Raw genomic sequence first — 57,671 nt, forward strand, 5'->3', positions numbered from 1 at the left:
AGGTCACCACGTTGGGGTGCCGCACCAGGCGCAGCGCGGCGGCTTCCCGGTCACCTCGAGGGTGGAGGGCCACCAGCTTGACGGCGTAGGGCTTTCCGCTCCGCCTCGCGCGGTACACGGTGCCGAAACTGCCGGAGGCGATCGTCCCCTCCACGGTGAAGCCGGCCACCTGAGTGCCAGGAGTGAGCTCGGGCACTGCCCCCCACAACGGATTGCCTTCGTCGAACATACGGCGTCCCTCCAGAAGCCGCGGACACTACCAGAGAGAGAAGCGGGCAGGCCCTGACCTCGGGGGTTGGGGATGCGGCGTCCGGGTCCTCGGGGCGCTCAGCCGGGCAGCACAGCCGGTGTGCGGCTCATGATCGGCTTCCGCTACCCATCCATTTCCGCGGACCCCACCGCACAGGGTAGGCCACGCTGTTGACTTCCCAGGTGGTCCTTCAGACGGCACACGAAGTCTGGTCATTTGGAGTGTGTGAATTCCTCCCTCCATCGCATCTCCTTCGCCATTGCGCTCGCTGTCGCGCTGGCATGCCTTCCCACCGCATCTCGTGCCCAGGAGCAGTCCGAGCGCTACATCGCCGCTGGCGAGCGCCTGTATGAGTCTCTCGAGTACGAGCGTGCCCTGGCACAGTTCGCCCAGGCCCGGCGCCTTCCCAGGAGCCTTGTCCAGGATGTGCGCATCGCGCTCTTCGAGGGGCTCATCCTTTCGGATATGGGAATGCACGAGGAGGCAGTGGCCGCATTCAAGTCGGCCCTGTTGCTGGAGCCGGAAGCCTCGCTGCCCGCGCCCGCTTCACCTCAACTGACGCGAGAGTTCGAGGGAATTCGCAAGGAGGTGCGCGAGGAATTGGCCGCTCGCCAACGCAAACAGCAGGAGGCATCCACCCCGGCCGGTCCCACCGTTCTCCTCCCGTCCGGCGCCCCGCCACAAGCGCGCCCGTCCTGGTTGAACACGCGAGTGTCCCTGGGCAGGGTGTCCGTTCCCACGCCCACGCTCGTGCTGCTCGGCAGCGGCGCGATTGCGGGCGGGGTGGGCGGCATCTTCGGGCTGCAGAGCCGCGCACAGGTCCAGGCCACCCGCGAGGCGGCTTTTCGCGACGAGATGGTGGCCCGGCATGGTGAGGCAGTGAGTTCCGCGCGCGTGGCCAACCTGCTCTTCGGTGCCGCCGGGCTCCTGGGTACTGGCGCCGCCATCAACTGGTTGCTTTCCGGTACCGGCATGGACTCCCAAGCGAAGGGGGAGCAGTGATGATGAGGGCGAAGATGTGGAAGTTGGCGGTCTTGACCAGCCTGGGTCTGGCGGCGTGCCTGGTTCCCGCGCTCGAGGAGTTCGATCAGGAGAAGCCTCGCGGCTGTAATACCGAACACCCCTGTCTGTCGGGCTTCGCCTGCGTGGAGGGTCATTGCCAGCCCGAGGAGGGCACGGCATGTCAGCCGGGCTCGACGGCCGCTTGCGGACTGGAGGCCGGCGAGTGCCAGCCGGGCGTCCGGACCTGTGGTGATGAGGGCACCTACGGCCCCTGCGTGGGCGCTTCGTTGCCCACCACCGAGGTGTGCAATGGCAAGGACGATGACTGTAATGGCAGCACGGACGAGCAGTTGTCCTGCGCAGATGCGGGTGACCTTTGCGCGGCATGCGCCACGGAGGGACGCACGTGCGTGGACGGCACATGCGGAAGCTGCCTGGAGGGATACTTCGCGGAGGGCTCCCGGTGCCTTCCCAAGCGAGCCCTCGGAGAGTCCTGTGCCGAGAACGCCCATTGCGGCTCTGGTTTCTGCGTGGATGGCTCCTGCTGTGACCAGGCCTGTACGGGTCCGTGTGAGCGCTGCGATGTGACCCGGGGCACCTGCTCGGCAGCGGAAGACGGAAACGCGGGCGATCCGCTTTGTGCCCCCTACCTCTGTGATGGAACCGGCGGGGCCTGCCCCATCCGATGTGCGGCGAACGAGGACTGTGCTGCTGGTGTCCTGTGCGTCAACAACCGCTGCGGAGACAAGCTGCCACTCGGCGCGGCCTGCACCGTGTCGGGCCAGTGTTCTTCAGGTCATTGTGTCGATGGCAATTGCTGTGGCGCTGCCGCCTGCGACAGCCCGCCGGGGCCTTGCTACCAGACGGCGGGCACCTGCTCGAATGGGGAGTGCAGCTACACCCCCAGGCCGGCAGGAACGTCCTGCGATGACAGCAACCCCGGAACCATCAACGACGTATGCAACAACTCCGGAGTGTGCGCGGGGACGGTGCCGGTATGCAACACCCCACCCAACACCCAGTGCTACAACTCCACCGGCTCCTGGGATGGAGCCAAGTGTGTGTACACGCTCAAGGCAGCGGGTAGCAGTTGCAGTGACGGCAACGCCTGCACCACGGGTGACGTTTGCAACGCATCCGGCACCTGCGGCGGCAGCCCGGTAGTGTGCAACAGCGCTCCAAGCCAGTGCCATGAGCCCACCGGCACATGCAGCGGTGGCACATGCAGTCACGCCCTCAAACCCTCGGGCACCTCCTGTAATGACGGCAACGGCTGCACCACGGGTGACGTGTGCAACAGTTTCGGCACCTGCGGCGGCAGTCCGGTAGTGTGCAACACCGCTCCGAGTCAGTGCCATGAGCCCACCGGCACATGCAGCGCTGGTACATGCATTCACGCCCTCAAACCCTCGGGCACCTCCTGCAATGACGGCAACGCCTGTACAGCGGGTGACGTGTGCAAAAGTTTCGGCACCTGCGGAGGTAGCACGGTGACTTGTCCGAATAGAGACTCGGAATGCCTGATCAGCAGGGGATGTCATGCCTCATTGGGCTGCGTCTATGACAACAAGTGCACGAGTCTCCAATACTGCAATGGTTACGGACAATGTTGCTCAAAACCCCTATCCATTAATAACGCCTCCAGCATGCCTCCGTCCTGTCCGTTGTATTAGTTGGTAGAAACACTGCAGGAGGGGAGGCGCTTGGATTGGGGCCGGGCGAAAACCGAATCGGTGCACCGCCTGACTCAGCCAGGGCACGTTCAGCACGCGGTGGACGCACGGGCTCGATGAAAGACGTGCGTCCGCGTTGATTCTCGGTCACGCGACAGGAGAGGGCTTTGCTGCGCATCGGTAGGTACCAACTCGTCAGCAAACTCGCCACGGGGGGCATGGCCGAGGTGTACCTCGCCAGGTCCGCCGGTCCCATGGGCTTCGAGAAGACGCTCGTGCTCAAGCGCATCCTCCCGCACCTGGCCGAGGATGCCCATTTCGTGGAGATGTTCCTGGCCGAGGCGACGCTGGCCGCGCAGCTCGGGCACCCCAACATCGTGCAGATCTTCGATTTTGGTGAGTGCGATGGGTTCTATTACCTGGCGATGGAGTACATCGACGGGCCCAACCTGCGCACCCTGTCCAAGCGTGCGCGGGCGGCGGGGATGGTTCTGCCACCGGCCTTCTGCGCCAGGATCATCGCCTCGGCGTGCGAAGGCCTGGCCTACGCCCATGACTTCGCGGACCCGAGGACCGGCGAGCCTTTGGGCCTCATCCACCGCGACATCAGCCCGGACAACATCCTGCTGTCCCGCCAGGGTGCGGTGAAGGTGGTGGACTTCGGCATCGCCAAGGCCATCAACCAGAGCCACAAGACCCAGACGGGCTTCATCAAGGGAAAGATCGCCTACATGCCGCCGGAGCAACTCCAGGTCCGGCTGCTCGACCGGCGCGTGGATGTCTACGCGCTCGGCATCGTCCTGTACGAAATGCTCACCGGCCAGAAGCCCTTCGATGCCACCACCGATGTGAGCATGATGCAGGCCATCGTGTCCGAGCCCATCGTGCCCGCGGTGTCGCGCCGGCCGGACCTGCCACGGGCCCTGGGAGACATCCTCGACAAGGCGCTCTCCAAGGCACGTGAGCACCGCTACCCGGATTGCCGCGCCTTTCAGGCGGAGTTGGAGCACTTCATCCACTCCAGTGGCGAGCCGGTAGGCGCCTACCAACTGTCGCGGCTCGTGGCCCGGTTGCCTGAAGAGAAGACGGGGCAGGTGCACCCGCCTCGTCCCGGGAGTGGTCCCACCCGCCGCTCAGGTAGCGACACACACCAGGCCAGCGACATGACGAGACTGGCCAGGAACGAGTCGGACACAGGCGCCGCGAAGTCGGATGCGCCCACCCTTGTTTCGTCCAGCAGCCACGCCACGGTCGTCGCCGAGGCGGAGGATCCTGTTCCGCCCTCGCGTCGCACGGGCAGAAGGAGTGCATTGGCCGGTCTCGCGCTCTTCACGTTGGCCGGCGGGGTTCTGCTCTTGCGCGACCCTGGTTCCACCCCGAGCGCAGCACCCGCCGGGGCCGTTGCGACCACGCCCGCCATCCAACAGCCTCCAACCGTGCCTCCACCTGCGACGGCAGTGCTCGCCGAGAACGAACAGCCCGCTCCCCAGCCTCCCATCCCCGCCGCGCATTCCGAGGCCCAGACCGCGAAGGAAGGGCCAGCAGTGCGCGCCAAAGCCGAGGGGAAAACGGCCAGGGGAAAGCGCGGGATCCAACCTGCACCGGTCGAGGCAGGCACGCTGGAACCTCCACCCTCTTCACCTGGGACGGGCATCCTGGAGTTCCGCATCCGCCCCTACGCGACCATCTACCTCGATGGCAGGCAGTTGGGTCCCACGCCGGTGCCTCCTGTCGAGGTCGAGGCAGGAACCCACACCGTCCGACTCATCAACCGGGAAGCGGGCAAGGATGTTGTCCGAACCATCGACATCCGGGCGGGTCAGTCCTTCACCTTCAAGTACAACCTCCTCGAGGCGGAGCAGCGCTGAAGAGCCGAAGAGGGCCGCCACCTCCCCCCCTCCTCCCCATTTTCAACCCCCCCATGCGTCGGAGGCACGGCGCTCCAGCCGAGGTTGAGGGCGGGGCTGTTGGATTCGTACAAGCTGAAGCTCATTCAGGCGGCATGTTTGGCCATCCCACTCCGCTTGGACGGGGGTACGGGGCCAGGGCGAGGCCGCCCGGCACCCGTCATTCATTCCGGAACCACTCCGCTGGGATGCCGAGGGCCGCGAGAATCCGCTCGGGCGAGCGCTCGCCCTTGACCTCACTGAGAACAGGGAACGGCGGAAACTCCTCAGACGGTTGTGCGAACTGCCCAATGCACGCTCCTCCTTGGAGCACATTGACAAAGAACGTATCCAAGTCCGGTGAGGCAACAACTCCATACACGCGCACATGCGGAAAATGCTCCGATACCGTAAGGTCAGCGCAACCCATGTCGCGCGTTCCGCTGGCGATGAGGAGCCCTCGCGGTGTGTCTTCGAGGCGATAATGCCCCGGGGGAAGTGTCGCGCCAGCATCTTCCTCGAGCGCGCGGTGCGCCTCCTGTGCGCGAACTCCTTCCGCCAATGCGACCGTCTGAAGCGGCTTTCTCGCGGGCAACTCTGACGTGTTCGCGTTTCCTGGCAGCGGACAACCTAGAGACGCCGCCAGGGCTGCTGGAGACTCCTCCAGGACATCGGGCGTGCCGTTTCTCCACGACATGACGGTCCAGGGGTCGTTGGCGCGCTCGATTGAGTACACGGGCTCATCACCTTCGAGCGACAGTGTCTTGGCGATCTGAATCTCAGCGCCTACGTCAATGGGGTTTGTCCCTACGAGGGCGTGGTAGCGGCCACTTCCCAGGCTCAACTCAAAGGGCGGCCCTTCTTCGTCCTCCTCATGTTCATCCAAGCCTAATGCGTCGAAGGCGCGTTTCTTCATCCAGGATGGATCGCCCGGGGCCAGGACCGCCCAGAGAGGCCACCGGTTCATTGCGCACCTCCGGACAAGTTCTCGGGTAGCTTGAACGCAGCGCGCAATTGCTTCGTCTCGTCCAGTATTTGGGCCTCCTCCAACTTGATGATTCGTGTGCCCCGCGTGTTTCTCTGTAGGAATCTGGCCAACTTGAACATGGTCGGCTCACTCAGGTTGCCTGTGATGACGAGAAATGGTTGTCCTCGAGGTGTTTTTGCTGCATCGGCAAGTTGGTTGAGGAGGTGTTGAAGCTGATCTACATGCTGCACCTCCACACCTGTACGAGTTGGAAAGGGACACGTGCTGCGCTCGGCCGGGGGTGCTCCTGCCTGGGAGCGCCAGCGCCACGAGGAATGTGGGAGGCTGTCCCCGTCAGGGTGCTTCCGGGCGACGAGTGCGTAGTCCTTCGCCATTCGGGCCGCCCCTTGAAACGACAACCGCCCAAGAAGATTACCCGGGCGACTGACTGAAGAGGACCCCATTTTCAGGACCACCCCCTTCACGGAGTGCACCCGGTGCTGGTGGGTCAATGGAAGAAGCAGCTGCTGGAGAGAGCGGCCGCGGCCTTCACCTCGGAGGCGATCGTCCCCTCCACGGTGAAGCCGGCTACCTCCGTGCCAGGAGTGAGCTCGGGCACTGCCCCCCACAACGGATTGCCTTCGTCGAGCATACGGCGTCCCTCCGGAAGGCGCGGACACTGCCAGAGAGAAGAGGGCGCAGGCCCTGACCTCGGGGGTTGGGGATAAGAGGGCCGCCACCTTCCCCACCCGCCGAGCAGGAAGGCCTACCGCGCTCGCGTGACATTCCGGCACTCCGTGGACTGATTTTCCATCTCGACACGAGGGGAGAATCCATGAAGGCCGTTGCCCTGAAGCGCTACCTGCCCAGTTCCCATCCCGAGTCCCTGCTCGACGTGGAATTACCGGACCCGGTCCCCCAGGGAAGGGACCTGCTCGTCCGCGTCCACGCCATCTCCGTCAACCCCGTGGATGTGAAGGTCCGCGCGCCCAAGGACAAGACCGAGTCCTCGCCGCGCGTGCTCGGCTGGGATGCCTCGGGCGTCGTGGAGGCCACCGGGCCGGACGTGAAGCTCTTCAAACGCGGGGACGCCGTCTACTACGCGGGCAGCCTCGTGCGCCCGGGCTGTGACAGCGAGCTGCACCTGGTGGACGAGCGCATCGTCGGTCCCAAGCCGAAGTCGCTCGATGACGCCCAGGCGGCCGCCCTGCCCCTCACCTCCCTCACCGCCTACGAGGCTTTCTTCGACCGCTGCGCCATCGACCCGGGTGGCAGGCACTCGGGCCGCACGCTCCTCCTCATCAACGGCGCGGGCGGGGTGGGCTCCATCGCCATCCAGCTCGCCAGACTGGCGGGGTTGCGCGTCATCGCCACCGCCTCCCGCCCCGAGTCCCAACAGTGGTGCCGCGACATGGGCGCCCACCACGTCATCAACCACCGCGAGAACATCCCCCAGCAGCTCGCGGGCCTGGACATCCCCGAGGTCGACTACGTCTTCAACACCGTCGACACCGCGGGCTACTGGGACACCATGTGCGACGTCATCAAGCCCTTCGGCCGCATGGTCTCCATCGTCGAGTCCAGCCAGCCCCTCGACCTGAGCCGGCTCATGGGCAAGAGCGTGAGCTTCTCGTGGGAGCTCATGTTCACCCGCTCGCGCTTCCAGACACCCGACATGGAGGAGCAGCACCGCGCCCTGAAACAGGTGGTCGAATGGATCGACACCGGCCGCCTCCGCACGACGCTCACCGAGACGCTCTCCCCCATCAACGCCTCCAACCTCCGCGCGGCCCACGCCCGGCTCGAGTCCGGGAAGATGGTGGGCAAGCTCGTCCTCGCCGGCTGGCGCTGACACCCACTTTTATAGCTTTACACGTTTCTCCAGGATGAGCCCGTGCTAGGCCATGCGCGGGACCCCCTCCTGGAGAACGCATGATGCCGCTGCACAATCCCTCCCTGATTCGACGTGGTGTGCTGGCCCTCCTCCTGGCCCTGCTCCTGCCGGCGCCCTTCGCCGCCGCGCATGGCCGGTATTTCAACGACGCGACGAGCATTCCCACACAGCATCCCAACTGGATGCGCTGGGTGCCGGACAGCACCCGGGTGTCCGCGCTCTCGCTGCCGGGCACGCATGACACCATGGCCGATGAGACGGAGTGGTACGTCACCGTCTTCGAACGCGCGTGGATCCTCACCCAGGGCCTGAATCTGCGTCCGCAGCTCGACGCGGGCGTGCGTGCCGTGGACATCCGCGCCCGCCACATCGGAGACCGCTTCACCATCCATCATGGTGCGTACTACCTGATGACCCACTTCGATGACGTGCTGGCCACCACGGTGCAGTTCCTCAAGGACAACCCCACCGAGACCGTATTGATGCGCGTCAAGAAGGAGCACACCGAGGAGAACACCACCCGCTCCTTCGCCGCGACGTTCGAGTGGTATCGCGATCAGCCCGCCTACAATCCCTACATCTGGCGGGGCACGTACGTGCCAACGCTGAGCGAGGTGCGCGGGAAGATCGTCATCCTCGACGACTTCGAGGGCGGTGACCACGGCATCAACTGGGGCAGCATCCGCCTGCAGGACGCGTGGGAGGAGACCAACACCACCAACAAGTGGAACCTGGTGCGCAACCACCTCGTGGCGGCCAACACGGGCGACCTCAACGCGCTGTACGTCAACTTCCTGAGCGCCTCGGGCGCCGGGGGAACGCCCGCGGGGATCGCGGATGACGTCAACGAGCAGTCCCTCCACTACCTGATGGGCGCCAACGTGCAGCGCACGGGCGTGATGATGATGGACTTCCCGGGCGCGGGGCTCATCGACGCCATCATCGCCCACAACTTCCGTCTGGCCACGAACGCGGCCTCCCTCGGCGCGGACTTCACCACGGCCTTCAACAACATCTCCTACGGCTGGCACGCCGATGGTGATGACAAGGCGAGGGATCGGGTCATCGAGGCGAGGACGTTCCTGGACCACAAGCTGCCGGGCATGTACTGGCACGTGATCGTCTCGGGCACCCCGGGAGGCGACAACTGGGGCTACTCCGCGACGCACTACGGACTGTACCGGCACTCGGATTGGGTGGATGGCTACAGCCACGTGGCGTTCAACACCCTGTCGAGCGACAGCGCGGTCAGCGAGAGCTTCCTGGCGAGCTATGTCGACGGCCAGCTCGGAAGCCTGAGTGGCACCGCGGAGAACCGGGCGGCGCAGCTGGCCTCCCGCGTGCGGGCCCGCTTCCCCTTCCAGTACTGGACCGTCCTGGTCAAGCGCACGCCCGGGGGCTTCGACAACTGGGCCTACACCTGGTGGGGCGCGCACTACATGCGCTGGTACGGGGACTATGCGTACGCGGTGTGGGGCTACGGCGCCCAGGCCGGCGTGTACCTCTACGAGCACGTGGGGTACCAGGGCGACGTCATCCACCTCACGGGGCCCACCTACGAGCTGAGCAGCCGGGGCTTCAACGACCGCGCGTCCTCCGTGCGCCTCATCGGCAACTACCGGGCGAACCTCTGGCAGCACGACAACTGGGGCGGCTCGGGGCTGTACGTCACGCAGAACATCGACAACCTGGGCACCCAGTGGAATGACCAGGCGTCCTCACTCGAGGTGTGGCGCTACTGAGCGGGCGCTGACGCGGGCCCTCGGCCACGCCCGCGTGGGCCCGCGGACACACCCGGGGTGAAGCGAGGGGCCAGGGGAGCGCCTATGGGGTGGCCCGCCGATTGCTGGTATGAGAGGGCCGCCCGGCCGCACCCCTCGTGCGGCACCTCTCCCAGAGGGCCTCATGCTCCTCTCACCCCTGTCCCTGACCCTCCTGCTGCTCAACGCCGTCAGCCTCTCGCCCGCCTCCGTGCCGGCGAAGGGCAACCAGGAGGCACTCGTCACGCTCGACCGCGCCTCGCGGGTCGTCATCACCGCGCGCACGCCCTCCGGCACCGCCTGCGAGATCGTCGATCAGGTGCGCGGCCCCTTCGCCCAGAGCGGCTCCGCGGGAAGCGCCAACTGTGAGTTGGACCTCCTGCTGGACTCGGGCACCTACAAGCTGCGCCTGACGTCGCGAACGAAGGGCAAGGGCACCCAGGGCAAGGTGGACCTCAAGGCGGTGGCCTACACCGAGGACAACGCCCAGCCCGTGCTGCTGACGCCCGAGCGCGAGGTGCGCCAGGTGCTCGCCCCGCGCCACCAGGCCTCCTTCTGGTTGAAGCTGGACAAGCGCCAGCCCGTCACCCTGCGGGTCTCCGGCCGCACCGCCGGGGATGTGCGGCTGTGGCGCAACGGCGCGTGGCTGGAGCCCGTCGAGGTGAAGGACGCCTCCACGCAGCCGCGCGCGGGGCAGCCCCAGTACGAGTGGTGGATGGAGACCACGCTCGACCCGGGCACCTATCTGCTCACCACCTACGGCACGTCCCCGAAGCAGTGGACCGAGGGCCAGGAGGACAACAGCCTCTCGGTGGCCTACGGCTTCCCGAAGGCGCCCACGGAGCGCTCGCTGAGCGTCACCCTGCCGCCCTGGGGCATGACGGCGGTGGAGCTGCCCTCGGGGCCCTCCGCCGTCTTCCTGTCGCGGGACAGCGGCGGACAGTCCTCCAGCCGCGTGAGCCTCCACGGGATATCCGCTGACGGCGCCAGCAACGTCACCGGGGGCTCGGAGGGGGGCTGCCAGATTCAGGGCAAGGCGCTCGTCCCGCAGTGCAGCGTGATGGTGGGAGGCACGGACGCGAGCCGTCACGTGGCCATCCTCCGGGGTGAGCCCGGGACGCGGCTGACGCTGCAGTGGGCGCGCCTGCCGACGCGCGATCGCTACCTGGACGGCACCTACAGCCAGGGCGGGATGACGCCATACTTCGAGGCGCCCTCCACCGGCGAGTTCCTGGTGGGCCTGCACGAGGTGCCCCTGGATCCGGACAGCGCGCCCCTGGGGTGCATGCTGGAGACGACGTACGGCCGGGACTGGGGCCTCCTGGAGTTCGACGGTCCCGAGGTGGGCCGCGAGCGCGCCTTCCGCCGGGCCTTCAACTACAACGGCTCGAACGCCACCGTCTGGTTCCGGGTGACGAGCTCCGGGCGCTACGTCTTCTCCACCAGCGGAGACCGCAAGAGCCGCTGCGAGCTGTACCAGGTGGATGGCGCCCGGCGCATCCGCATCACCGAGACGAACCCCTCGGGGCAAACGTGCCGCATCACCCACACGGCCGGAGCCGGGGTGTACGAGCTGAAGCTGTACGGCGGCACCGAGGGCATCGAGCGGCTCACGCTGGCTCCCGAGGGCCGCGAGCCCCAGCAGGACACGCCCACCCGCACCGCGTGCCTCATGAAGGGCGTGAAGCTGCAGAAGGATTACCTCTACCGCATCGTCGCCAACCGGAGCACGGGCGGCTCCCTGCGGGGCCTCGTGCTGCGTCCGCTGCCGCTCGCCCTCAACGAGCCCCTGCCGGTGGTGCTCGATGGTCCACAGCCGCTCGAGCTGCCCCTGGTCTCGGGAGGCGCCGTCGAGGTGCGCGCCTCCGGGGGCGAGCCCTTCACGTGCGCCCTGGGCAGCACCCGAGTGGAGGCGCGAGAGGGGAGCTGCCAGCTCCCGGGCTCGGGCGGCACGCTCACGCTGTCCCAGCCGGGCGGCGCGCCCCTCAACCTGGTGGTGCACCGGCCCGCTCCGCCGCCTCCGCCTCCGCTGAGCGCGTACTCGCCCATCTTCCCGCCCCTGCCCTCGCTGCGGCCCTCCGAGCCCGCGTGGTTCGACTTCGAGCGCGGACAGTCGCACTCGCTCACCTTCGACGTGAAGAAGGAGGGCCTCTACCACGTGACGACGCAGGGACTGCTGGCCACCGAGTGCAGCATCCGCACGCCGGTGGTGCCCCAGGTGGGCAGCGCCCAGGGCGGAGGGCGCGGGCGCAACTGCCTCGTGTCCACCTACCTGCGGCCCGGCCGCTACCTGCTCACCGCGAGGACGGTGAACCAGAGCAAGGGCCGCGGGGCCGTGCTGCTGGAGCGGCGAGACCTGAAGACGGCCGAGGGCGTGCGCGCCGATGGTGAGGCCTTCTTCCGCGTGGAGGCGGGCGACCTCATCCAACAGAAGCTCACGGTGCCGCGCGGCGCGGACTACACGCTGTCCACCGCCGCGCCAGGTGCACGGCTCCAGTGCCGCCTGGATGACCCCCAGGGCTGGCCGGTGGTGACGGTGCCCACGCCCTGCGAGCAGACGCTGCGGCTGGCCCAGGGCACGTACCTGTGGACGCAGCTGCCGCTCACGGTGGAGTCCATGCGCCGCACCGCGCTGGAGCGCATCCAGCCTCCGGTGGTGCTCAAAGGCAACAAGGCGCACGCCGTGCGCTTCAACCAGTGGTACCGGGCGGACCTCGGCAAGGACGGCAAGGACGAGTTCACCTTCGAGGTGCCGGCGCGCATGGCCGTGTCCTTCACCCTCAGCAACGGCATGCAGGGGCGGCTCTACACCACGGGCGCGGACGGCACGCGCAGGCCCGTGGACGTCATCGCTCCACAGGGCACGTACACGCCCCCGCCGAGCGACATGGAGCCCGCGCCGGAGGGGGAGCCCTCGGAGGCTCCCGAGTATTCGGAGGGCAATCAGAACGCGGAGTACGCCGAGGGAGAAGAGGCGCCCCCGCCGAGCGAGGAGGAGGCAGCTCCGGCCCCGTACGTGGCGCCCGCGCCGGTGCTGCATGCGCCGCCTCCCGATGGCCAGTCCCTCCAGCTCGAGCCCGGCCGCTACACGCTGGTGACCGAGCACAGCCGCGGAGACGTGGCCATCTCCTACACGTTGTACCTGCGCACGGAGGTGCTCGCGCCGCCCATGGTGAAGGACGTGAACGTCCCCGACCGCATGCCGCTGGTGCTGTCCGTGGACGGCACGCTGCGCCTCTTCACGCGTGGCAGCACGGACGTGCGCTGCCGCCTCTTCGACGGCGCGGGCCGGCTCGTGGTGGAGAGCGCGGACCACGGCGCGGACTGGAACTGCGCCATCGCCGAGCCCCTGCCCGCGGGAAGCTACACGCTGGTGCTGGAGAGCCAGACGCAGCAGCCGGGCCCCTCGCGCATCTCGGTGGAGCTGGCCACGGTGTCCGACGCCGGAGTGCTCGCCGAGGGCGGCACGCTGGAGGTGGGCACCGGCGTGGTGCGCGCCTCGCTGCCGCCCGTGCCAGCGGACACGCTGCAACAGGTGGTGCTGCGGGCGAAGTCGGCCTTCTCCTGCGCCCTGGAGGACGAGCGCGGCGCGGTGGTGTCGCGCGGCATGGACGTGCGCGAGTGCCAGCTGCTGCTCGAGCCGGGCACCTCGCCCTGGCGCGTGCGCGTCTGGACGCTCGGCCAGCCCACGAAGGTGAGCACCAGCGTGGCGGCGCGGCCCCTGCGTCCCTTCTCCGGTGGAAGGATTCCGGCGGGCGAGGCCACGAGCGCGCAGCTGCCCAGGCCCGGCCGCTACGAGACGGGCAACGGCGTCTACTGCCTGCCCGCGTCCCGGCAGGGCCCCCTCAACCCGTGCGGCCCCGAGGCCTCGCTGGAGGCCGGTGACTGGGTGTTTGGCGTGCCCGGCGCCACGGCCGAGACGAAGCTCTCCCTCTCCGAGCGCGTGGACACGCTGGAGGAGCCCGAGGAGCAGCGCGCCCCGCTGAGCCAGCACCCCACGCTGCTGCGCCAGCGCTCGAAGAAGGACGCCCTGCACCTGCTGCGCGTGAGCGTGCCCTTCGGAGACCCGGCCTACCCGGCGTGCCGGCTGGACGGAGGCGTGTCACAGCAGCGCGGCTCCGCGTGCTACGCGGCCACCGGCCCTACCACCGAGTCGCTCGCGCGCTGGTGGACGCCCGTGACGGAGAAGGGCGAGGCCACCGTCCAGCGGCTCTCCTTCCCGGTGCCCAACTCGTCCGTGCAGCTGTCGCCCGGCCTGCAGGACCTGACATGGAGCGGCGGGCCCGCCCTCCGCATGGTGATGCCCGGCGAGCCCACGCGCGTGCAGCTCTCCCTCCCCCGGGAGGCGTGGGCCGTGCTGGTGGATGACAAGGGCGCCGCGGTGGACCTGTGCCCGCCCGGCGACACGCTCTCCCGCTGCATCCTGAGCGGCACGGGCGGCGCGGTGTTCCTCTGGTCCCCGGCCGAGTCCCGTGTACAGACGGAGGTGCTCTCGGTGGAGGCGGCCAGGCCGGCCCTGCCCCTCGCGACCCTCTTCGAGGCCACCTCGCGCGTGCCCGGCCAGCAGGTGCTCGCCTTCGGCAGCTCGGAGGCCCCTCGCCAGCTGCGGGTGACGGGCGCGGAGCGGTGCGTGGCCACGCTCGACGACGGGACGCGGCTGGAGGGTTGTGAGCTCCAGGTGCCGACCGGCCGCCGCGGCCAGCTCCTCCTGGAGACGAACCCGGGCGGCGTGCGCGCGGTGCTCGCGGCGCCGGACGGGCTCGGCCTGGCCCTGCTGCCCCCGGCTCCCAAGTCCAAGGTGCCCGAGCTGCCCGCCGCGAAGGCCCTGCGCCTCTCCGGCGAGGCCGTGGAGCGCACCCTCACCGTGCCCGCGGACGCCGTCGTGCACCTCCGGGGTGACTCGGGTGTCTGCGGCCTCGCGCGGGAGAGCAACGTGCTCGTGGTGGCGGGCCTGGATCGCGGCTGCTCGGTGGATCGGCTGCTCACGGCCGGCACCTACCGGCTCGTGGTGCGAGGCTTCGCCCACCAGCCCCTCACCGGCAACGTCACCTGGACGCACGAGCCGGTGAAGGCGCTGACCGAGGGCGTGGCCCAGGCCGAGGGCTGGGTGGCGCCGGGCCAGACGCACTACTTCCGCTTCGACACCGCCTCGGCCGGCCACATCGGCCTGGGGCTGCAAGTGCCCGCCGAGGTGCTCCAGTGCACCGTGCTCGACACCGCCCAGCGCGTGCTCGCCGAGGGCTGCCAGCAATTCCTCGCCCTGGAGAAGGGCACGTACCTGCTCGCCATCCACGCTCCCAACACGCTGGAGCGTCCCCTCCCCTTCAAGCCCGTCCTCGTGGGCCTCGCCGGTGCGAAGACCGGCGTCCCCGAGGAGTACCTGCGCGACTTCTTCCACCGCATCGGAGAGAACCCGTGATGCGCCTCGTGAACTCCCTGCTCTGCCTGCTCCTGGCGCTCGCGGCCGTGCCCGCGCGGGCGCAGGAGTACCGTCCGGCCGATGAGAGCCAGCGCCCCGAGGGCGGGGGGGTGAAGATCCTCCCCGACCAGTTCCTGCGCGGCTTCGACCCGGTCACCGTCTACTTCCCCGACAACGCTGGCCCCGGCAAGCAGAGCGCCGATGATGGCGCGAAGCTGCTCAAGGTGGTGCCCTCGTGGCCCGGCCAGTGGTTCTGGGCGGACCGCAAGACGCTCCAGTTCCGCCCCGCCGAGCCCTGGCCCGCGCTGGCGCGCTTCTCCTTCGAGGCGGGTGGCGCGCGGAAGATTCTCACCACGATGATGTCGGCGCCCTCGGCCATGTCGCCGCAGCCCGACAGCACGGACCTGAGGCCCTTCCGCACCCTCACGCTCACCTTCCCGCAGGCGCTGCCGCTCGAGTCGCTGCGCAAGATGCTCCGGCTGGAGGTGAGGGACCTGCCGGGCCTGGCGGACTCGCCCACGCGGGTGCTGAAGGACTGGACGCTGTCGCAGCTGCCGCGCGGCAGCCAGCGCGAGCAGGCCGTCTACGCCATCACGCTCGAGGAGGACGTGCCCGAGGGCAAGCAGCTGCGCGTCAACGTCAGCCTCGCGCTGGGGGACGAGGACAAGGTGCTGTGGGTGGGGCGGCTGTCCACGCGGCCGGCCTTCCACCTGCAGCAGGTGCAGTGCGGCCGGAGCCAGTTCTCGCTAACGGGCGGGGCCTCCACGCCGAGGGACATGGCGCTCGCGTGCGGCAACCAGGGAGACCTGCCGCAGCTCGTCTTCTCCGCGCCGGTGGAGGGCCTGTCGCTCACCTCGCTCAAGAAGCTGGTGCGGCTGGAGCCCGCGGTGCCGGGCCTGCACTACCAGGCGTACGGCAGCCGCGTGGCGCTGCGGGGCCGGTTCGTCCCGGACACGCTGTACCGCATGCGCATCGGCGCCGCGCCCATCCACGACGACAGCGGCCGGCCCCTGAGAGACCCCGGTGAGCTCCAGGTCTTCTTCCACCTGGACTTCAAGCAGCCCTTCCTGCGCTGGATGCAGGGCACCGCGCTGGTGGAGGCGAAGGGCCCGCGCATGCTGCCGCTGCAGGGCTACGGTGACGCGCGGGCGGACGTGCGCATCTACCGGGTGGATCCGCTGCACCCGGGCCTGTGGCACTTCCCCAACCGGCCCATCGTCGTCAACGAGCAGAGCGCCCCGCCCTTCCCCGGCGAGGAGCCCCAGGTGAGGCCCACGCCCGGCTACATCGGCGAGGACGAGCTGACGGCGCACATCCGCCTGCTGGGCACGCCGCTCGTCTCCAAGCTGGTGGACCTGCCCCTGCCCAAGCGCGGTGGCACCACCACGTTCGGCCTGGACCTGGCGCCCCTGCTGGATCCGGTGGTGGGCAAGGTGAGGCCGGGCACGTACCTCGTGGGCCTGCGGCGGCTCACCGGCGCGCCCGAGCGCGCCTACGTCCGGGTGCAGATCTCCAACCTGTCGCTGAGCACGGTGGAGGAGCGGGACAAGGCCGTCTTCTTCGTGCGCACGCTGGACACGGCGCAGGAGGTCCGTGGCGCGCGCATCGTGCTCGAGGGCCAGCGCCGCGTGCCGGATCCGAAGCACAAGGGCGATTTCATCCAGGAGCCCTTCACGCACGAGCTCACCACGGACGGCACCGGCCGGGCGACGCTCGGCCCCCAGGGAAACTGGGTGCAGCTCCAGCGCGTCTCCGTGCGCAACGGCGAGGACATCCTCGTGTTGGATCCGCGCGAGGCCCCGGCGTCCTTCGCCAACAACCACTGGTCGCCGTCCTCGGGCTGGCTGGAGTGGCTGTCGCAGCAGACGCCGCCGCCGCCGAACGACGGGCTGCGCGGCTTCCTCTTCACCGAGCGCCCCATCTACCGGCCGGGCGAGAAGGTCTACCTCAAGGGCTTCCTGCGCAATGAGGTGGGCGGAGACTTCGTGGCGCCCGAGAACGCGAGCAAGTACTCGCTGCGCGTGGATGGCCCGGGAGATCAGACGTGGAAGCTGCCGCTGAGCTTCACCGCGCTGTATGGCTTCTCCGCCGAGTTCCAGGAGAAGGACGCGCCCACCGGCGAGTACTACGCGGTGCTCGCCGAGGTGCGCACGGGGCAGACGCTCGCGCGCCGGAAGTTCCAGATAGAGGCCTACCGCCTGCCCACCTTCGAGGTGCAGCTGTCCAGCCCCGCCACGGTGCGCCTGGATGCGCCCTTCAAGGTGAAGGCGGTGGCGCGCTACTACGCGGGCGGCAACGTGGCCGGGCAGCCCATCGCGTGGACCGTGACGCGCCGCCCCTACTACTACGTGCCCAAGGGGCGCGAGGGCTTCCTCTTCGCCTCCAGCAACCAGTTCGCCCGGGAGGGACAGAGCCGCGCCCCCGAGGCGATGACGCGCAACGCGACGCTGGACGACAATGGCGCGGACGAGATGAGCGTCAACCCGGCGCTGGACCTGGACGGCTCGGCGCGCATCTACCGCTTCGAGGCCACCGTCACGGGCGCGGACAACCAGCCCGTCTCCGCGGCGCAGGACGTGAAGGCGCTGCCGCCCTTCGTGCTGGGCCTGAAGCTGCCGCGCTACTCGGACAAGCCCTTCACGCTCACGCCGGACATCATCGCCGTGGGCGTCAACGACAAGCTGGTGAAGGGCCAGGAGGTGCTGGTGCGCCTCTACCGGCGCATCTGGCACAGCCAGCTGCGGGAGACGAGCTTCGCCACCGGCGAGGCCCGCTACGTCACCGAGCAGGAGGACGTGAAGCTCGCCGAGAAGACGATCACCACCACGGAGGACAAGCCCGTGTCCCCGGCCTTCGAGCTGAAGGAGGCGGGCGTGTACGTGGTGGAGCTGGTGGCGCGCGACAAGCTGGGGCGCATGCAGACGCTGTCGGCGGACCTGTACGTGGGAGGCCAGACGCCCATCGCGTGGCAGAAGTCGCGCCAGGGCGTGTTCGGGCTCACCCCGGACAAGAACTCGTACAAGCCGGGCGAGACGGCGCGCCTCATCCTCCAGAGCCCCTTCCAGGAGGGCCGCGCGCTGGTGGTGGTGGAGGAGCCGGGCGGCAACACGTACACCTGGCACGACGTGTCCGGCGGCAAGGCGGTGCACGAGCTGGCCATCCGGGCGCAGTACGTGCCGAACATCCCGGTGCACGTGCTGTTGATGCGGGGACGGCTCGGCGAGGGAGACAAGGACGACTCGCGCTACCGGCCGCAGACGCTCGGGGCCTCGGTGGACGTGAAGGTGGAGCCGGTGAGCAACCAGGTGATGGTGGACATCAAGCACCCCGAGACGGCACGCCCCGGCTCCACCATCCCGGTGGAGCTGACGCTCAAGGATGACCAGGGCAAGCCGCTGGCCGGCGAGGTGACACTGTGGCTGGTGGACGAGGCCGTGCTGTCACTCGCGCCGGAGGCGACGCTCAACCCGCTGGACGAGCTCATCAAGGAGAACACGCGCGGCACCACGCTGCGGGACACGCGCAACAGCCTGGTGGGCAAGCTCTTCGAGCAGGAGGAGACGCCCGGCGGCGACGGCAGCGAGGAGGAGCAGCAAGGCGGCGGCAAGCGCGTGGTGCGCAAGAACTTCCAGACGGTGCCGTACTACCAGGCCACGCTGCAGGTGCCGGCGTCCGGCAAGCTGACGGTGCAGGTGCCGTTGTCGGACGACCTCACCAACTTCCGCGTGCGCGCGGTGGCCATCTCCGGGCTGCAGCGCTTCGGGTACAAGCAGACGGTGCTGCGCGTGCGGCTGCCGGTGCTGGTGCAGCCGCAACTGCCGCGCTTCGTGCGCCAGGGAGACCGCTTCTGGGGCGGCGCGGTGGGCCGCGTGGTGGAGGGCAACGGAGGCCCCGGCTCGGTGGAGGTGAAGGTCTCGGGTCCGGCGGACGTGCAGCCGTTGAACCAGAGCGTGGAGCTGCAGGCCAACCGCGCCATGAGCTTCGTCACCCCCATCACCGTGAAGAGCGCGGACGTGTCCGAGCCGCAGTCCCTCAAGGTGCGCGTGGACATCGAGCGCAAGGCGGACAAGGCGGGAGATGCCTTCGAGGTGCAGCTGCCCGTGCTGCCGGACCGCACGGTGGAGCACTTCGCGTACTTCGACACGCTGAACGCGGGCAACGCCACGCTCAAGCCGCTGCCCGAGCCCGCGCGCCCGGGCACCGCGTCGCAGGAGGTGGCCATCACCTCCATCCCCGGCGTGCTGGAGATGATCTCCGGCCTGCAGTACCTGGCCGATTACCCGCACGGCTGCCTCGAGCAGAAGCTGTCGCAGCTCTACCCGGACGTGGCCATGGCCGCGGTGCTGCGAGACCTGGGCGTGCGCACGCCGTTCGGCAAGCAGATCGACAAGAACGTGCAGCGCATGCAGGACGAGATGGCGCTCTACCAGGATGACCAGGGCCTGATGGCCTTCTGGCCGGGAGGGCCGGGCGACGTGCAGGTGACGGCGCTGGCGGTGGAGTTCCTGGACGGCGCGCGGCGCGCGGGCCTGAAGGTGGACGAGAAGCTCCAGACGCGCGCGGTGGAGGCCCTCAAGCGGGTGCTGCGCAGCACCTGGCCGGGCCTGGTGCAGGAGTGGCGCTACAACCAGCAGACGGCGGCGCTGCGGGCCCTCACGCGCGTGGGCGCGCTGGACCAGCACTACCTCGTGGACCTCTTCCAGCTGCGCGAGCGCCTGGACATCCAGAGCCTGGCGGACCTGGCCTCGACCATGCTCGCCCAGCCGTCCATGTACCGCACCAACCTGGATGCGCTGCGCAACGAGCTGTGGGACAGCGTCATCATCAAGCTGAACAAGGGCAAGCCCGTCTTCGAGGGCCTCAAGTGGCGCCGCGACGCGTGGGGCTACTACGGCTACCTCGGCTCGCGGCCCGCCAGCGTGGCGGCCGTCTTCGAGGCACTGATCCGGCTATCCCCGGAGGACGCGCGGCTGGCTCAGCTGCGCGACGCGCTCCTGTCCTACGCGAACGCGGAGACGGGCTTCGGCAGCACCTTCGAGAACCGCCGGGCCATCGGCGCGCTGGCGCTGTACCTGGAGAAGGCGAAGCCCGCGGTGCCGGACACCACGGTGACACTGTCCTCGGGCGGCACGCTCAAGGTGGACAAGAACACGAAGACGGCCCGCACCGAGGTGGCCAGTGACGCACAGCTCTCCGCCACCGTGAAGGGTGGACCCGTGGGCATGCGCGTGGAGACCCGGTACATCCCGGCCACACCGGGAGACAAGGTGACGCCGCTCAAGCAGGGCTTCATCGTCTCGCGCAGCGCCACCTGGCTGCACGCGGACGGCTCCGAGGAGACGCGCTTCGACGACGCCTCGGGCGAGGTGAAGGAGCTGAAGGTGGGCGACATCCTGGAGCTGCACACGCGCATCGTCACCGAGGAGGATCGCGTCCACGTGGCGCTGGTGGTGCCCTTCGCGGCGGGACTCGAGCCGCTCAACCCGGAGCTGGCGAACGCCTCCTCGGACGCGAAGCCGTCGCAGGCGGACTCGCTCCGCCCGGCCTACGTGCAGCGGCTGGACAACGAGGTGCGCTACTACTTCCTGCAGATGCCGCGCGGCACGCACACCTTCCACTTCCGGGTGCGGGCCGCCACCGAGGGCTCCTTCGTGCACCCGGCGCCCTGGGCCGAGCTGATGTACCGCGAGTCCATCCGCGGCCGCGGCGAGGGCCTGCGCATCGTGGTGAAGGGAGAGCATGAGAAGTAGACGGACACGCGGGGCGGTGGTGCTCGCCCTGGTGGTGCTGGTGGCGGGGGCGTGGTTCGCCTCCAGCCTCCAGGACGGGCTGCTTGGCTACGAGCCCTCGCGCCTCGTGCTGGACCGGCGGGGCACGTACCTGGGCGAGGTGCCCGGAACGGGCGGGGAGCTCGGCTACTGGCCGGTGCCCTACGTGCTGCCCGAGCGCATCGTCCAGGCCACGCTCATTACCGAGGACCGGCACTTCTACGAGCACCCGGGTGTGCACCTGCCCTCGGTGGGGCGGGCGCTGGTGCAGAACGTGCGCAACCTGCGCGTCATCTCGGGAGCGTCCACGCTGGCCATGCAGGTGGCGCGGATGCAGACGCCCGGGGAGCGCACGGCGTGGCGCAAGATGCGCGAGGCGGTGGAGGCGCTGCTGCTCGTGCACGGACACGGCCACGAGAAGGTGCTCCGCCAGTACCTGGCCATCGCCCCGTATGGAAACCGGGTGCACGGCGTGGGGCGGGCGGCACGGCTCTACTTCGACAAGCCGGTGGAGGACCTGTCCTGGGCCCAGGCCGCCTTCCTCGCGGGCCTGCCACAGCTCCCCGGGCGGATGAACCCCTACACCGAGGACGGCCTGCGCCGCGCCCGGAAACGCAGCCACCGCATCCTCCGCGCGCTGCACAAGCAGGGCGTACTGTCCCGGGAGGAATTGGAGCAGTCATTGCAGTCGGACCTGGGCCTGGTGCCCCGGCCCCAGCGCATGCCCGAGGCGCTGCACGCGGTGCTGGAGTGGAGCGGACTGGCCAGTGCCCGGGCCGAGCCCATCTCCACGGCCACGTTGGACCTGGAAGTGCAGTCGAAGGTGGCGAACATCCTCCGGCAGAACCTGAACCGGCTGGATGGCGCGGGAGCGGGCAACACCGCGGCGCTGGTGGTGGACACGGAGACGGGCGACATCCTCGCGTACGTGGGCTCGCGGGACTTCTTCAACCAGGAGCACCGGGGAGCCATCGACTTCGTGAAGCAGCGGCGCTCGCCGGGCTCCACGCTCAAGCCCTTCATCTACGGGCTGGCGCTGGAGAAGGGCATCGTCACCGCCGCTACCGAGCTGGCGGATACCCCCATGGACGTGCGGGTGGAGAATGGCCGCTCGTACGTGCCGGAGAACATCAACCACTCCTTCCTGGGGCCCATGCTGCTGCGCGAGGCATTGGGCAATTCACGCAACATCCCCGCCCTGCGCGTGCTGGAGCGGGTGGGCGTGGAGCCGACGCTGCGCTTCCTGGAGAAGGCGGGCGTGGGAGGCATTTCCTACGAGCCGGATCGCTACGGCCTGGGATTGGCGGTGGGCAACCTGCACGTCACGCTGGAGGAGTTGGCGGAGCTGTACCTGGTGCTCGCCCACGAGGGAGAGACGCGCTCGCTGCGGCGCTTCACGGACGAGCCCGTGGCGCCCTCGCGCCGGTTGATGACGCGCGAGTCGGCCCAGCTGGTGCGCCACATCCTCTCGGACCCGCTGGCGCGGCGGCCGTCGTTCCCCGTGGGCAGCGCGTTGGATTACCCCTACGCGGTGGCGGTGAAGACAGGCACCAGCCAGGGCTTCCGTGACGCCTGGGCCATGGCCTTCAGCGACCGGCTGCTCGTGGCCGTGTGGGTGGGCAATCACGACTGGCGCCGGATGAATGGAGTGGGCGGGCTGCACGGCGCGGCCAACGCGGTGCACGAGATCTTCGACGCGGTGATGCCCGGGTGGCGCCCGTACCGGCCGGTGCTGGATTCCTACCCACCGCCCTCGGGGGCGCTGGCCCTGGACGTGTGCCCGCTGTCGGGCCGGCTGGCGGGGCCGGAGTGCCCCCACCGCAAGAGCGAGTGGTTCGTCCCCGGCACGGCCCCGGCGGAGAGCTGCCCCTTCCACGCGAAGGTGCGGCTGGACCGGCGCAACGGACTGCGGGCGAGCCCCACCTGCCCCGAGCGCGAGGTGGTGACGCGGGTGATGCTGGCGCTGCCAGAGGAGTACGAGCAGTGGGCGCGGCGGCAGCACCTGGACATCGCGCCGCTGAGGGAGAGCCCGCTGTGCCCGAGCCGGCCCGAGGAACTGGAACCGAAGGTGGCCATCCGCGAGCCGAGGGGCACGGTGCGGCTGCTGTATGACCCGGACACGCCAGCATCGGCCTCGACGCTGCGGCTGGCGGCGGACGTGACGCCGAGCACGGAGCCCATTGTCTGGATGGTGGATGGTGTGCCGGTAGCGGAGGTGGGCTACCCGCACGAGTTCCGCTGGAGCCTGCGGCCCGGACAGCACGTCATCACCGCGGCCATGGTGCACCGCCCCCAGGTCAGCCAGCCGGTGACGGTGGTGGTGGAGGACTGACGGAGTAGAATCCTTTGCATCCCCTGGTCCTGCCCATGAGCCTGCCCCTGAAGTTCCACCTCGATGACCTCTCCGGTGAGCCGACCCGCGCCCTGATCGCGAGACACCTCGCCGGCATGCACGCGAACTCTCCCCCGGAAAGCGTGCACGCCTTCGACATCGACAAGCTGCGGCACCCCGACGTGACGTTCTGGTCCGCCTGGTTCGGAGAGGAGATCGCCGGCTGCGGAGCACTCAAGCGCCTCGACGCCGGGCGCGGCGAGCTCAAGTCGATGCGCGTGGCCGACACCTTCCTCGGCCAGGGAGTCGGGAGGGCGATGCTCGAGCACCTCATCGCGGAGGCGAGGAAGAGGGGCATGCGAAGCCTGTGGCTGGAGACGGGCTCGTCCGCGGCGTTCACCCCCGCGCTCCGTCTCTACGAGAGCGCGGGCTTCGTCCGCTGCGGCCCGTTCGACGGTTACACCGATGATCCCTTCAGCATCTTCATGACGCGGGAGCTCTGACAAATCGGGGCAGGCTTCGCGCTACCCTTGGGGGGATGCAGAAGAAGAGGACCCCGGATGAAGCCCCATCGCCTCGGACTCGGCGGGTGTGTATAGCTCCAGGGAATGTCGCCCCCTCCCCGTTCCCACCGAGGCACGGCAGCGGCCCTGCTGACCCTGGCCGCCTGCATCCTGCTGGCAGGCTGTGCCACGGCGCCGCACTGGCGCCCAGCGCATGCACTGGCGCCTGCGCCGGGTGCCTGGCAGCTGTCTGCATCCCCTTCCGCGGAACCCAGGCCGCCCACCACTCCCTGGTGGGAGCACTACCGTCCGTTCATCCCCCGCGAGCAGGACACCTGCGCCCTGTTGCAGGAGTCGGCCCAGGTGGACGAGCACCTGCGCCTGGCCGCGAATCTCCCCCTCCAGCCCCAACAGGCCCTGGCCCTGTGGTCCTGGCTCGCCAAGGCGCCGCTTTCACTTCGCACCTTCGCTCCACGCACCGCTCTCGCCTGGCTGTCGCGCCACGCACTGACACAGCGAAGGCCACTGCCAGCCTCCGAGCTCAGCCCTCTGTGCGAGCGCTTCCTCTCCCTCGTCGTCATGCGGCCCGACGGCTATCTCGCCTCCGCCTCCAGCGGCCAGCCCTCCTGGCGCATGGGACAGGTGGTGCTGCGCGATGGCGCCCTCATGGCCGGCAACTTCTTCGTCGGCCGCCTCTACCTCTCCCATGCTGGCATCTTCTACCCGCTGGACGAGGAGCTGCGTCTCTCCAGCGGCACTCCCCTCGGTGAGCTGGGGCTGGACAAGGACCTCGTCAGCACCTCGCTGGACGGCGCCGAGGAAGCCCTGGCTCAAACCGCGCTCGCCCTGGCCGCCAGTGTGACGGACGTGGACGGCACGCTGGAGGGCCTGCGCCAGCTTCCCACCACCGTGGCCACCCTCATCGAGTCCTCTCCCGAGTACTTCGCCAGCTACCGGGACAGGCCCCTGCGCGAGCAGGTCCGGGAGGCCTCCCGCCTGTCCACGCACCTGCTCATGCTGGCGGGAGGTACGGCGGGCTCGGGCGTACGCATGGCTGGTACTGGAGTGCGGCTGCCGGTGTTGCGGCTCAATGCCCAGGGGTTGCTGGCCGTGGAAGAGGTGGCCGTGCCCATGGGAACGGTCACCACCGCGCTGGGCAGCGGCGCAAGCGCTCTCGTCCTCATGTCCGCGCCACCACCGCTCGACCCGAGTGCGGCACGGGCCCTGTACGACAAGGGCATGCAGGAGGCACGCAAGGCCTTCCCGCACCTGGCCGGTGGCCCCAAGCAGAAGCACCACCTCCACCCCCGCTATCTCGGCGGCCCGGACAATGGCCCCACCGTCCTCCTCGACCCCGCCTATCACCAGCTCATCACCAATGAGTTCCGAAAGAGTCAGGGCTATGGGCGCGGCACCCTGGGCCTGGCACAAGCCCTGGAAATCATGAGAGTGGTCTACTCAAAATACCCGCTCCCCGGAGTGCACTTCTGACCATGCGAGAAACCATCGAACTCAACATCTCGTCGGACAAGGCGGAGGACATCCTCCCTCCAGAGGTAGGAGAGGATCGGGGATTGACCAGACATCTGGTGCTTCCCTCGAACGATCCGCTCCTGGAGAAGATTCGAGAGCATGAGCAGGCATGGCAGCGGCGCGGTTCGACGATGCTCACCTACCTGGAAATCCATCGCGAATACACCCCCAGGGAGTTGAAACAGGCGGAGCGGCTCTGGATGCGCGTGCGCCCCTTCTTCGAGCCCACGGGAGAGGACTGCGGCACGGTGTATGACGAAACCACGGCCTGCCCGAAGTGTGGCTTCGGCGCCAGGCAAATCGGGCCCCTGCGCCTGGAACTGAAGCGCATTCCCAAGAGGGACATTGCCCGGACCCTGGGGGGAGAAATCGTGGTGTCGGCGCGGCTGGCCGAGCAGATGAAGGCCGCGGGCGTCCGTGGCTACGAGTTGGGTCCCGTGGTGAGCCGTCAGGGCAAGCCAACCCCGCACTGGCACCAACTCCTGCTGCCCGAATGCTCGGTGGAGCTCGCGCCCGAAACCCAGGTGGGCGCTGACTTCTTCGTCCCACAGCCCGATGAAGCCCGCTGCCCAGAAGGACACGTGGCCGGATTCACCGTCCTCTCCGAAGTCCACCTCCAGCGCGCCAGCGTGGGCGAAGCGGACTGGCTGTGCACGCGACAAGCCGTGGGCCCACGCATGGGTGCCTTCCGCCCCCTCCCCCTCCTGCTCATCTCCCAACGGCTGTACCAGTTCCTCACCTCGCTCGAGGTCAAGCGCTTCGACGTGGAAGTCGCATACCTGGGTTGACCGCACGGCGGACACATGCCGGTGGCCCCAAGCAGAAGCACCACCTCCCCCCCCGCTATCTTGGCGGCCCGGACAACGGCCCCACCGTCCTCCTCGACCCCGCCTATCACCAGCTCATCACCAATGAGTTCCGGCGACTGGCGGGCTATGGAATGAAACCGCCAATGTTCCATGTCGTGCTGGAAATCATGAAGAGGGTCTACGCCAGATATCCCCTCCCCGGGGTTCATTTCTGACCATGCGGGAACTCATCAAGGTACGGCTTTTCGCGGACGAGGCGAAACTGTTTCTTCCTCCTCATCTTGGACGGGAGAAAGGCATGTCACGCCAGGTGCTGCTCGACCTGGACGCCCCACTCGTCGAACGGATACGGCAGCATGAGCAGGAGAAACGCAGTCAGGGTTCAGTGGCAGTCACCTACTGGCAAATCCACAGGAAATACACGCCCAGGGAATTGAAGGAGGCGGAGTTGCTCTGGCTGCGCGTGCGCCCCTTCTTCGAGCCCACGGGCGAAGACTGCGGCACGGGGTATGACGAAACCACGGCCTGTCCGAAGTGTGGCTTCGGTGCCAGGCAGGTCGGGCCGCTGCACCTGGAGCCGAAGCGCATTCCCAAGAGGGACATCGCCCAGACCTTGGGGGGTGAAATCGTGGTGTCGGCGCGGCTGGCCGAGCAGATGAAGGCCGCGGGCATCCGTGGCTACGCGCTGGGACCCGTGGTGAGCCGTCAGGGCAAGCCAACCCCGCACTGGCATCAACTCCTGCTGCCCGAGTGCTCGGTGGAACTGTCGCCCGAAACCCAGGTGGGAGCCGACTTCTTCGTCCCACAGCCCGACGCGGCCCGCTGTCCGCAGGGGCACGTGGCCGGGTTCGATGTCCTCTCCGAGCTCCACCTCCAGCGCTCCAGCGTGGGCGAGGCGGACTGGCTGTGCACGCGCCAGGCCGTGGGCCAACGCCTGGGTGCCTTCCGCCCCCTCCCCCTCCTGCTCATCTCCCAACGGCTGTACCAGTTCCTCACCTCCCTCGAGGTGAAGCGCTTCGACGTGGAAGTCGCACACCTCGGCTGACACGGATTCGAAGGCCAGGCGTAAGGATGTGGGCAAGGCCCCGCGCTCCGGCGGGATAGGCCCTGGACGAGAAGAGTCAGGCGACAGCAGAACTCCTCTTCATCGCCCGGAAACAGCAGGCCTGAATGAGATATCCTTCGGACACATCCACCGGGAAGCCAAGCAACTCCGAGAGGAAATACAGGTGGCGCGCTGCTGAATCTCACCTCAACCCGCTGGTCGAAAGCCCCACGACCTCCATCCAAGGAGTGTGCTGTGCCTTCCCTACCACCTCGCTGGCCATGGACGCAGACCAGGCCGCTTCTGCTCGCCACCTCGGCCACAGCACTCTTCTGCCTCTTGTATTCCACCGCGCCCCGGGCGCAGCACCGTCCTCTGCCCCCCGTTCTCGTCCAGCCCCAGCCAGCATGGGGCGAGTCGCGCACCGGCGCGCGCCCTCGTTTCAACCAGTCCTGTGGCGCGGCGTGCGCGGCTCCCGTCAACCCGAGCACGGGAGAGATTCTCGCGCCAGCGGCGGCACGGCTCGCTCCCACCGCGGAGAAAGTGGTCCAGGTCATCGAGGCCGCCCAGGGACTCCTCACCCTTCAGCGGCTCCTCACCGAGGCGGAGTTGACCGACGTCCAGACCATCGTCGAGCAATGCGTGGCGCAAGCCCATGCCGATGTCAACGAGGCCTACCAGAAGCAGGGCGGGAAATTTCAGTTCAAGAATGGCAAGTTCCCAAACGACGCCGAGTGTGGCCGGCTCGTGCGATTCGATGAGCACGGAGACAAGGTCACCCTGGCCCAGGAGCTTGACATCCTGAAGCATGCCGCGGCATTCGCCTGCATCAAGGCGCGCCTCCCCGAGGAACTTCGAGACCATTTCTCCGTCGAGCCACGCTACAAGGGCGACCCCGAGGTCAACGGAGCCATCCTCACGAACAACAAGCCCGATTCCCTCAAGCCGGATGTCGTGCTGCATGCCACTCGAAATGCCACCCACATCCAGTGCGTCTTGGAGCTCAAGTTCCCCTGCTACGAAAAGCACCGGCTCGACCCATTGCATTCTCCCGGCGTGGAGGATCAATTGGAGAGCTATAAGCGCCTCGCCAGGAATTGCCAGGTCATTCTCGTCACCCCATCGGGGCGCACTCCGTATGGAGGGGGATGATGGCTGCTCATCACCCCCGCCTCCGTCTCCGGGGCCTTTCAGAAGGCCGGCTGCACCCCCCAGAGAAGCTCCCGCGTTCCCGGCGGCAATTGCTTGCGCGAGAAGTGGTCCGCATCGCCTTCTACATGCCGCACGACCACGCCGACATCTCCCTCGGGGTGGGCCACGCCCTCGACAGCTACATGCGCGCGGCCGGCCAGGGACCGCGGACCCTCAACCACGTCCACTTCTCCCATGACGAAGGAGCCCCTCTGACGGAGGAGTCCTGGGAGCACATACGCCTCATCCTTCACAGCACTCGGAGGGGGTCCTTCCCAGAGGACTACGCCCCGGAGAAGCGCGGGCAGATCGAAAAAAGAGGCTTCGAGAGGGGACTGTTGTTCACGGGAGGCCCTGGCAGCCAGAATGGCTACCAGTTCGAATACCAGGCCCGCATTCCGTGGCGGCCCGCTCCCGAAAAGCCCATGGTGAGCCTGCTCACCGCGACACTTCCCCTCGAGTATCTCGAAGAGCATGGGCCCACACGCGTGCGCCAGTTGGTCCTCGACATGGCCTCCAGGCTGCCGTTCGCCTCCGGCCATGCGGGCCTGGCCCTCCACCTCTACCGGGGACTCCGGCTCACGGACGACGCCTTTCGCGCAGAAGCCCTGCGCTACCCAGGCATTGATCTCCGAGCGGCCTGGCTCCACGAGAAGTGGATGGGCCATCGGGTGGATGGAGTCCACTGGCTCAACTTCCTCGGGCCACCGATTCTCGCCCAACTGGGTGGTGCCACCACGCTACGCTCCCGGCTGCACTCAGCCGAGACGACCCTGGTGGAGCTCGATGCGGAGCGCGTCGTCGTCTCTCTCGGAGAACAGCCGGATGCGGGAGATTCAACCACCGGAAGGACCCTTCCCGCCTACCGCGAGCTCGCCCAGGTGCTGGAGCCCTGGCTCGAACCGCTCTTCCTTCCGCGAGCCGCCGTGTCTGTAGAGCCTCCTCGATACACGAAGCTCCGCCTCACGGAGGTGGAGGCCCGGCACTGGTGGAGCCGCTTCCTCGAACGCCGAGAAGCATCCGGGCCCTGATGCCAGGCTCTCAACGAGGACTCGGTGAAGGACATCGGCGGAGCGCTCGCCCCCAGCCTCACGGACGTCCACGCCTGGCGCAACATGCGCGAGGGTTTCGGCCTGAAGGGCGGATGGCTGACCAACGGGCTGGACAGCATCCACTACACGTCCGAGGACTTCGACCGGCTCTCCGCCTGGGATTGAGCGCCGGGCGCCGGCAAGCCCGCGGGTGGAAGGACCTTGCACTCCGGGTCCCGCCGGACCTCAGTGACCAGCCCATGTCACAAGCCTTCCAGGGGGGTTGACGCGCCCCACCGACCCTTCGCAGCATGGACGTCCCGCATGCACGTCCCTCCCGTCTACCGCCGATGGGTCACCTGCCCCGAGCCGCGCCCCCAGGCCAGCTTGCGCCTGTTCTGCTTCCATTTCGCCGGAGGTGACGCGTCCGTCTTCCGGCTGTGGGCCAAGCAGCTGCCCGCCTCCATCGAGGTGTGCCCCATCGAGCTGCCGGGCCGCGCCACGCGCCGCAACGAGACCCCCATCACCCGCTTCCCCGATCTGCTCGAGAAGCTGGCGAGCATGATGCTCCCCTTCGTCAAGCAGATGCCCTTCGCCCTCTTCGGGCACAGCTTCGGCGGCGTCACCGCCTTCGAGCTGGCGCGCTGGCTGCGGCGCCACAACGCCCGCCTGCCCGTGCACCTCTTCCTGTCGGCCAGCCCGGCCATGCACCTGCGCAAGGGCCCCCCGCCCCCGCTCAGCCATCTGTCGGACAAGGAATTCCTCAAGGAGGTCGCCGCCCGGTTCGGCACGCCCCTCGAGGTGCTCTACAGCGAGGACTTCCGGCTCGGCGTGCTGCCCGCGCTGCGCACGGACGCGCTCGTCGGCGAAAGCTACCAGTACGCCCCCGAGCCCCCGCTGAACGTGCCCATCTCCTCCTTTGGCGCCAAGGAGGACAAGGAGGTCAGCCAGGAGGAGGCCGAGTCCTGGCGCCATCAGACCACCGGGCGCTTCCAGCTGCGCATGTTCCCGGGCAGCCACCTGTTCCTCTCCACCGAGCGGCCTCGCATCTACAAGGCCCTGCTCGAGGACCTGGCGCCGCAATTTCAGTGACGGGGCGCGTGTTTCCCGGCATCTACCGCCCGCCGCTGGCCTCTCCGGCCACCAGGCGGGCGGCCTCCGAGGAAAGCGCACGTGCACATCCGGTATTCCGAGTGGAAGAAGCCCACCGACGCCGCCTACGCCTTCCAGCTCCGCGCCGCGGGCTCCGGGCAGGCGGGCGGCTTCTCCCCGGCCATCCCCGGAGCCGGCCTCCGCCAGGACATCCGCGACGTCGCCCGCGAGGTCCTCACGGACGGGGAGGCGGAGCGCTTCGAGCGGCGGGTGCACCGCTGGCAGGGCCCGGAGGACGTGGTCGGAGCCGCGGGCGAGAAGCCCTACGCGGGCCAGCAGCTCACCTTCGAGGAGTCCCCGTGGTGTGACGCGCTGACGCTGCGAGACATCGACGCGGTGCTGCGCGGCCACGTGCGGGTGATGCGAAGCCCCACCGGGCAGGCCGACTACGTGCTGCGCGACCACCACATGCTGGACGTGGCCCTGTACCACTACCGGACGACGGGCGAGCTGCCCCGGAGCCTCTTCCACGCGGACCGGCACTCCGACTGGTGCAAGGACAGCTACCTGGAGGCGCGCGTGCCCCCGCAGGCCGCCACCTGGTGGAGGCTCTTCGAGGGGTTGAAGCGGCCGGAGGGCTCGGCGCCCGTGCTCACCGAGGAGGACATCTTCTTCACCACCGCCAAGGCCGAGCCGACCGCGACGATGACGGGCCGGGACGTGGGCTTCTCCACGCTCGTCCCCTGGTTCGTGGACACCTCGGCGCTGGACTGGCGGCAGGTGCTGGAGCGGCCCGAGGTCATCCAGGCGGATTGGGTGTCGTTGGATCTGGACTACTTCCAGCCCGCGCCCCAGCTGCGGCTGAGCGGAGGGCTGATGCGGGACGCGCGCTTCCACGGGATGATGGAGCGGGCGCGGGTGCGCGTCTTCGTGCTCTCGCCCCAGTTCACCAACGGGGGCGACAAGGTGGACCCCTGGGAGGTCCAGGGCAGCCTCCACTCGTCGCTGCGGCTGTTGAACCTGCTGCGCCAGCTGCCCGGCAACGTGCGGCGCGTCCCCTGAAAAATGGAACGGGCGGCCCCCCTCGGAGAGAGCCGCCCGCCAGGACTACGGCCTGGTGTAGTTGATGGTCAGCGTGTAGCTGGCCGTACCCGAGCCGGCGCCGCGGACCATGATGTACGCGTTGCTCTGGCCCGCCGGCACCGTCAGGGTGCACGTCTCGGACGCCGTGGAGGTGTTCGAGCGGCAGTCGTAGAGCGAGGTGGTGGGCGCCGAGCCGAAGCGCACGTACAGGTCGGGGTTGCGCGTGCCCGTCATGGTCACCTTGAAGGTGGAGCCGGCCACCACGCTGTACGGGCCGAAGTTGTCGCTCGCGTTCTTGCCCACGCTGTCGCTGAGCGTCTCGGTCACCGGCGTGCCACCGCCACCGCCACCACCGCCGTACGTGCCCTTGAGGGTGACGCCGGAGTAGGCGGAGTAGGCGTTGAGCATCACGTACCAGGTGCCCGCGGCCGGGTTGGTGAAGGGGCAGACCTCGGCGTTACCGCTCGCGTACGGGCGGCAGTCGTAGGTGCTGGAGCTGGGGACGGCGCCGTAGCGGACGTACAGGTCCGCGTCACCCGTGCCGCCGCTGATGTCGAAGGACAGGCTGGACTGACCCGCGGGCACCTCGAGCGCGTAGTACTTCTTGTTGCCGGAGCTGCCCGACAGGCTGCTCACCGGCACGCCGTTGGTCAGCGCGTTCACCACGGGCGGCGGAGGCGGCACGCCCACGGCCTTCCACGCCTCGTTCACCGCCGAGGCCTCGGCCGAGCCCACGCCGTAGAGCGTCTCGGCGGCCTGGACGGTGTACGTCTTGGCCTGCTCGAAGGTGGTGCTGGCCGTGAAGAGGTCCGTGTTGGCCTTGTAGAAGATGCGGCCGGCCTTCTCCGGGCCAATGGCGGGCACGGCGTTGGCGGACTTGCCGCGCGGGTGCACGCCGCCCTTGCTCAGCAGCGAGAACACCAGGTTGCTGATGCCCGAGCTGTAGTGCACGTCCACGCCCGAGGAGTAGTCGCCGTAGAAGTCGAGCGACACGCCGTCCTTCACCGGGTCATCCATGTAGCGGAGCGCGTCACCGGCGGTGCCGGGCGTCCAGATGTCCTCGCCAATCTTGAAGACGTCCGCGTCCACGGCCCAGTTGCGCGTCCAGCTCTCGCACACGCCGGCGAAGATGTCGGACATGGACTCGTTGAGGCCGCCGGACTCACCCGAGTAGATGAGGTCCGACTCGGTGTCCGTCACGGCGTGGGTGAGCTCGTGGACGGTGACGTCCAGGTCCTTGCCCAGCTCGATGGAGTCCGAGTTGTTGCCATCGCCGTACACCATCTGGGTGCCGTCCCAGTAGGCGTTCACGTAGTTGCTGCCGTAGTGGACGGTGCTGACGAGCGCGGCACCCGCGTTGTCGTACGAGTCGCGGCCGAAGAGCGTCTGGTAGCAGTGATAGGTGGCGCCCAGCATGTCGTAGTTCATGTCGACATGGGCGTCGCCGATGGCCGCCTGGCCCTCGCTGCGCTTGAGCGTGCCCGGCGTGGTCGAGGTGTTGTTGGCCGAGTACACCTTGCGGTTGAGCGCCGAGTGGATGAGCGGGTTGACGAGCAGCACGCCACCGCGCCGCGCGTCCACGTAGACCAGGTCGTCGGCGGGCATGCCCTCGCGCTCGCCCTTCACGCGCACCTCGTAGGCCAGCCGCGGCTCGGCGCTGCCCTCGGTGCGCACGTAGACCAGCTCCGCGCGGCCCTGGGAGGCGGCGCTCCGGGCGGTGGAGCCCTCCACGGCGGCCTTCAGCGCGGCCTCGGGGGCCACCTTCGCGGCGGCGGAGACGTTCGAGCCATCCCGCGCCGAGCCGTTGGCCGCGTAGACATTGCCCGCCGCGTCCACGTGCACGACGAGCTCGCCGCCCACCACGCGCAGGCCGTCCTTCGTCTGCTGGAAGCGCAGGTGCTGGTGGCCCCGCGCGTCCACGCTGGCGCGGCGGAACACCAGGTCGTTCTCGTTGAGCCGGAACACCGGCGCCACCAGGCTCAGCGCCTCGCGCACGTCCGGCCGCGCGCGCAGCCCCGCCGCCTGGGACGCACGGCCGAACTGGCCGCTCACCGCGTAGGGAATGCCCTCGTCGCTTCCCAGCACCCGGGCGCCCTGGATGCGCGCCAGCGCGGCCTGGATGTCGGAGTCATCGCCCCCCTGCACGGGCGTCCCGCCCTCCTGCATGGAGCCGCACGCGGCCAGGCTGGCTCCCAGCCACGCCACGCAGAACGTCCTCACGAACCGGTTGCTCACGAAGCACTCCTCTGAAGTAGAGGCGACTTTCTTGACATACCTATTGATTGCGCTTCAAGGCACTGTGATGATTTTCACGATTTTTTCTGATTGAGTTGTATAAACGCGGACGCGTGAGCACTTGGTTGTTCACCACTGAAGTGGCACGGTGCGTGGTTTTTCTTTTTCTGAGAAAAGAGAGGCACTTCGGCACCGCCATGAAGCTCACGAAGCTCCACATCCACGGCTACCGGGACATCGCGCCAGGCACGGAGCTCGTGTTCGGTCCAGCACTCAACCTGGTGCTCGGAGAGAACGGCACCGGCAGGACGACGCTGCTGGAGCTGCTCTCGCGCGTGCTCGCCTCGGACTTCTCCGGGCTCATCCGCGAGGAGTTCTCGCTGGAGTACGCCCTCGACTTCCCGGGGATGGAGCTCCACATCACCGTGCGCAACACGCGGGCCACGGGCGCCGCCCCGCCGCCCGTCACCTCCGAGAGCCCGGCGCTGCTGCGGCCGCGGGCCCCGGAGGCCAGGGCGGAGCTCGAGCCCTTCATGGAGCTGGTGCTCGCGCTGGACGCCCCCGGCCCCCGGCTGGTGATGCGCGCCGATGCCACCGGCGTGGCCTGGGAGGTGGACGGACAGCCCGCCTATTCACAGACCATGTATTGGTCGCTGTTGGACCGGACCGTCTGGGTGGTGCTCTTCATGACGGCCCAGCGGCTGGAGCCCGAGGTCCGCGAGCCACTCAAGGAGTTGCTGCGCCGCACCTTCCTGCTCGCCCCCGCGCGCTTCGACGAGGCGCTCGGGACGTTCCAGCAGATGGGCAATATCCAGTATGGAATGGAGATGCGGGGCGACGAGGTCTTCCCGCTCGGGTTGATGTGGCTGCCCACGTGGATGCCCGGGCTGTTGCGCGAGCGGGTGGCGCGCGAGATGCCCGCGCCGGCCGGCCATCTCGACATCCGCCACGACGAGGTGGAGCGGAGCTTCCTGGCGAGGTTCGTCGCGCTCGCGGGCTTCAGCGCGGGCACGTTCCGGGTGGAGCTGCTGGACAAGCGCAGCTACGAGGGCGGCGGACGTCTGGAATTCGGCCGCTTCGGCTTCCACTTCACCCGGCGAGATGGCGTGGTGCTGACGCAGGAGCAGCTCGGCCACGGGCAGAAGCGGCTGCTGTCCTTCCTGTACTACCTGGACGTCAACGAGGACTTCGTCATCGCCGACGAGCTGCCCAACAGCCTGCACCCGCGCCTGGTGGAGGCCTGTGTGAGGGAGCTGGGCCGCCGGCAGTGCTTCCTCACCAGCCAGAACGCGTCCCTCTTCGAGCACCTCCCGCTCGGCTCCGCCGAGGAGGCCCGTGCGTCGCTGCTCCACTGCGGAACGGAGCTGCGGGACGGCCGCGAGTGGAAGGTGTGCGCCAACCCGTCACCGGAGACGGCCGCGAAGCTCTTCGGCACCTACCAGCGGGGAGACACCCCGCTCGCGGCGCTGCTGCGCACTCACGGGTTGTGGTGAGGCGGGTGCGCCTCGCGCTCCCGCTCGAGCTCCTGGCGGAAGAAGGCACTGTGCCGGGCGAGCGTCTCCATGTAGGGCCGCACGTCCTCGCGGGCCTCGGGTGAGAGCTGGGCGTAGGGAATCACGTGCTCGTCCGGCACGTAGCGGAAGGTGAGGTTGATGCGCCGGGTCTTGAAGTCCGGCAGCTCGGGCGGGAGCAGGTGGCCGGCGCGCGTGTCCACCCGCTGCACCCGGTGGAACGTCTGCTCCTTCCACCGCGCGCCCCCGAAGAGTTGGAGCGACCCATCGTCGAGCCACTGCTCCAGCACCACCTCGTCGCGCTCGCCCGGGCGGGTGGAGGTGACGAACTGGATGAGCGCGCGCTCCCCGAAGGACAGCGAGGCCACGGGCCCGGGCTCGAAGTCCTTGTGCTCGCCCACGCGCGCGGTGTCCACCCAGCGCCCGTCCTCGAGGCGGCTGCCGTAGAAGTTCACCAGGCAGGTGTTGAGGTGCCAGCGGGGCGGCATGTCCGGGCCCCGGAACATCCGGCGCGCCAGTTGCTCCACCTTGTCCACCTGGCGCTGGAGCACCGCCGGGAAGGGCTCGGCCTTGACGCAGCGGTCCTTCACGCCCTTGGGCGGCCGGTAGTAGTCGAGGCAGGCGAACTGCCAGTTGCCCAGCCAGTAGACCGGCCGTAACAACCGCCGCTGCTCCTGCCCCGGCGGAGGGGGGAAGTGCTTGGAGTAGCGCTGCTCCCACAGGGGGTGGAGGGCACCGAGCCACGCGAGGATCTCCGCGCGGTCCGCCGCCGGGAGGAAGCTCGCGTTGTAGTGGTGGCCCGGGGTGCGCTGGCGGGCCTTGTGGGCCAGGGAACGGCCATAACGGGGAGGAGGCGCCATGGGAGTCTCTCCCCTACCACACCTCAGAAGGTGGCGAGCACGCCCGCGCTGAACTGGCTCGACGTGGACCTCTCGGCTCCCGGCTGCAAGCCCAGGGAGGCGTTGCCCGTGAGGCTCCAGACGTCGTTGAGGTGGATGGACAGGAGCGGGAACGCCGTCCCATGGAAGCCGCCGAGGTTCAACCCCACCCGGACGTTCAGCCCCCCACGATGGAGGATGCCATCCTGGAGCACGAGCTCCTCCGAGAAGATGGCCCAGGCGGAAACGCCGACGGCCAGGGTCACCACCTCGCCCAGCGTCACGGAGTAGCCGGCTCCCACCGAAGGCACGGGGTTCAACCTGAGCAGCACCGTGTCGGACCCGGAGGTGAAGAAGGAATGGTTGACCGACGCCATCGCATGCACGCTGCTGGAGTCCGACACCCACCACCGCGTCCGCAGACCCGCCACCACCTGGATGGTCTTGAATTCGGGGTGGACCGTGCCGCTCACCTGGGGCACCCACTCGGTCCGGCCCGCCTCCCCCAGGCGGAAGGAGAGCGTCGGCGTGGGAATCCCGAAGAACAGCTTCACCGGGCGGGAGAACGCCAGCGAGGGCAATCCCGCCACGGACAACTGCAGCCGATCCGTCAACCCCACACCGTAGCCCACCGACAGGCTGGGAGGGATCGCATAGGCGATGGGAAGGGGATACGAGCCGTCCTGCGCCACCTCGCCATACCCCACCGACATCGACAGGCCCACCGCGTGGGTGCCGGCCGGGAGGGTGGTGAGGGTGGCGGCCAGCGGCCGGGCATAGCGCTTGGCGGCGAGCCCCGGCGCCCCCACCAGCTCCAGGTTCTCCTCGAGCACCGTCACCGACTTGCCGGCCTCCACCTGGAGCTCCCGGGCGAACGTGCCCTCTGGCGTCCTGCGACGCACCAGATAGGGCCCCACCGGCAGCGCCATGCGCAGGGCACGCCGGCCCTCGGGCACCTCCAGCACCACCAGTCCGGTGTGCAGCTGGATGACCTGCAGGGGTCCCAGCTCCTGCCGCACCTCGAGCGTGCTGCTCGCGCTGGCCAGCCGCGTGAGGGGCAGGTCCTGCCGCCCGCGCAGCCGCAGGTCGAAGCTGGGGTGCTGCACCGCCTCGCCGCGCAGCGAGGTGTCGCGGATGGTGAGGCGCTGCGCATAGGCGAAGGCCTCGCCCACCGTCACCTGTCCGTCGTCGCCCTCGTCCGCCGCGCCGCGCAGGCCGGCCACCAGGTGGTGCGTGAAGAAGGAGCCCTGGAGCTCATCCGTCTCGTGCGACGCCTCCTGTCCCGTGCTGGAGGCGAGCAGCACCGAGCCCTCGCTGGACAGGGCCAGGGGCACCTCCACCGCGAAGGGCGCCGCCGGGGAGAGCCCCTTGGCCCGCGTCCAGCTCCCGCCCTGGCAGGCGTCGAGGATGCCCACGCGCACCGCGGCCCGCTCGTCCTCCAGCCGCGCCCGGAGCGCCTTCAGCTCCAGCGGCTGGCCGTTGGGATAGAGCGCCCGATCGTCCGAGTGGCCCGAGTAGTAGAAGAGCAGCAGTCCCTCCCGGCCCTCCTTCCCGAGCCGCTCCAGCCGCGAGTCCAGCGCCGCGAGGACGCGCGAGGGCTCCGGGTCCTCCAGCACCAGGACGTCGTCCCGGGAGAACTGTCCGGCCTCGACGAGGACGGAGGCGACGCTGCGCGCGTCCCGGTGCGCGTACCGCAGGGGCGTGCGTCCGGGAGCGGCGCGGTTGGCGCCCACCACCACGGCCAGGCGTTTCACGTCCGGGGAGCCGGTGTCGGGTGGAGCGGCGGTGAGGGCAACGAGGGTCAGGGCGAGCAGTGCGTTCATGGCGAAGCGGGCCGCGAAGAGGGTTTGGAGAGGGTGAGCGGGAGGACCCACAGCGACTCGTCGCGCGTGGGCGCCTCGTGGAGCGGGGCCAGGGACTGAACGGAGACGGGCGCGAGGCCGAGGACGACGAGGAGCCGCTCGGGCTGCTCGCCGGGCTCCACCCGCCAACTGGTGGGCAGGAGGGTCTCGCCGCGCTCGGGCAGCGGGCCCTCATGGAGCACCTGCCAGGTGTCACCGTCGGCGGCGGCCACGGTGAGCCAGGTGAAGCCCTCGGGCATGACCTTGAGGCGCAGCAGGTCTCCCTCGGCCACCGGGGACTCGCCGTCCCACAGACGCACCGTGTCCCCGGTCTTCACGTAGAGCGCCACCGCCGGGCTGCCCTTGCTGCGCAGGCCGGCCCTCGGGCCCGGGAGCGTCTCCGTCGCCGTGCGAGGCACCCACAGCACCAGGGCGAGCCCCGCCGCGAGCGCCGCGACGCCCCAGGGCGCCAGGCGGGCCAGGAGCGAGGGAGCGCGGCGAGGCGGCTCGTTGGCGAGCGCCACGGCCCAGGACGGCACCGGCGGCGGCCGGCCCAGGGAGTCGACATGCCCGGCACAGCGGGGACAGGAGGCGAGGTGGGTCCTCACCTCCTCCGTCATGTCCCCGAGCGCGGCGCGGTCCAGCGCCAGGAAGGAAGGGTGGGAGGTGCTCATCGTTCCTCCTCGCGCCAGGGCCCCAGCCGCGCCTCGAGGCGGGTGAGGATGCGGCGCACGGTGCGATCCGACAGATTGGTGACTTCGCCGATTTCCGATTGGGTGAGGCCGTCCAGCCGGTGCAGCAGGGCCACCTCGAGCTCCTCGGCGGGGAGGCTGGAGGCGAGCGACTGGAGGCGCTGACGCACCAGCAGCACGGACTCGATGCTGGGAGCGGGGTGGGCGGTGGTGTCCTGCAGGGCGGCGGACATCTCCACCGGCTGGCGGCGCTGGCGGACCCGGAGCTTGTCGATGAGCAGCCGGGTGCTCACCCGGTAGAGCCAGGGCACCACCTCGTGCACGGGGCGCTGAGCCATACCGGAGCGCCACAGGCGGATGAAGGCCTCCTGGGCCACCTCCTCCGCCTCCGCCGCGTCGCCGAGGGCGCGGGCGCACTTGTTCTGGAGCAGGGGGAAGTATTGGCGGTACGCGGCCGTGACGGTGGCCGACGCACCTTCACGGGGCGGCGCGCTCATGGTGGGAAGAAGCAGGCATGCGGTTTCCTGGAGCATTCCCCCGTACAACGAAATGCCCCGGAAAAAGCGGACACGGCCTCACGGGCCGGGCGGGCGGCTCGGGCGGCTGAGCACGTACGAGGCGCCGACGAGGGAGGTCTCCGCCCCGGCGGTGCCTGGCTGCTCCTGCTCCATGGACGGTTCCCCCGGCATGGCCGCGCCTTATCGCACTCTGGGGTACTGTTCCACCGGCCCCGTGGGCCGCTCGAGGTGACGATGAAGCGCGTGTTGAAGATCGCCGGTCTGGTCCTGTTGGTCCCCGTGTTGGGAGTGGTGGCGCTGTTGCTGGTCATGGTCGTTGGCAACGGGGAGATTCCCGATGGACGGGAGCTGGAGGGCTTCGCCCGGGTGGTGAAGGACGGCCACGTCGGCGTGGACGTGCTCGACGCCGGGGAGGGCGCGGTGGTGCTCATCGACTCGGGCAATGATGCCGAGGGGAAGATCGTCCTGGGCGAGTTGAAGCGGCGCGGGCTCGGGCCGGACGCGGTGAAGGCCATCCTCCTCACGCACGGGCACGCGGACCACGTCGCCGGGTGTCACCTCTTCCCGAAGGCCGAGGTGATGGCGCTCGAGGCGGACGTGCCCATCGCCGAGGGAAAGGCGCGCAGTGGAAGCCCCATCCTCCGGCACCTGCCGCCCACCAACCGCGACGTGCGTGTCACCCGCGCGCTGAAGGACGGCGAGACGCTCCAGGTGGGCACCCTGTCCATCCGCGTGTTCTCCATCCCCGGCCATACCCAGGGCAGCGCGGCGTACCTCGCCAACGGAGTGCTGTTCCTCGGAGACAGCGCGGACGCGACGAAGGACGGCAAGCTCGTGAGCGCCAAGTGGCCGGTGACGGATGACGTGGAGCAGAACCGCGCATCGCTGAAGGCGCTGGCGGCGAAGCTGAAGCCCGAGGAGGTGAAGCACATCGTCTTCTCGCACACCGGGGTGCTGCCCGGATTCGCACCGCTCCGCGACTTCGCGGCGAACTGAGGGGCACACGTGAAGATCTTCCAGCACCTCCTGCTCGGCGCACTGCTGCTCGGACCCGTGGCCCATGGGCAGGAACAAAGCCCGGCCCGGACGGAGAAGGCGGCCCCCGCGCCCGCGGTGACCGAGTCCACCCTGTCGCTGCTCGAGCCCGCGAGTGATGGCTGCGAGTGGGCCCAGGTCGATGCCGTCACTTCTACGCGCCGGGTCATCGTGAAGCTCGCGGTGGACTGCCAGGGGGCGAGCACCGCGCTGAGCCGGGATGGCAAGCAAGGCGTGGCGAGGTTCTGGCGCGGGGGAGTCAGCCAGCCCGTGGTGGGCAAGCCCACGTTCCCGGAGAAGTTCCCCTCCCCCGCGTTCCGCGACCGCCTGTTCCTCGTGGACATGGCGACGGGTGGTGCCGAGGAGCTCCCCCTGCCCGGCTCGGGCGAGCTCATCGAATTCGGCTTCGACGCCAAGGGCCAGTTGCTCGGGCTCACGATTCAGAAGCCCACCCCGGAGCAGGAGCAGGTGGGCGCGGCGGAGGTGGATGGAAACACGATTCGATTCAGGCTCAATGGAACCATGAGACGCCCGCTGTTGGCCCACGCCTTCGTCTGGCGTGACGGAGCGTGGACGCGGCTGGATGTGAAGGCGAGCGATGAGGCCTCGGGGACCGGCCTCCTGCCAATCCGCAAGGAATTGGGTGAACGCTCGAGCCGTGTGTTGGATCCGCGCTTCGCGCCCAGGGAGATCGAAGACGACGCACTGCTGGACCAACTGTATGCGTTCACCCCCGAGCAGCCCGATGGCGAGTGGGCCGCACTGGTGCGTGGTGGCTACACGCTGGCGGTCTGGGGCACGCCCTTTGGTGAGGAATTGCTGGCCACGGGCCTGCTGCGAAGAGTGGATAAGGGAAAGGCGGTCGCGCTCCCCGGTCACACATTCCGCGAGAACGACCTGGTCAGCATCCAGTCACGCGGGTCATTCCTGCTCATCTCGCTCGCCGATTCCGGTGGGCATCCGCGCATGTACCGGGGGAAGAAGCTCGTCTGGAGCTCGGAGAACGCGCGGGCGGTGACGTTCTGGCCGAAGTGACCGGGTGACGCATTCGCCCTCTTTCTGTAGAGGAGGGCGGGGAGCCCGACCCATGCCCGCCCTGGGTCTACATCCGGCAAGACAGCCCCATCGAAGTCTGGACGCAAAAGGACTTGGCCCCGCCACCAAACGGGAGCTACAGCGCATTGGCGGGCTGCGGCTAGAGCACAAACTCTCCCAGGAGCAAGTAGGATGCGGGGGTTCACCCCAAGTATCTAACGCGACTAGAGGGTGGAGGCGGCAACGTCACTCTGGCACTCTGGTAGCCGCATCCGTGGCATACAGAGCAACCTACGCGAGTTGTTGCCCAAGGAGGCAACGGAGCCCTGATCCAGCAGTGTGACTTATGTATCCGTCGAGGACAACCCGAGCAGGCAACTGAGGGCAGTGCGACACTTCCCCCACCATTGGAATCAAGGGCGGACAGGCTATGATGTGATACAGCCCTCCACAGAAAGGGACAACATGCACAACAAAGAATTCACGGAACCAGTGTGTACCATCGAGGCTAGCGACAAGAGCTTCGATTATTGGAAAAATCGCGAAGATACTACGCCAGAACTCCGAGAAGGAATTGCGGCAGCGAATATGCTTATCGTGCCGTCAGAGTCCTACCGCGATTTTCGTGAGCCGACCTTCCCCACTGGGACAGAAGAGTTGCTCGAGTACCTTCGGGAGAATTCGCCACCAGAATTGACGCCAGAAATCTACGCCACCGATACTACATATCAGGAATTGGCGCTTCACGCAGACATTCTCAGGATCGCCACGCTCGTAGTAGAATTTGGCATCGTCCCTCTTGCCATTGGATTGCTATCCAACTATCTATACTCGCGCCTGGGTTCTCGTCGCGACAACACAACAGTCATATTTGACATGCATATTACCGGCCACCGCCAAACAGCAAAGGTTCACTACGAAGGCCCAGCACCTGCGTTCGAAGCCTCGATCAAGAAGGCGTTGGAGACTCTCCAAGCTAATCCTGACGCTGCTCTCCAGCAATCCAAACCCATCGTAAAGAGCAATGACCCTCATGGACATTGACGCAGCCTTCAGTACGCTCTCTACGCTTCCAACCTCCTGGGGTTCGTGGGATGCACATCCTATTCTCGAGGCTTTGCAGGCGGAAAAGAGCAAGGCAGTCGCCACCTCAGATCAAGAGCGGGCAAAACGCACTTGGTGTTGCGAGCAGGCGATTCTCATACACGAGGAATACATCAACGCCTTTCGCCTAATGAAGCGAGGCGAGTTCTACAATGCATGGTGCAATCTTGAGAAAGCAGAGCGCGGCCTTGGGTGGCTAGAGCGCCATTTCCCGTTCACACCAGACGACTATCACTTGGCGTTTACGTACCAGCAGATCGGTCGTTTTCAAAAACTCTTTCCGTATGCATATTTCGCCAGTCCGGAGATGGTGGCGCGCGAGAAAACCTGCAACATCTGCGGCGCCCGTGTCTCCATTCGCTCCCCATGTGGTCACCGCGTCGGCGAGGTATACAACGGCGAACTTTGTGTTAGAAAGGTCTCCAAATCGGAATTCATTGGCATTGCCCTCGTCCGAAACCCCGTTCAAAAATACTCTGTCCCCTTTCTCCTAGATCCAGAGACCAGCAAGTCCAGAGATCATTACGACTATTCGCTGATCAATTTTATCGTGGACCGATTGGCCTCTCCATACCATGGGTGGTCTTTTGAATGGACGAAGAAGCGGCATCCGCATGCTCGCTTCAAGAGCACAGGTCGAAACGATCCCTGCCCATGCGAATCAGGCGTCAAATACAAGAAGTGCTGTTGGTCAAACCCCGAGGGTGTTCTTCGTCCGCACTGCGAGATTGATTTCGAAGTCCCTCCGCCTTCGAATTTGTCGATGTTTACATATTCAAAGAGGTGAATCGCCAAGCCGTAGTCGCCGCACGGGGGATTATCACCTAATCGTTTATGGATTGAGCCCTCGTTTGGGGCCTCAGGTTCCCTGATAGCGTTTTACCTTTCCCCTGGGAGTCGATCTCAATATCCCTCTCTCTGCCCTGTCCCGCTCACTAGTCGGCTGGGTTTGGGAAGAAGATGTCCGCGACAACTCCCGCTCTCATCCCGTGCCGGTCGAAAGTGTGAGGCTGACAGTTTTCCTCATTCCCTTATCCTAGAGGGAGAGGAGACATACACGAACTCCCCATGGGGAGAGGCTTGGCATGGTGAGCGCGCGACTGCTCGCCCGGTTTAAGGATGTCAGTAGCCAGCCCCATCGCGCGCAGCAGCGTGAGGAAACCCCACCCCAGGTCCAGTTCCCACCAACGGATTCCCAGCCGGGCCGAGCGCGGGAACGTGTGATGGTTGTTATGCCAGCCCTCGCCCATGCTCAGCGCTCCGAACAGCAGGTTGTTGAAGCCCTGCACCGCCGCGCCCTCGTTGTGCCACCCGCGATAGCCGTGCCGGTGCGCCACGTAGCCCACGAGCCAGTGGCTCGTCACACTCACCGCCACGCGCACGAAGCTCCCCCACACCAGCCAGGGCAGCCCACCCACCGCCAGGAACAGCACCGCCCAGGGCAATTGCTGCAACATCCAGGTGCGCTGGAGGAAGCCATAGAAAGCATCCGCCTCCACCTGTCCGTCCAGACGGGGCTCGAAAGGCCGGGCGAACTCGAAGCGGCAGTGCAGGTTCCAGAAGTAGTCGCGCCACATGGGCTGCCGGTGCGCGAAGTAGTCGTGGCACCAGGGCTCGTTCTGTTGGAAGTCCCGCGTGTTGTGCATGCGCACCAGCGCGCGCGGCCCATCCAGCCCCACCAGCACGCCCAGGTAGGTGAGCGCGTACTCCAGCCACACGGGCACCCGGTAGGAGCGGTGGATGAGGCCCCGGTGGATACCCACCGAGTGCCCCGCGCACAGCGTCAGGACCGTGCTCCCCACGAAGAGCCCGAAGGCCGACGGAGTGAACGTAGGCACCGCCCCCACCACCGCGACCAGCGACACGAGCCCGAACCACAGCGATTTCGCGGGGTTCCACCGCACCTGCCCGTCACCCGGGCGCACCGTGTTTCCACCAGACATGACCACCTCCACCGGGGAGTACCGGAAGAGGTGGCGGCGGTTGCGGGGAGCCCTCGAATCCTGTCCCGGAAGCCGCTCGTGGCCTTCGCCTCGGCTCGTGGCTACCTCAACACCAGGGAAGGTGTGGACATGCGCGAGAGCATCCTGGCGGCCGCGATCGCGGCGATGACCTGGGCAGCGGCGGGGACGGCCAGCGCCCAGCAACAGCAGATGGCGGGCACCTACCAGCTCCAGCAGCCCATGGCAGGCAGCCAGGCCCTCCAGCAGCCGATGGCGGGCACCTACCAGCTTCAGCAACCCATGGCGGGCACCTACCAGCTCCAGCAGCCCATGGCGGGGAGCTATTACCTCCAGCAGCCGCTCACGGAGCGCTATGGCCTGCAGGCGGTGCCCCCGGGCGGCTACTACCTCCTGCAGCCCCTCCCGGGGAGCTACTCCCTCCAGCAGGTGCCTCCGGGTGGCTACTTCCTCCTGCCCGTGGACCCCAACGAGGCGCCAGCGGACACCGGGCTGGAGTCCTGGCCCTGGCCCCAGGAGCCCTGACAGGCGGAGCCTCTCCACTGCGAGCGTATTCCGCTGGGAGGCGAGGCGCGATACACCTGGGGTCGCCATGGCAGAGACCCCGATGAACATCCCCACCGTCGACCTCACCGATCTCTCGTCGAAGGACCCCGCCCGCGTCGAGCGCGGCGCGGCGGCCATCCGGGAGGCCTTCGGCGTCTTCGGCCTCGTGTACGTGAAGAACCACGGTGTCGATGCCCAGGCGCTCGAGCGCTTCTACGACGCGTTCCGCACCTTCGTCTCGTGGCCCACCGAGGCCAAGCGGCCCTACGGCCGCGCGGACATCTGGTACCAGCGCGGCTGGACGCCTCCGAACACCGAGGTCGCCGTGGCCAGTAATGGCCAGCCGGACTTCAAGGAGTGCTACTTCGCCGCGCCCTACCCCTCCGACGAGAGCTCGGCGCTCGAGTTCCCGCAGATCTACCCCGAGAACGTGTGGCCCTCCGATGCGCCGCCGTTCTTCCAGGACGGCCTGCTCTCGCTCGGCCGGTCGCTCCACGAGGCGGGGCTCGGGCTCCTGCGCGGCGCGGCGGTGGCGCTCGGGCTCCCGGAGGCGTCCTTCGCGGATCTCTGCCAGCGGGCCCCCCACGTCACGCGTGCGCTGCAGTACCTGCCCCTCACCGCCTCCCAGGTGAACACCGGCATCGTCTGGGGCGAGGAGCACACGGACTTCAACCTGCTCACGCTGCTGCCCGGGGGCCGGTTCCTCGACCCCCAGGGGCAACCGGAGAAGAGCCCCGATGACAAGAGCGGCCTCTACCTCCGCACGCGCCCGTCGCCCGAGGAGCCCAGGGGGCGGATGGTGCGTGGCACCGCGCCCGCGGGCTGCATCGTCGCGCAGGTGGGCCAGCAGCTGGAGATCCTCACGGGAGGCACGTTCCTCGCGACGCCGCACGTCATCACCGCGCCGGGCGTGCCGGGCTGGCAGCGTCAGTCGGCCGCGCACTTCATGCACGTGCACACCAACACGGTGCTCTTCCCGCTGTCGAAGTTCCGCACCCCCGACGCCGTGCGGAACTACGCGCCCCCGGTGCTCGCGGGCACGTATGACATCAAGACGCTGGTGGACATCGGCCTGGCGCCCCCGAGCGCGCTGGATCAGCTCGGCTACCGCCACTACGACCGGCTCAACCAGATGCGCGCGGGAAGCGCGAAGTCCTAGAGGCCATGCGCCTGCGTCACCTCGCCCTGGTCCTCGCCCTGCCCCTCCTGCCGGCCTGCAAGAGCCAGAAGGAGGCGCCTCCCGCCCCGAAGACCGCGGCCAAGGCACCCGCCACCCAGAAGAGCCGCATCGGCCTCGTGCTGGGGCTCGGAGGTCGCGGGGACCAGTCCTTCAATGACTCGGCGCTGCGGGGCCTGGAGGTCTGGGCCGCGGGCGTGAAGTACGAGGAGGGTGGCTACAAGGACGTCACGCCCCAGGAGCACGAGCCGCTCGGCATCACGCCCGTCATCCTCCAGAGCCGGGTGGCCGAGGACTACGAGCCCAACCTGCAACTGCTGGTGGAGGAGCAGGGCGTGTCGCTGTCGCTCGCGGTGGGCTTCATGCTGGAGAACGCGGTGGAGGCGGTGGCGAAGCGCAACCCGGACAAGCACTTCCTGCTGGTGGACAGCCCACTGCTGTCCGCCCAGGGCGAGCCGTACACGCTGCCCAACGTGCGCACCGTCGTCTTCCGCGAGGAGGAGGGCTGCTACCTGGTGGGCGCGCTGGCCGGGCTCGCGACGAAGACGGGCAAGGTGGGCTTCGTGGGCGGCATGGAGATTCCGCTGGTGAAGCGCTTCGAGGCCGGCTTCCGCGCGGGCGTGGCGGCCACCAACCCCAAGGCCACCGTGGTGTCCAACTACACCGGTGGCTTCACGAATTTCGCGCTCGGCAAGCAGGTGGGGCAGGACCTGCTGACCAAGGGCGCGGACGTGCTCTTCGCCGCCGCGGGCGTGGACGGCCTGGGCGCCATCCAGGCCGTGAAGGAAGCGCGCGACGAGGGCAAGAGTGTCTACGTCATCGGCGTGGACTCGGACCCGTCGCACCTGGCACCCAAGGCCGTGCTGTCCGCGGTGGTGAAGCGCGTGGACCTGGTGGTGTACGAGGCCGTGCGAGATGAGGTCCAGGGCCGCTTCCAGGGCGGCAGCCTGTCCCTCGGCCTCAAGGAGGGCGGCATCACCTACGCCCCGGTGCGGCTGGACTTCCCCGGCAAGGCCGACGCCCTGGCCCGGCTGGAGGAGCTGAAGGGGAAGATCATCGCCGGGGACATCCAGGTCCCCACGCACCCGGATCAGCTCCGGCCCGCCACCGCGGCTCCTGGCACGCCCTGAGCGCTCGCGCTAAGGCGCCTTCGTGGCGGCCTGGAGCGCCTTGCACGCGGGCTCGAGCCCGAGGTTGCACGCCTTCTGGATGAACTCGCGGGAGCGCTCCGGGCTCTTCGCCACGCCGCTGCCACTGCGGTGGGCGATGCCAGCATTGAGGCAGCCGCCCGGGAGCTCCGCGGCACAGGCCTTCTCGAAGAGGGAGACGGCGCGCTTCGGATCCTTCGCCACGCCCTGTCCCGCCATATAGGCCACGCCGAGGCTGTTGCAGGCCGTCATGTGTCCCGCGTCGCAGGCCTTGGTGAAGAGGGCCGCGGACTTCTCCAGGTTCTTCTCCACGCCCTTGCCGTTCGCATGGGCGATGGCGAGGCTGAAGCACCCATCCGCGTGGCCCTTGCCACAGGCCTTCTCGAAGGAGGCGCCGGCACGCACCGGATCCTTGTCCACGCCCAGGCCCGCGTTGTAGGCGAGGCCCACGTTGAAGCACCCCTTGGCGTCCTCCGCCTTGCAGCTCTTGTCGAAGAGCGCGAAGGCCTGCTTCGGATCCTTCTGCACGCCCGTGCCCTCCGCGTAGGCGATGCCCAGGTTGTTGCAGGCGTCCAGGTGGCCCTTGTCGCACGCCTTCTTGTAGAGGGCGGCCGCGCGGGCATCGTCCTTGCTCACGCCCGCGCCCTGCGCGTACGCCAACGCCGCGTTGAAGCACTCGCCCTTGTCGCCCTTCTTGCAGCCCTCCTCGTGGACCTTGGCCTGGCGGGCCAGCTCCTCGCGGCCGAAGAAGGCCTCCTGCTTCTCGGCGGCCTTCGTCGCGGGCTTCGGTTGCTGCGCGAGGGCGGACGCCCCCAGCAGGGTGATGGCCAGACCGAGGCCGAGCACCCACGGGCGCCGGCCGTTCTCGGTTCCAGAGCGAAGCATGTGGAAATCCTCCCGGGCACCAGGGCCCATCCTGTCGGACGGGTATAGCCAGGATCTCCGCCCGCGCGAAGGGGACTCGGCCCGGGCCACCGTCCTGGCTCAGCGCGGCGACCGGACCCGCCGGGGCGTGCCTCCTCCAGGGCCCGGCTGCCGTGGCTTCGCCGGAAGCGCTCCTCTTGTGCAAACGGGGTTGTACAACCACGGTTGTGAATCCGACGGGAGGACCCATGTCCACGACGAACCTCGACATCGCGCACCGTTACTTCCGGGCCATCGAGCAGGGAGCGACTGGAGAAGCGCTGGCCGCCTTCTTCCACCCCGAGGTGACGCAGATCGAGTACCCCAACCGGCTCGTCCCCACGGCAGCCACGAGGGATCTGCGGGCGCTGCTCGAGGGAGCGGAGCGCGGCCAGAAGGTGGTGGCCTCGCAGCGTTGCTTCTCCACGCGGCTGCCGGGCTGGGGCAACCTCGCGCTCTGGGGCGTGCTCTTCTTCCTCGCGGAGCGGGTGCTGCCCGGCCTGGGCAAGGACGAGTCGGCCCGGTATGCCTTCACCGTGCGCCAGTACCTCCTGGGCCTGCTCATGCCCGAGCTGGACTTCCGCAGGACGTTCGCCGCCACGCCCCTGTCCTGGCTGCGGCTCACCACGTACTTCTCCAATGTCTCGCTGCTGCTGCTGCTCGGCATCCACGTCTTCAATCAGCGCGAGGTGTCCTATGCGTCCCGTTGATCCGGGCTCCACCCGCGCGCTGCCCCGCCGGCTGCTGGTGGCCGCCGTGCTGCTGCTGGGTGCCCGGGTGGCCAGCGCCGTCTACGAGAAGCCCCCCCCTCCCAGCCCTGGAGCCTGGTGGCCTGGGTTCCCCTGGAGCAGGCCGAGGCCCTCTCCCGCGAGCGCCATCTCCCCATCCTCTATTACTTCTCCGCCGACTGGTGCTCGCCCTGCCAGCTGATGGAGCGCGACGTCTTCAACAACGACTACGCGGCCCGCAACATCAACACGCGCTACATCCCCGTGAAGCTGAAGGATCGCCACCAGGAGGACGGAGAGAACCCGCCCGCCGTGCAGGCCCTCATCAAGGCGCACTCCGTCAGCGCCTTTCCCTCCTTCGCCGTCGTGGGGCCGGACGGAAAGCGCCAACGCCTGACGCGCGGCTACGGCGGCTACACCGTGACGCTCCAATTCCTTCGCATCCCCACGCCTTCGGATTGAGTCTCCACGTTCGCGGTCTACAACGACACGCGGACGGGCGCGCCCAACGCGCTGGACATTGAGTCAGCAGCAGCGCCCGCCACCCCCGCGGTAGCGGGCGCGCATGCGCTCGTCGAAGAACTCCGGGTAGCTCATCACCGGCTTCCCGGGGTGCTTCAGACGCATGTGCTGGACGTAGGTGTCGTAGTCGGGCACGCCGATGATCAACCGGGCGGTCCGCACCGCCTGGAGCCAGAAGCCCCTCAGCCTGTCCCTCGCGGCGCCCATGTCAGTGGCCCGCCGTGGCCAGGGGAACGGGGGCGGTCTCCTGGGCGGTGGGGCCGGCCGAGCGGCGGGCGGCCAGGGCCGCGCGGATGCCGAACGAAACGGTCGCGATGACCAGCAGCATGAAGAGCACGGTGAGGGTGGCGTCCACGTAGTCGTTGGTGATGACGCGCTCCATGTCCTCCAGGCTCTTCGCGGGCGCCAGCACCTTGCCCTCGGCGGCGGCGGCGGAGAACGCGCGGGCATGGGCGAGGAAGCTCACCCGGACCTCGCCGCCGAACACCTTCTGCCAGCCGGCGGTGAGCGTGCAGCACACCAGCCACACGGTGGGCAGCGCCGGAATCCACAGGTAGCGCTCGCGCTTCATCTTCACGAGCACCACGCAGACCAGCGTCAGCGCGATGGCGGCCAGCATCTGGTTGGCGATGCCGAACAGCGGCCAGAGCGTGTTGATGCCGCCCAGCGGATCCACCACGCCCTGGTAGAGGAAGTAGCCCCAGCCGCTCACGCAGATGGCCGTGGCGAGCAGGTTGGCGGACCAGGACTCGGTCTTGCGCAGCGGCGCGTACACCAGGCCGGCCAGCTCCTGGATCATGAAGCGGCCCACGCGCGTGCCCGCGTCCACGGTGGTGAGGATGAAGAGCGCCTCGAAGAGGATGGCGTAGTGGTACCAGAAGGCCATCATGCCCGCGCCGCCCACCAGCCCATGGAGGATCTGCGCCATGCCCACGGCCAGGGTCGGCGCACCGCCCGCACGGGAGAGGATGGAGGACTCGCCAATCTCCCTGGCCGTCATGCTGAGCACGTCGGGGGTGATGACGAAGCCCCACTCACTGATGGTCCGCGCCGCCTGCTCCACGGTGGTGCCAATCAGGCCCGGCGGCGAGTTCATGGAGAAGTACACACCCGGGTCCAGCACCGAGGCGGCGATCAGCGCCATCATCGCGACGAAGGACTCCATCAGCATGGCGCCGTAGCCCACCATGAGCGACTCGCCCTCGTTGGCCAGCATCTTCGGCGTGGTGCCGGAAGAGATGAGCGAGTGCCAGCCGGACACCGCGCCACAGGCGATGGTGATGAAGAGGAACGGGAACACGTTGCCGGAGAACACGGGCCCGGTGCCGTCGATGAACCGGGTCACCGCCGGCATCCGGAGCTCCGGCGCGGCCAGGACGATGCCCACCGCCAGCAGCAGGATGGTGCCAATCTTCAGGAAGGTGGACAGGTAGTCGCGCGGCGCCAGCAGCAGCCACACCGGCAGCACCGAGGCGCAGAAGCCATAGGCGATGAGCATCCACGCCAGCGGCTTGCTGCCAAAGGTGAACAGCGGGGCCACGGACGGTGCGTCGGCGACGCGGCCGCCCAGCCAGATGGAGAGCATCAGCAGCACGAAGCCGAGGATGGACACCTCGAGCACGCGGCCGGGGCGCAGGTAGCGCAGGTACACCCCCATCAACAGGGCGATGGGGATGGTCATGGCCACGGTGAAGGTGCCCCAGGGGCTGTCCGTCAGCGCCTTGACCACCACCAGGGCCAGCACCGCGAGGATGATCATCATGATCATCAGCACGCCGATCATCGCCACCACCCCGGCGGCGGGACCCAGCTCCAGGCGCACCATGTCGCCCAGGGACTTGCCGTCGCGGCGGATGGAGAGGAAGAGGATCATGAAGTCCTGCACCGCGCCGGCCACCACCACGCCGAAGAGGATCCACATGGTGCCCGGCAGGTACCCCATCTGCGCGGCGAGCACCGGGCCCACCAGCGGACCGGCTCCGGCGATGGCCGCGAAGTGATGGCCGAACAGCACCCACTTGTCGGTGGGTACGTAGTCCAGGCCGTCATTGCGCAGTTGCGCCGGCGTGGCCCGCGAGGGGTCCAACCTCAAGGCCCTGTCGGCGATGAACCGCCCGTAGAAGCGGTAACCGAGCATGTAGACGCAGACGGACGCCACCACCAGCCAGGTGGCGTTGATCGTCTCGCCCCGGTGCAGCGCCACAGTGCCCAGACAGAACGCGCCGATGATGGCGACCAGTGCCCAACCCAACCTGCTCGCGAGACGACCCATGACCCCTCCGCTCCTGTGTATCGCGGCAACGTTCCCGCCGGGTCGGCACGGGGTCAATGATCAAGTTCCCCCCCCTCATGCACCACTCATCAACACAACGCGCCGCGTGAGGCCCCTCGGGTGACAATCCAGCCGGATCTCGCGAAACCAGGAGTCCACACGTTGCGCATGCGCCCTCTCCCTCTGGGAGAGGGCGGGGGGTGAGGGTCGTCACCCATCACGCGGATCATGGGCGGAAGACCCTCACCCTAGCCCTCTCCCAGAGGGAGAGGGGACACCCACGGACGCTCGGACCGTTACTCCTTGCTCTTGGGACCACCGCGCTCGAGCTGGCGGATGATGTCCGAGAGATCGTCCTGCTCCTCCTGGATGACGAAGACCCCTTCCTCGGCGGGCGCGGGTCTGGGCGGAACATCGTCCTGCGTGACGCGCTTCGGCCTGGGCGCGACCGGCCGGGGAAGAGGCTCCGGCATCGGCGCTGGAGTGGCCCGAAGTGAGGGAACGGACACGGGAGGCAGCTCGGGCGGAGCCTCCTCCGCGGGAGACGGCAGGTTCCAATCCGTCTTCCGGTTCAGCCACTCCGCGTAGCGCGTGAACGTCCACGAGCCATCGGCGGCGCCCGTCTCGATGGCGGACGGGAGCTTGAAGAAGTGGCCCTGGCGCACGAGGCTCTTCACGGGCGTACTGCCCGGGAGCACCTCGCACTCGGGCACACGGATGCCGAGCTCCGGACGGTAGCGCAGCCGCTGGCACACCACCCCCACGAGGCAGTCCGCCAACTGCGCGCACACCGCGCCCTGGATCTCCGGCGGAAAGGCCGACACCACGCGCTGGAGCGCCTCGGCCGTGCTCGCCGAGTGCACCGTCGCGAGCACGAGGTGTCCCGTCTCCGCCGCGTTCAACGTCAGCCGCATCACCTCCGGGTCCCTCATCTCGCCCACCATGAGGACATCCGGGTCCTCGCGGAGCGCGTCGACGAGCGCCTGCTCGAAGGAGGGCGTATCCCGGCCCACCTCGCGCTGGCGGATGAAGGACTGGCGCGGCACCAGCGCGTACTCGATGGGGCTCTCCACCGTGATGATGTGCCGGGCCTCGCTCAGGTTGATCTCCTGCAGCAGCGCCGCGAGCGTGGACGTCTTGCCGGAGCCCGTCGGGCCGCTCACCAGCACCAGGCCGTGGGCCGGCTCGATGAGGCGGCGCAGGTCCGGGTGCAGGTTGAGCTTCTTCAACGTGGCCTGGGCGGAGGCCAGCAGACGGATGGCGAAGCCCACGCCGCGCGCGGTGCGCAGGATGTTGATGCGGCAGCGCTGGCCCTCCACGTTGCGCGAGACGTCATACGAGCACCGCTCGAGGAACTCGGGCCATGCGGCATCACCGATGATGTCGCGCGCCATGGCGGTGAGCACCGAGCCCGGCACCGCCTCCCCCGCGAGCCGCAGCGCGCCGCGGATCCGCAGCGCCATGGGCATCTCGCCCTCCAGGTGGATGTCGCTCGCTCCCTGCTCTCGGGCGAGCCGGATGAAGGCTTCGAGTCCCACGTGTGTCCCCTCCGACCAGGGCCGTTCCAAGCAACCGGTATGCCGCGTGCGCTTCCGGAGACACTCATAGCCAGGAAGCACCAGGGCCTGCCGGGTTGTCCGGACAGAGAGAAAAGCGGACGACACTTTGTCCCACCGCTCACTCCCACTCGCTCAGGGGACGATCCGACCCGGGGTGTCCGGCCGCGAGCGTCTCCTCTTCCCGCTCCTGCGTGAAGCCGCTGGCGCTGGAGAGCTTCGTGTCCCCATGGGGATTGTCCGCCCGCACCACCGAGTGCGAGTGCGCCCGCTCGGGCCTCGCCTCGGACAGGGGGCGATGGCTTCCCGGCCGCCCCTCGGCGAGCGTGCCGCGGCCCGGCTCCAGGTGGACGTACTCGAATTCCCCCACGGGCTCGCGCGGCCTGAGGAGGGCGCTCATCGGCTCGGGCAGGGCCTCGCGCAGCCGGTGCACCGTCCCGGGAGACAGCGCCTCCGCGAGGAACTGGCAGACGACACCCGTGAGCTCCACCGCCTGCCCCAGCGGCACCCGCGTCCGCTCCGCCACCCGCGCATGCAGCTCCGCGAGGTTGAAGTCCTGGTGGGGGCGTACGTCACGCAGGCTCTCGGCCAGCGGGGCCGGAAGATCTTCCGCCAGGGCCTGGACGACGGGCCAGCTCAGCCGCTCCCCCAGCACCGAGAGCACCGCGCCGAGGGTGCGCTCCGCCTCCTCCCGGCCAGGGAGGCCCGCGTGCTCGGCGACCTGGGACAAGAGCTCCTCGTGCGTCATCATGATCTTCCTCGCGGGCCGATTCACTCCCACGTGAAGTCATATTCACTGTCGAGCGGGCCCAGCACCCCTCCCCGGACGCGCACGTTGCGCGCGCCCAGCCGCTCGAGCACCTCCACCATGGCGCCCTCGTGGTACGGCATGGGCAGGAAGCTGCGCCGCATCACCAGGCGGCCGTGCCGGGGCCCCAACCACTCCATCGCCCGCTCCCCGTAGTTGGAGGTCACCTTGTAGATGGCCTGGAGGCTGGCGGAGATGTGGTCGGTGCTCGCGCCGGACTGCGAGCACATCGCGCTGCCCACCGCGGAGGACATCAGGCCCACCGCCGCCTTCTGCCCCAACATGCGCAGCACCTGCTCCGCGCCCCCATGCCGGGCACTCAGCTCCCGCACCGCGGCCATGGTCAGCCGGAGGAGCAGCGTCACGGAGTAGTTGACGAAGTCCATCAGCCGCTGCTGGCCGAGCACCGCCTGACATCGCGCCACGGCCGCCTCGTCCCCGAGCGACCGGACCGCCTCCAACGTGCGGTTGAGGAACAGCCCGCGCGCGGTGTCCTGGGAGGTCGCCAGCTCCATCAACTGCTCCAGCGTGCGCTCCCAATCCGATTGCATTCCCATACTTCGGCTCGTGCTCATGTCCACCCGGCCCGCCTGTCCCTCCGCCTCGGCGAGGGACTCCCCCAGCATAGGTCAGGGTCCGGGTGGATTCCTACTTTGCGGGGAATCCCCGGACCAGAAGTGTAGCCCGGTAGTCCGATTTCGAGAGGACGGTACAGCCGGGCGGCGTGGAGCCCGGGAGGCTTGCGAGCGGACACGCGGCATGGTGGCGTTCCACGGCGAGACGTGTGTGCCGTCCAGCCAGACACTCCGGGGGTGATCTCAAGATGGACAACGTGAAGCTCGAGAACGTGCAGGTGCTGGGTGCCAACCTGTCGAACGTGCTGAACGCATTCGGCAGCTTCCAGCTGCTCGCCAGCCGCATCATGTTGGAGGAGGGGCTCGGCGAGGAGTCGAAGGAGGGCGTGGTCCAGTTCGACAAGGACCGGTGGTACCCGGTGACGCGCTGGCTGGCCACCTTCGAGCGCATCGGCCGCGAGTATGGGGAGAGCATGCTCGGCCAGGTGGGGCTCGCCGTGCCGAAGAACGCCCTCTTCCCGCCCTTCGTGACGGACATCGACAGCGCGATCAAATCGGTGGACGTCGCCTACCACATGAACCACGCCCTGGACGGGCGGCCCATGTTCTCGCCCACCACCGGCACCATGACCGAGGGCATCGGCCACTACGGCTACTCACGGGTCCCCGGCATGAAGCAGATCCTCTGCGAGTGCGACAATCCCTATCCCTGCGCGTTCGATCTGCACCTGCTCCAGGCGATGGCGCAGCGCTTCGAGGTCACCGCCACGGTGACGCATGACACCTCGAAGCCGTGCCGCAAGCGGGGCGGCGCGAGCTGCACGTACATCGTGAAATGGGTGTAGTCACCGCATGAGCGACGGACTGCTTCGGAAGTACGCCTGGCCCCTGGCCGCGGCGGGTGTGGCGCTGGTGCTGCTCCTGCTGCGTCTCGCATCACTCCTGGAGCTCGGCTTCGTGGCCGATGACTTCGCCCACCTGGTGGAGGATCGCCCCCAGCCCTGGTACTTCGCGCAGGATCACCTGTACCGCCCGCTGCGCAACGCGACGTTCCGCGTGCTGCCGGCCCTCTTCGGGCTCGACCCGGTGCCCTACCGCTTCCTGGTCATGGCGGGCTTCCTCACGTGCCTGGTCCTGCTCTTCGTCTTCCTGCGGCTCCAGGGCGTGGGGCTCGCGGGCGCCCTGTCCGCCTGCGTGTTCGCGGCGCTCCACCCGCGCAACCAGCGCGTCCTGTACTGGTTCGCGGCGGCCCAGGACATCGTGGTCGCCTGTGCGGTGCTCGCGGCCCTGAGCGGGTGGAGTCTCTTCCGGCAGCGCGCGTCGAGGGCCGGGTACGTCCTGGCGCTCGTCTCCTTCGGCGTGGGGCTGGGCTTCAAGGAGCCCGCCATCGTGCTCCCCGCGCTGCTCGTCATCGTGGATGTGCACCGGCTCGGGGCGGACTGGAGGGCCGTGCGCACCGCCCGCTTCTGGCGGCCGTACCTGGGGCTGCTGCCGGTGCTCGGGCTCTACGCGGCGTTCGTGCTGCTCTACCCCGAGGGCCGGCTGCGCCAGGCGGAGGCAGGCGCCAGCATCTATGGCGTCAGCACCCTCCTCCAGTCCGTGCTGGCCCTGGTGCGCACCCTCTTCAACCTGGTGCTGCCCTTCGCCCCGCCGCTCGCCCTGCGGGATGTGACGGTGCCCCAGCTGGCCTGTGCCGTGCTGGTGCTCGCCGCCGTCGTCCTGCTGGCGGTATGGACGCGGACGCGCCGCGCGTGGGGAGCGGCCGCCGCCTGGGTGCTCGTCGCCGCGGTCCCCACCAGCGTCTTCGCCCGGACGAACAATGGGGACCAGTACCTGTTCCTCCCGATGCTCGGCATCGCCTTCGGACTGGCCTGGAGCTTCGACGTGCTCTTCCATTCGAGGACCTGGGTACGGGCCGTGGGCTGCGCGGTGTTGATGCTCCAGGCCTTCTTCGGTGCGCGGTACCTCGCCCGGGCGCACGAGGAGTGGCGGGTCGCGGGCGAGCTCGTTCAACGCACCCTCCAGTCCGCGCGGGCCATCCCCTCCTCCGAGACGCTCACCACCCTCGTGGTCGTCGACCTGCCGCACATGAACGGGCGGGCGCCGGTGCTGAACAACGGGCTCAAGGGCGCGCTGATGTCCGTGGGGTTCCCCCGCTCCCTCGCGTTGGAGGTCAACCACCAGCGGCCCGGCACGGACCCGGCCCAGGAGGCGCTCGTCCAGGGGCTCCTGGCCTGTCCCGCCGGGCCGGTGGGTCCGGCGCCCCGGCGAACGTTCGTCTGGGTGGACGGAGCCTTGGTGGAGCGCACCGGAGCCTGCGCGGAGCGGTGGGTCCACGAGGATGAGCAGCGCCGGGCCCTGGCCTGGGTGAAGAGCTGAGCCCGTGTAGCGGCGGAAGCAACGCCATGGGCCCGTGCCCGTGGCCTGGGAAGCAACACCTACCGGCTCTCCGACAGACTCTCCCTCTGGGACAAACGGGCAAAAGCCGCCGGTACGGTGATTGCAGAAATACCGGACCGGACGACGGTGTCCCCCAATCCAAGGATTCGACATGATCTCCAAGAACAAGTTCCTGGGTTCCCTGCTGCTCGCCATCAGCCTCACGGGCGGTCAGGCCCTCGCCTCCAGCATCGAGCCCGTGCCCGATCAGGAGCTCGAGGAGGTGCCCCTCACGGATTCCGAGGCGCAGCCGGTGACGGTGGACCTGGCGTTCCGGGACGCGGAGCCCTCGAAGGAGCAGTCCATGGAGGAGGAGTTCCTTCCGGATCTGCCCGTGCTGCTGGACGGCAAGCTGTACTCGGCCGAGGAGCTGGAGAAGGCGGGCATCCAGCTGCCGCACTACGTGCTCGACTCGAACGCCGCCGAGCAGAACATCCTCCTGGGCTTCCGCGACGCGGCGTCGCTGAAGGTGTACCTGGAGAGGACGGGGCAGATGCCCTCGAGCGAGCCGCAGGCCGCCGCCGCGCTGCCGTGCTGGTTCCGGCCGCCCGCCTACTTCTTCGATGGCACCTACTACACGGGCAGGTACTTCTCGGTGCGCCCGGGCTTCGGGTACGCCAACCTGGGCATCTGGGACAACCGCATCTCCTCCATCCGGGGCACCCGGTGCGGCCGCTGGACGCTGCTCACCGAGCTCCCCTACTTCCAGGGCCGCCGGCTGTGGCTCGGCGCCAGCTGGGCCGTCCCCAACCTGAGCAGCTACCGCATGTACCCGTACTTCTGGCCCTTCCGCCAGACGTGGAACAACCGCGCCTCGTCCGTGATGGTGTTCTGGTAGGCCGGACGCGGGAGAACCCCGGGCTCCAGGTGTGAGCCCGGGGAGTGTGGCTCACGGCTGCCGGGTGAAGACACAGCCCGGCACCTCGCCCTCCGGGAGCGGGCAGGACGC

The 57,671-nt window shown here is 68.5% G+C and carries 44 protein-coding genes and 1 pseudogene (1 of these 45 running past the window's edge); 29 read left to right on the forward strand and 16 right to left on the reverse strand.

What is annotated here, in order from left to right; translation table 11 throughout:
* Nucleotides 1-229 (reverse strand): annotated as a pseudogene (locus tag AC16DP_RS48690) (serine/threonine protein kinase); the annotation flags it as partial.
* Nucleotides 230-475: 246 nt separating this feature from the next.
* Between AC16DP_RS48690 and AC16DP_RS48695 the strand changes: the two are divergent.
* Nucleotides 476-1,252 (forward strand): hypothetical protein, encoded by a 777-nt coding sequence (locus tag AC16DP_RS48695; RefSeq protein WP_329734597.1) that lies wholly within the window; start codon nucleotides 476-478, stop codon nucleotides 1,250-1,252.
* A 1,843-nt stretch (nucleotides 1,253-3,095) separates the two neighbouring features.
* Nucleotides 3,096-4,793, forward strand: coding sequence for a serine/threonine-protein kinase (locus AC16DP_RS48700; protein WP_329734603.1), 1,698 nt, complete (start codon nucleotides 3,096-3,098; stop codon nucleotides 4,791-4,793).
* Nucleotides 4,794-4,992: 199 nt separating this feature from the next.
* Here AC16DP_RS48700 and AC16DP_RS48705 read toward each other — a convergent pair whose 3' ends face one another.
* Together AC16DP_RS48705 and AC16DP_RS48710 are read right to left on the reverse strand one after the other, a co-directional pair.
* The gene (locus tag AC16DP_RS48705) at nucleotides 4,993-5,727 is read right to left on the reverse strand and encodes a hypothetical protein (RefSeq protein WP_329734596.1); all 735 of its coding nucleotides are present in this window, start codon (nucleotides 5,725-5,727) and stop codon (nucleotides 4,993-4,995) included.
* Between the two features lie 559 nt (nucleotides 5,728-6,286).
* On the reverse strand, nucleotides 6,287-6,430 hold the full coding sequence (locus AC16DP_RS48710) for a hypothetical protein (RefSeq protein WP_329734595.1): 144 nt from the start codon (nucleotides 6,428-6,430) through the stop codon (nucleotides 6,287-6,289).
* 183 nt (nucleotides 6,431-6,613) lie between these two features.
* Here AC16DP_RS48710 and AC16DP_RS48715 point away from each other — a divergent pair, with 183 nt between their 5' ends.
* From AC16DP_RS48715 to AC16DP_RS48780, 14 genes are all read left to right on the forward strand, one after another.
* Nucleotides 6,614-7,630 (forward strand): zinc-binding alcohol dehydrogenase family protein, encoded by a 1,017-nt coding sequence (locus AC16DP_RS48715; RefSeq protein ID WP_329734594.1) that lies wholly within the window; start codon nucleotides 6,614-6,616, stop codon nucleotides 7,628-7,630.
* Nucleotides 7,631-7,710: 80 nt separating this feature from the next.
* Nucleotides 7,711-9,414, forward strand: a complete 1,704-nt coding sequence (locus tag AC16DP_RS48720; protein ID WP_329734593.1) for a phosphatidylinositol-specific phospholipase C domain-containing protein — start codon at nucleotides 7,711-7,713, stop codon at nucleotides 9,412-9,414.
* 163 nt (nucleotides 9,415-9,577) lie between these two features.
* Entirely contained in the window at nucleotides 9,578-14,851 is a 5,274-nt protein-coding gene (locus AC16DP_RS48725; RefSeq protein WP_329734592.1) for a hypothetical protein, read from the forward strand.
* The gene (locus AC16DP_RS48730; RefSeq protein WP_329734602.1) at nucleotides 14,851-20,601 is read left to right on the forward strand and encodes an alpha-2-macroglobulin; all 5,751 of its coding nucleotides are present in this window, start codon (nucleotides 14,851-14,853) and stop codon (nucleotides 20,599-20,601) included. The genes AC16DP_RS48725 and AC16DP_RS48730 overlap by 1 nt, the downstream gene beginning before the upstream one ends.
* The gene (pbpC, locus tag AC16DP_RS48735) at nucleotides 20,591-22,951 is read left to right on the forward strand and encodes a penicillin-binding protein 1C (RefSeq protein WP_329734591.1); all 2,361 of its coding nucleotides are present in this window, start codon (nucleotides 20,591-20,593) and stop codon (nucleotides 22,949-22,951) included. Before AC16DP_RS48730 ends, pbpC begins: the two co-directional genes overlap by 11 nt.
* A 35-nt stretch (nucleotides 22,952-22,986) precedes the next feature.
* Complete coding sequence (locus tag AC16DP_RS48740) at nucleotides 22,987-23,454, forward strand: GNAT family N-acetyltransferase (RefSeq protein WP_329734590.1); 468 nt, start codon at nucleotides 22,987-22,989, stop codon at nucleotides 23,452-23,454.
* A gap of 345 nt (nucleotides 23,455-23,799) precedes the next feature.
* Nucleotides 23,800-24,945, forward strand: a complete 1,146-nt coding sequence (locus AC16DP_RS48745; protein ID WP_329734589.1) for a hypothetical protein — start codon at nucleotides 23,800-23,802, stop codon at nucleotides 24,943-24,945.
* Between the two features lie 2 nt (nucleotides 24,946-24,947).
* The gene (locus tag AC16DP_RS48750; protein WP_329734588.1) at nucleotides 24,948-25,775 is read left to right on the forward strand and encodes a hypothetical protein; all 828 of its coding nucleotides are present in this window, start codon (nucleotides 24,948-24,950) and stop codon (nucleotides 25,773-25,775) included.
* Nucleotides 25,776-26,094: 319 nt separating this feature from the next.
* Nucleotides 26,095-26,841, forward strand: coding sequence for a hypothetical protein (locus AC16DP_RS48755; protein ID WP_329734587.1), 747 nt, complete (start codon nucleotides 26,095-26,097; stop codon nucleotides 26,839-26,841).
* 543 nt (nucleotides 26,842-27,384) lie between these two features.
* Complete coding sequence (locus AC16DP_RS48760; RefSeq protein WP_329734586.1) at nucleotides 27,385-27,993, forward strand: hypothetical protein; 609 nt, start codon at nucleotides 27,385-27,387, stop codon at nucleotides 27,991-27,993.
* Nucleotides 27,994-28,097: 104 nt separating this feature from the next.
* Nucleotides 28,098-29,063 (forward strand): type VI immunity family protein, encoded by a 966-nt coding sequence (locus AC16DP_RS48765; protein WP_329734585.1) that lies wholly within the window; start codon nucleotides 28,098-28,100, stop codon nucleotides 29,061-29,063.
* Nucleotides 29,064-29,087: 24 nt separating this feature from the next.
* Complete coding sequence (locus AC16DP_RS48770; RefSeq protein ID WP_329734584.1) at nucleotides 29,088-29,249, forward strand: hypothetical protein; 162 nt, start codon at nucleotides 29,088-29,090, stop codon at nucleotides 29,247-29,249.
* Nucleotides 29,250-29,387: 138 nt separating this feature from the next.
* Nucleotides 29,388-30,155 (forward strand): thioesterase II family protein, encoded by a 768-nt coding sequence (locus tag AC16DP_RS48775; protein WP_329734583.1) that lies wholly within the window; start codon nucleotides 29,388-29,390, stop codon nucleotides 30,153-30,155.
* A gap of 81 nt (nucleotides 30,156-30,236) precedes the next feature.
* Nucleotides 30,237-31,217 (forward strand): hypothetical protein, encoded by a 981-nt coding sequence (locus AC16DP_RS48780; protein ID WP_329734582.1) that lies wholly within the window; start codon nucleotides 30,237-30,239, stop codon nucleotides 31,215-31,217.
* 45 nt (nucleotides 31,218-31,262) lie between these two features.
* Here AC16DP_RS48780 and AC16DP_RS48785 read toward each other — a convergent pair whose 3' ends face one another.
* A complete protein-coding gene (locus AC16DP_RS48785; protein ID WP_483957104.1) occupies nucleotides 31,263-33,473 on the reverse strand; it encodes a M4 family metallopeptidase in 2,211 nt (736 codons plus the stop codon).
* A 197-nt stretch (nucleotides 33,474-33,670) separates the two neighbouring features.
* On the opposite strand from AC16DP_RS48785, the gene AC16DP_RS48790 reads away from it, so the two are divergent.
* Nucleotides 33,671-34,966: an AAA family ATPase gene (locus tag AC16DP_RS48790; RefSeq protein WP_329734580.1), complete on the forward strand. Its 1,296-nt coding sequence runs from the start codon at nucleotides 33,671-33,673 to the stop codon at nucleotides 34,964-34,966.
* Here the strand turns inward: AC16DP_RS48790 and AC16DP_RS48795 are convergent.
* The 4 genes from AC16DP_RS48795 to AC16DP_RS48810 are packed head-to-tail and all read right to left on the reverse strand — an operon-like array spanning nucleotide 34,951 to nucleotide 38,892.
* Nucleotides 34,951-35,844: an alpha-ketoglutarate-dependent dioxygenase AlkB gene (locus AC16DP_RS48795; protein WP_329734579.1), complete on the reverse strand. Its 894-nt coding sequence runs from the start codon at nucleotides 35,842-35,844 to the stop codon at nucleotides 34,951-34,953. The genes AC16DP_RS48790 and AC16DP_RS48795 overlap by 16 nt on opposite strands.
* Nucleotides 35,845-35,867: 23 nt before the next feature.
* On the reverse strand, nucleotides 35,868-37,685 hold the full coding sequence (locus AC16DP_RS48800; protein ID WP_329734578.1) for a caspase family protein: 1,818 nt from the start codon (nucleotides 37,683-37,685) through the stop codon (nucleotides 35,868-35,870).
* Nucleotides 37,682-38,377, reverse strand: coding sequence for a hypothetical protein (locus tag AC16DP_RS48805; RefSeq protein WP_329734577.1), 696 nt, complete (start codon nucleotides 38,375-38,377; stop codon nucleotides 37,682-37,684). The genes AC16DP_RS48800 and AC16DP_RS48805 overlap by 4 nt, the downstream gene beginning before the upstream one ends.
* Nucleotides 38,374-38,892 carry an RNA polymerase sigma factor gene (locus tag AC16DP_RS48810; protein ID WP_329734576.1) on the reverse strand — a complete coding sequence of 173 codons (519 nt, stop codon included), beginning with the start codon at nucleotides 38,890-38,892 and terminating at the stop codon, nucleotides 38,374-38,376. Before AC16DP_RS48810 ends, AC16DP_RS48805 begins: the two co-directional genes overlap by 4 nt.
* A 255-nt stretch (nucleotides 38,893-39,147) precedes the next feature.
* Between AC16DP_RS48810 and AC16DP_RS48815 the strand changes: the two genes are divergently transcribed.
* The 4 genes from AC16DP_RS48815 (at nucleotide 39,148) to AC16DP_RS48830 (ending at nucleotide 42,874) form a co-directional block, all read left to right on the forward strand.
* Nucleotides 39,148-39,909 carry an MBL fold metallo-hydrolase gene (locus tag AC16DP_RS48815; RefSeq protein WP_329734575.1) on the forward strand — a complete coding sequence of 254 codons (762 nt, stop codon included), beginning with the start codon at nucleotides 39,148-39,150 and terminating at the stop codon, nucleotides 39,907-39,909.
* A gap of 9 nt (nucleotides 39,910-39,918) precedes the next feature.
* The gene (locus AC16DP_RS48820) at nucleotides 39,919-40,983 is read left to right on the forward strand and encodes a hypothetical protein (protein ID WP_329734574.1); all 1,065 of its coding nucleotides are present in this window, start codon (nucleotides 39,919-39,921) and stop codon (nucleotides 40,981-40,983) included.
* Nucleotides 40,984-41,448: 465 nt separating this feature from the next.
* Complete coding sequence (locus AC16DP_RS48825) at nucleotides 41,449-42,027, forward strand: hypothetical protein (protein WP_329734573.1); 579 nt, start codon at nucleotides 41,449-41,451, stop codon at nucleotides 42,025-42,027.
* Nucleotides 42,017-42,874 carry an SEC-C metal-binding domain-containing protein gene (locus AC16DP_RS48830; protein WP_329734572.1) on the forward strand — a complete coding sequence of 286 codons (858 nt, stop codon included), beginning with the start codon at nucleotides 42,017-42,019 and terminating at the stop codon, nucleotides 42,872-42,874. Before AC16DP_RS48825 ends, AC16DP_RS48830 begins: the two co-directional genes overlap by 11 nt.
* A 244-nt stretch (nucleotides 42,875-43,118) precedes the next feature.
* Here AC16DP_RS48830 and AC16DP_RS48835 read toward each other — a convergent pair whose 3' ends face one another.
* Entirely contained in the window at nucleotides 43,119-44,030 is a 912-nt protein-coding gene (locus tag AC16DP_RS48835) for an acyl-CoA desaturase (RefSeq protein WP_329734571.1), read from the reverse strand.
* Between the two features lie 129 nt (nucleotides 44,031-44,159).
* On the opposite strand from AC16DP_RS48835, the gene AC16DP_RS48840 reads away from it, so the two are divergent.
* The 3 genes from AC16DP_RS48840 (at nucleotide 44,160) to AC16DP_RS48850 (ending at nucleotide 46,901) form a co-directional block, all read left to right on the forward strand.
* Entirely contained in the window at nucleotides 44,160-44,573 is a 414-nt protein-coding gene (locus AC16DP_RS48840) for a hypothetical protein (RefSeq protein ID WP_329734570.1), read from the forward strand.
* A gap of 67 nt (nucleotides 44,574-44,640) precedes the next feature.
* Nucleotides 44,641-45,753: an isopenicillin N synthase family dioxygenase gene (locus AC16DP_RS48845; protein WP_329734569.1), complete on the forward strand. Its 1,113-nt coding sequence runs from the start codon at nucleotides 44,641-44,643 to the stop codon at nucleotides 45,751-45,753.
* 5 nt (nucleotides 45,754-45,758) lie between these two features.
* Nucleotides 45,759-46,901: a BMP family lipoprotein gene (locus tag AC16DP_RS48850; protein ID WP_329734568.1), complete on the forward strand. Its 1,143-nt coding sequence runs from the start codon at nucleotides 45,759-45,761 to the stop codon at nucleotides 46,899-46,901.
* Nucleotides 46,902-46,910: 9 nt separating this feature from the next.
* Here AC16DP_RS48850 and AC16DP_RS48855 read toward each other — a convergent pair whose 3' ends face one another.
* Nucleotides 46,911-47,804, reverse strand: a complete 894-nt coding sequence (locus AC16DP_RS48855) for a tetratricopeptide repeat protein (protein WP_329734567.1) — start codon at nucleotides 47,802-47,804, stop codon at nucleotides 46,911-46,913.
* 227 nt (nucleotides 47,805-48,031) lie between these two features.
* Here AC16DP_RS48855 and AC16DP_RS48860 point away from each other — a divergent pair, with 227 nt between their 5' ends.
* Complete coding sequence (locus AC16DP_RS48860; RefSeq protein WP_329734566.1) at nucleotides 48,032-48,532, forward strand: hypothetical protein; 501 nt, start codon at nucleotides 48,032-48,034, stop codon at nucleotides 48,530-48,532.
* A gap of 117 nt (nucleotides 48,533-48,649) precedes the next feature.
* On the forward strand, nucleotides 48,650-49,012 hold the full coding sequence (locus tag AC16DP_RS48865) for a thioredoxin family protein (protein WP_329734565.1): 363 nt from the start codon (nucleotides 48,650-48,652) through the stop codon (nucleotides 49,010-49,012).
* 63 nt (nucleotides 49,013-49,075) lie between these two features.
* Here the strand turns inward: AC16DP_RS48865 and AC16DP_RS48870 are convergent, their stop codons facing one another.
* The 5 genes from AC16DP_RS48870 to AC16DP_RS48890 form a co-directional block, all read right to left on the reverse strand.
* On the reverse strand, nucleotides 49,076-49,279 hold the full coding sequence (locus AC16DP_RS48870; RefSeq protein ID WP_329734564.1) for a YbdD/YjiX family protein: 204 nt from the start codon (nucleotides 49,277-49,279) through the stop codon (nucleotides 49,076-49,078).
* Between the two features lies 1 nt (nucleotide 49,280).
* A complete protein-coding gene (locus AC16DP_RS48875) occupies nucleotides 49,281-51,344 on the reverse strand; it encodes a carbon starvation CstA family protein (RefSeq protein WP_329734563.1) in 2,064 nt (687 codons plus the stop codon).
* A 296-nt stretch (nucleotides 51,345-51,640) separates the two neighbouring features.
* Nucleotides 51,641-52,882, reverse strand: a complete 1,242-nt coding sequence (locus AC16DP_RS48880) for an ATPase, T2SS/T4P/T4SS family (protein WP_329734562.1) — start codon at nucleotides 52,880-52,882, stop codon at nucleotides 51,641-51,643.
* 139 nt (nucleotides 52,883-53,021) lie between these two features.
* Complete coding sequence (locus tag AC16DP_RS48885; protein WP_329734561.1) at nucleotides 53,022-53,651, reverse strand: DUF2267 domain-containing protein; 630 nt, start codon at nucleotides 53,649-53,651, stop codon at nucleotides 53,022-53,024.
* Between the two features lie 20 nt (nucleotides 53,652-53,671).
* The gene (locus AC16DP_RS48890) at nucleotides 53,672-54,259 is read right to left on the reverse strand and encodes a TIGR02265 family protein (RefSeq protein WP_329734560.1); all 588 of its coding nucleotides are present in this window, start codon (nucleotides 54,257-54,259) and stop codon (nucleotides 53,672-53,674) included.
* A 272-nt stretch (nucleotides 54,260-54,531) separates the two neighbouring features.
* Between AC16DP_RS48890 and AC16DP_RS48895 the strand changes: the two genes are divergently transcribed.
* The 3 genes from AC16DP_RS48895 to AC16DP_RS48905 all read left to right on the forward strand — a co-directional run bounded on the left by AC16DP_RS48895 (nucleotide 54,532) and on the right by AC16DP_RS48905 (nucleotide 57,560).
* Nucleotides 54,532-55,128 (forward strand): hypothetical protein, encoded by a 597-nt coding sequence (locus AC16DP_RS48895; protein ID WP_329734559.1) that lies wholly within the window; start codon nucleotides 54,532-54,534, stop codon nucleotides 55,126-55,128.
* A 7-nt stretch (nucleotides 55,129-55,135) separates the two neighbouring features.
* A complete protein-coding gene (locus AC16DP_RS48900; protein ID WP_329734558.1) occupies nucleotides 55,136-56,662 on the forward strand; it encodes a hypothetical protein in 1,527 nt (508 codons plus the stop codon).
* A gap of 172 nt (nucleotides 56,663-56,834) precedes the next feature.
* Entirely contained in the window at nucleotides 56,835-57,560 is a 726-nt protein-coding gene (locus tag AC16DP_RS48905) for a hypothetical protein (protein WP_329734557.1), read from the forward strand.
* 51 nt (nucleotides 57,561-57,611) lie between these two features.
* Here the strand turns inward: AC16DP_RS48905 and AC16DP_RS48910 are convergent, their stop codons facing one another.
* Nucleotides 57,612-57,671: the 3' portion of a cell-cell cohesion protein MtsF gene (locus AC16DP_RS48910; protein ID WP_329734556.1), read on the reverse strand. It continues 2,175 nt past the right edge of the window; only the last 60 of its 2,235 coding nucleotides appear in the window; the start codon falls outside the window, past its right edge; it ends in the stop codon at nucleotides 57,612-57,614.

The sequence above is a fragment of the Archangium sp. genome (assembly GCF_057119385.1).

Coding starts and splice junctions, on each gene's coding strand:
- AC16DP_RS48705 (WP_329734596.1), bottom strand. CDS start 5,727: ATGAAGAAACGCGCCTTCGACGCATTAGGCTTGGATGAACATGAGGAG.
- AC16DP_RS48710 (WP_329734595.1), bottom strand. CDS start 6,430: ATGCTCGACGAAGGCAATCCGTTGTGGGGGGCAGTGCCCGAGCTCACT.
- AC16DP_RS48715 (WP_329734594.1), top strand. CDS start 6,614: ATGAAGGCCGTTGCCCTGAAGCGCTACCTGCCCAGTTCCCATCCCGAG.
- AC16DP_RS48720 (WP_329734593.1), top strand. CDS start 7,711: ATGATGCCGCTGCACAATCCCTCCCTGATTCGACGTGGTGTGCTGGCC.
- AC16DP_RS48725 (WP_329734592.1), top strand. CDS start 9,578: ATGCTCCTCTCACCCCTGTCCCTGACCCTCCTGCTGCTCAACGCCGTC.
- AC16DP_RS48730 (WP_329734602.1), top strand. CDS start 14,851: ATGCGCCTCGTGAACTCCCTGCTCTGCCTGCTCCTGGCGCTCGCGGCC.
- pbpC (WP_329734591.1), top strand. CDS start 20,591: ATGAGAAGTAGACGGACACGCGGGGCGGTGGTGCTCGCCCTGGTGGTG.
- AC16DP_RS48740 (WP_329734590.1), top strand. CDS start 22,987: ATGAGCCTGCCCCTGAAGTTCCACCTCGATGACCTCTCCGGTGAGCCG.
- AC16DP_RS48750 (WP_329734588.1), top strand. CDS start 24,948: ATGCGAGAAACCATCGAACTCAACATCTCGTCGGACAAGGCGGAGGAC.
- AC16DP_RS48755 (WP_329734587.1), top strand. CDS start 26,095: ATGTCACGCCAGGTGCTGCTCGACCTGGACGCCCCACTCGTCGAACGG.
- AC16DP_RS48775 (WP_329734583.1), top strand. CDS start 29,388: ATGCACGTCCCTCCCGTCTACCGCCGATGGGTCACCTGCCCCGAGCCG.
- AC16DP_RS48790 (WP_329734580.1), top strand. CDS start 33,671: ATGAAGCTCACGAAGCTCCACATCCACGGCTACCGGGACATCGCGCCA.
- AC16DP_RS48795 (WP_329734579.1), bottom strand. CDS start 35,844: ATGGCGCCTCCTCCCCGTTATGGCCGTTCCCTGGCCCACAAGGCCCGC.
- AC16DP_RS48800 (WP_329734578.1), bottom strand. CDS start 37,685: ATGAACGCACTGCTCGCCCTGACCCTCGTTGCCCTCACCGCCGCTCCA.
- AC16DP_RS48805 (WP_329734577.1), bottom strand. CDS start 38,377: ATGAGCACCTCCCACCCTTCCTTCCTGGCGCTGGACCGCGCCGCGCTC.
- AC16DP_RS48810 (WP_329734576.1), bottom strand. CDS start 38,892: ATGAGCGCGCCGCCCCGTGAAGGTGCGTCGGCCACCGTCACGGCCGCG.
- AC16DP_RS48815 (WP_329734575.1), top strand. CDS start 39,148: ATGAAGCGCGTGTTGAAGATCGCCGGTCTGGTCCTGTTGGTCCCCGTG.
- AC16DP_RS48825 (WP_329734573.1), top strand. CDS start 41,449: ATGCACAACAAAGAATTCACGGAACCAGTGTGTACCATCGAGGCTAGC.
- AC16DP_RS48830 (WP_329734572.1), top strand. CDS start 42,017: ATGGACATTGACGCAGCCTTCAGTACGCTCTCTACGCTTCCAACCTCC.
- AC16DP_RS48835 (WP_329734571.1), bottom strand. CDS start 44,030: ATGTCTGGTGGAAACACGGTGCGCCCGGGTGACGGGCAGGTGCGGTGG.
- AC16DP_RS48840 (WP_329734570.1), top strand. CDS start 44,160: ATGCGCGAGAGCATCCTGGCGGCCGCGATCGCGGCGATGACCTGGGCA.
- AC16DP_RS48845 (WP_329734569.1), top strand. CDS start 44,641: ATGGCAGAGACCCCGATGAACATCCCCACCGTCGACCTCACCGATCTC.
- AC16DP_RS48850 (WP_329734568.1), top strand. CDS start 45,759: ATGCGCCTGCGTCACCTCGCCCTGGTCCTCGCCCTGCCCCTCCTGCCG.
- AC16DP_RS48855 (WP_329734567.1), bottom strand. CDS start 47,804: ATGCTTCGCTCTGGAACCGAGAACGGCCGGCGCCCGTGGGTGCTCGGC.
- AC16DP_RS48860 (WP_329734566.1), top strand. CDS start 48,032: ATGTCCACGACGAACCTCGACATCGCGCACCGTTACTTCCGGGCCATC.
- AC16DP_RS48870 (WP_329734564.1), bottom strand. CDS start 49,279: ATGGGCGCCGCGAGGGACAGGCTGAGGGGCTTCTGGCTCCAGGCGGTG.
- AC16DP_RS48875 (WP_329734563.1), bottom strand. CDS start 51,344: ATGGGTCGTCTCGCGAGCAGGTTGGGTTGGGCACTGGTCGCCATCATC.
- AC16DP_RS48885 (WP_329734561.1), bottom strand. CDS start 53,651: ATGATGACGCACGAGGAGCTCTTGTCCCAGGTCGCCGAGCACGCGGGC.
- AC16DP_RS48890 (WP_329734560.1), bottom strand. CDS start 54,259: ATGCAATCGGATTGGGAGCGCACGCTGGAGCAGTTGATGGAGCTGGCG.
- AC16DP_RS48895 (WP_329734559.1), top strand. CDS start 54,532: ATGGACAACGTGAAGCTCGAGAACGTGCAGGTGCTGGGTGCCAACCTG.
- AC16DP_RS48900 (WP_329734558.1), top strand. CDS start 55,136: ATGAGCGACGGACTGCTTCGGAAGTACGCCTGGCCCCTGGCCGCGGCG.
- AC16DP_RS48905 (WP_329734557.1), top strand. CDS start 56,835: ATGATCTCCAAGAACAAGTTCCTGGGTTCCCTGCTGCTCGCCATCAGC.